This window comes from Pseudoclavibacter sp. AY1F1, from assembly GCF_002931075.1.
GTDB lineage: Bacteria > Actinomycetota > Actinomycetes > Actinomycetales > Microbacteriaceae > Pseudoclavibacter.
This window is the reverse complement of sequence record NZ_PSTQ01000016.1, coordinates 1-57,671: the sequence shown is the minus strand read 5'-3', so window position 1 is coordinate 57,671 and position 57,671 is coordinate 1. Positions and strand designations below refer to the sequence as shown.

Here is a 57,671-nt window from a genome sequence, read left to right as displayed (position 1 = left end):
CCGCGAAGAGCGGCAGCGCGAAATCCAAATAGTCCGGTGCGAGGACCGTGTCAGCGTCGAGCAGCAGAAGGAAATCGAAGCGGTCTGCGAGCCTGAACCAGTCGATGGCGAACTCCAGCGCGCCCGCCTTCCCGCGATTGGGCGAGATGTCGACGACATTTGCACCCTCTGCTCTCGCGATGGCGGACGTAGCGTCCTTCGAGCCGTCGGAGGCAACGAATACGTTCGTCAGCGGCACGTGGCTTCCCGCGGAGCTCACCGTGCGTTGAATGCCGCGCTCCTCGTTGTGCGCAGCGATGAGGATTGCCACGTCGCGCGGCTGCAGGAACGAGCCCGTGCCACTGCCGAGGTGGTCGAGTTCGCTCAGGCGTGACCGTCGTTCTCGAGCAGCGCGGATGGCGGAGGTCACTGTCCAGAAGGACGCGTTCGCTCCGACGAATACGAAGAGGATCAGCGCCGAGAGCAGCAGGACTTCGTTCGGCACGACTGAAGCCTAGCAGTTGTGCCGAACTCGGCGTGATTAACCGCTCACTTCTGGAGTGTCGGAGCGTTCTCCACGCGAACCTGTGTTGTCACGAGAGTCTCCCCACTTTGGCCTATTTCCTTCGCCTATCGGGCCGAAAACTCGTGAAAATACGGGTGTTGGACTGCAAGGATCAACGTCGGAGTTTTCGGTGCTGGCACTTGCGGGGTAGCCTCGGTCGCAGGTCGAGAGGTGCATCGGTGGGGGACGCACTTGCGGTTATCTTTGTTTACTTCGTCGCTGGGGGGGCGTCAATTGTCGCGGGTACGGTCACTACTGAGGAATCCAGAGTCTGCAACATCCGTTCGAGACTTCGATATCGCGATTCTCGGGCTCGGTTACGTTGGTCTGCCGACCGCGCTGGCATTCTGCGCCGCTGGTTCGCGGGTGCTCGGCGTCGACATCAGCGAGGGAAGGCTTGCGGCTATCCGTTCTGGCCAGGTCGACCTGGTTGAGAGCGACCGTCGGCGTCTCGGGGTCGCCAATGCCACGGAGAGCGCTTGGACGCTCTCCAACGACATCTCGCTCCTCGCACGGGCGCGGGCCGTGATCGTCTGCGTGCCGACGCCGATCGACGCGCACGCCGTTCCGGACCTCCGTGCGCTTGAGGGGGCTTGTGCGGCGATGATCGAAGCAGCGACGCCGGGCCAGCTGCTCATGCTCACATCGACGTCCTACGTTGGATGCACCAGGGACTTGCTCGTCGAGCCGCTGCTTGCTCGTGGTCTCCAGCCTGGTATCGACGTGCACGTTGCCTTCAGCTCGGAGCGCATCAACCCGGCCGACGAAGCGTTCGGTCACGAGGAAGTGCCGCGCGTGGTCGGAGGCTTCACGCCCGAGTGCGCGGCAGAAGCCGCTGCGATGCTCGGCCGCTACGTCGACGCGACGCACACCGTCGACACCCTGGAGATCGCAGAAGCGTCGAAACTCCTCGAGAACACCTTCCGGGCAGTGAACATCGCCTTCATCAACGAGTTCGCCAATGTGTGCCGCGAGCTGGGCGTTCCGGTCACCGATGTGATCGACGCGGCCGCAACGAAGCCGTACGGTTTCATGCCGTTCCGTCCTGGGCCCGGGGTCGGCGGCCACTGCATCCCCTGCGACCCGCACTATCTGCTCTGGCAGCTGCGGGCTAATCGGGTGGCGTCACCAATTCTCGAACAGGCGATGACCGGCATCGCGCATAGGCCGCGTCGCGTCGCGTCGCGAATCAACTCGATGCTTGCGGACGCAGGTGTTCCGCCCAAGAGCGCCCGCGTTGTCGTCCTCGGTGTGGCTTACAAGCCCAACGTGGCCGATGTTCGCGAGTCGACGGCCATCGAGGTCATAGAGATCCTCCGAAAGCAAGGCACGCGGGTCTCCTTCGTGGACTCCAGGGTGCCCGCCATTCGCCTTGCCGACGGTGAGGTCCTCGTTGCGAGCGACGAAGTCCACCACGCAGACGCCGACCTCGTGCTGCTGCACACCAAACACGATGACACCGAACTGACGTGGCTGGAACGGCACCCCCGCGTCCTGGACGCCACGTACACACTCGAACCTCGCGCCGGTCTGAGCCTGATCTAGGTCCTCAACCGGCCGCATCCATCCTCAATCAGGTAGTAGAAAAGAAGGACACAGCACGAACATGCGAACTTTGATCACCGGTGGCGCCGGATTCATCGGCAGCCATCTCACCGACGAGCTGGTGGCGAGAGGCGATGAGGTTGTTGTCCTCGACGACCTCTCAACGGGCCGGCTCGAAAACCTGGACGGGGCCATCTCCTCGGTCCGTTTCGTGGAAGGCAGCGTGCTAGACGCGACGCTCGTCGGCGAGCTCGTCTCGAACGTGGACCGTGTCTTCCACCTGGCTGCCGCGGTCGGTGTTCACACGATCCTCAACGAGCCGCTCAAGAGTCTCCGCACGAACCTCCACGGCACCGAGAACGTACTCGAAGCGGCCCTGCGCCACAACGCGGCCGTGATGCTTGCCTCGACGAGCGAGATCTACGGCAAGAACACGGCTGATGCGCTCGACGAGGGTGCAGACCGTATTCTCGGCTCTCCGCTGACAGCGCGATGGACCTACGCGGCCGCGAAGGGCCTCGATGAGTCGTTTGCGCACGCCTACGCCAGGGAGCACGGCCTCCGTGTCGCGATCGCCCGCCCTTTCAACACCGTCGGCCCGCGACAGACGGGGAGATACGGGATGGTCGTGCCCAGTCTGGTCCGCCAGGCGCTGAGCGGTGAGCCGCTCACGGTGTACGGCGATGGCTCGCAGAGCCGTTGCTTCGGGTACGTCGGTGAGGTGGCTCCAGCCATGATCGCGCTCGTCGAGGAGGAGCGTGCGCATGCGCGAGCCGTGAACCTCGGAGGTGCACGGGAGGTTTCCATCCTGGAACTCGCAACGATCGTGCGGGACCGTACCGGCAGCTCCAGCGACATCGTTCTGGTGCCGTACTCGGAAGCCTACGGCGAGGGCTACGAGGACATGCAGCGCCGCGTCCCGAACAACACACTGGCGGCCGAGCTCATCGGGTACAAGCCGCAGCTCCCGCTCGAGGGGATCATCGACGCCGTCATCGAGGGGGTGCGCGGCCGGCTCGAGACTGCCCAGAGCATTTGAACGGCCAGCAGCAGTCAAGCGCGCGTCTCTCCGCGGTCGGCAACCTCAAACGATTCGCCGCACCACTAGCGATGGTCCTCTCGCTGGCTCTGGCCACTGGCGCCGGAGCAGCGGCTGTGCGACCGTCGGCACCGCTCGAACCTCACGAACCGCTGGTTCCTGTCGTCACGCTCGCCTTCGACGATGGCACTATCGACCAGCTCCTCGGTGCCGAGATCCTCGACCGGCACGGCCTCGACGGCACGTTCTACGTGCAGAGCGGTGCCGTCGACACGGAGGGGTACCTCTCCGCAAGTGACCTCCTGCGTCTGAAGAACGCGGGCCACGAGATCGGCTCCCACACGACAAGCCACGTCGACCTGTCGAGCGTCAGCAAGGGTGAGGCGATCAGGCAGGCGTGCACCGACCGTGCGAACCTCGCCGACCTGGGTTTCATCACCACAAGCTTCGCCTACCCGTACGCCGGCTTCAGCGATTCCGCGAGAGCAGCGGTTGAGGAGTGCGGCTTCAACAGCGCCAGGCTCCTCGGCGACCTGCGGTCGCCTGCGGGCTGCACCGACTGCCCGCCGGCCGAGAGCATCCCACCACTTGACCCATTTGTGCTCCGAGCGCCAGCCCAGGTCGAGCAGACCTGGACGCTGGACGATTTGAAGGGACTTGTCGGGCAGGTGCAGAACGCGGGCATCGGATGGATGCCGATCACGTTCCACCAGGTCTGCGAGACCGCGGGGTGCTCGACCATCGGCGTCACGACCGAGATCCTCGAGACCTTCGCGAGCTACCTCCAAACTGAGGTCGCGGCAGGACGCATTGAGGTGCGAACCACCGATTCCGTCATCGGCGGCGTGGCAAAGCCTGTGCGCTACGGCGACTGGGACCCCGGCCAAACCGCAACGAACGGCAACCGTGTCGTGAACCCGGGACTTGACAGCTGGCCGGCCGGCGCCTCCACGCCGACTTGCTGGGAAACCAACTCGTGGGGAACTCACACCGCCGAATTCACTCGCGTCGACAGCGGCATGAAGATGGTTGTCGACGTCAGCAACTACGAGAGCGGCTCTTCGTCGCTCATGCAGAAATTCGACCTGGGCGAGTGCGCGCCGGCCGCCGAACCGGGCGCGAGCTATGAGCTCAGTGCAACACACACCTCGACTGTCGACACACAGTTCGCGGTGTACGTGCGAGATGCTCGCGGGTCCTGGCGCTACTGGGTGTCGAGTCCTTGGTTCGATCCGAGCCCTGCATCGAGCGAGGCGAAGTGGACAACTCCAGCGCTGCCGGCCGACGCGACTGCGATGTCGTTCGGGCTGACTGTCTTCTCGAACGGTTCCCTGACACTCAACGCTTCTTCGATGGTGGTGGTGGGTGCGGGAGAGCCGACGGTGACGCCGACTGCCACGCCGACGCCGACGCCGACTGCCACGCCGACGCCGACGCCGACTGCCACGCCGACGCCGACGCCGACTGCGACGCCCACGCCCACGCCGACGCCGACGCCGACTGCGACGCCCACGCCCACGCCGACGCCGACTGCGACGCCGACGCCCACACCAACGCCCACACCGACGGTGCCACCTCGGGCGCCGAAGGATCTGAAGTGCTCGGCGTCGTGGACCTACACCGGCTTCGGCTTCGGGGGATACTACGTCGACCCGACGGGCAACTACTTGTTCGATCCCTGGCTGAAGCTCTACTCATACAAAAAGGGCGGGATCATCAAGATCGGGCTCTTCTCCGAATGCAGGCCAAGGTGGTTCTAAGGGTGCCTCGGCCGTCACGGTCCACCGTCGTGCTGGCGTCGGCGCTGCTCCTCGTGAGTAGCGCCGCGTGCGCCGAGTCGGAGGTGGCTCGCGGCGCCGGGATGGAGAAGGCGTATCCGTGGCACACGGAGATCGTCGCAACCACGTTCTGGGTCGGGGAGGTCTTCGATCCGAACGCCGCTGACGGCAGCCAGATGTTCTCGACGTACGACGACAACTGGTACGCCAACTACGGGGGATGCGACGGCGTCATCGTGGAAGGGGTCTGCCAGACCGAAGCCAGGTCTGCTGAGAACAACTTCTTTCCCACGCAGACAACCGCCAAGGAAAATCCTTTCTACCTCGACCTCCCGTTTGACGACGTCAACAACCAGCGGGCGGCCGGAATGCGCCAATCGATGATCCCCTGGTCGGGGGAGCCCGCCTACTCGCAAGGAAAGACGGATCCTGAGTTCAGCCTCATGAAGAACAGGTGGGTGCAGCTCGAGCACGACGGGCGCACCTGCTACGGACAGATTCAGGACGCGGGTCCCGGCGAGTACGACGACGACACGTACGTGTTCGGTACTGGAGATGCGAGGCCCAAGAACGAGAGATACGGGGGTGCCGGAATGGACGTCTCGCCCGCGCTCAACTCGTGCCTGGGGTTCGCTGACATCAATGGTGTGGAGGACGGCGTCACATGGCGTTTCGTCGACGAGACCGACGTGCCTGACGGGCCTTGGACGATCCTCGTCACGACGTCGCAGTAGCGACGCCCATGAGACTGGGAGGGCGCGCATCCCCAACTCCGGGAGACCGGGATGCGCGCCCTCGGTCTCCTGAGGGGATCAGGGCAGGCGCATCCGCCCTGGTCATGGCAGCCAACGTGAGCTAGCCTGGCAAGTTGGGCATGCGCCGAATCTTGTGTGAGCAGCGTGCCGGACTGAGAGAAGGCACACATGCCGAAACGCAAAGCAAAGGGCGGGTTCAAGCCCGCAAGCAACTACATCCCCAAGGATTCCTCGGGCCGAGGCGAGCGACCCGCTCGGGCGGGCGGTGGCGCAGGTGCCAACGGCAACCCGCGCTGGGCGACTGAGAACCGCCGCGACGGAGCAGCAGGCGACGAGCGTCGCGGCAGCTACGGCGGGCGCGACGACCGTCGCGGCTCCGGCTCGGCCGGCGGCGGCGGCGAGCGCGGCACGAACCGAGGCGACGACCGCCGCGGCGGTTATTCCAGCGGCGCGCGCGCCGGTGGCGACGAGCGGCGCGGTGGCTACGCCGGACGCAGCGACGAGCGCCGCGCCTACCAGGGCGGCGACGACCGCCGCAGCGGCGCACGTTCCGGAGGTGACGAGCGGCGCGGTGGCTACGGCGGACGCAGCGACGACCGCCGCGGTGGCTACGGCTCAGGCTCGCGCCCCGCTGCCGGCGATGACAGGCGCAGTGGTGGCCGCAACACGGGTGGCGACGACAGCCGCGGGGGCTACCGCGACCGGGGTGAGGACCGCCGAGGCGACGACCGCCGCGGTGGCTACGATGCCGGCGGGCGTGCCGACTCCTTCGACAGGGGCCGCGACAGCTCGCGCAGCTCCGACCAGAGCCGCCCACGCGGCGACGACCGGTACAGCACTCGCCGAGGCGCCCCAACGCGCGGCGGTGCAGCCCCAACTCGTGGCGGCGCACGCGGACGCGACGGCCAGTTCTCCGACCGCAACGAGCGCATCGACCGTCATCACCACGACGCACTGCGTCAGTCGCACGGCCGCCAGCCGGCCGCGGGATCCCGCGGCGACCGCAGTGCCAAACATTTCGACCCGACGGCGCGCGGCGCGAACCAGCCGCAGCGCGGGGCCATCCAGGACTACCGCAGCCACAGCCAGTCGGCTGCAGGCCGCGCGCCATCCCACGACGAGGACCGTGTGCTCGAGCGCCTCGCCCCGACAGCGGTCGGAGCCAAGAACGCTGACGGCCTGAGCTTCGGCGACCTCGGCCTCAGCGCCAACATCGTCGACGCACTGGCCGAGCTCGGAGCACCGAGCCCCTTCCCCATCCAGGCATCGACGATTCCGGATGCGATCCAGGGTCGCGACGTCCTCGGCCGCGGCCGCACGGGCAGCGGCAAGACCATCGCGTTCGGTGCAGCCCTCGTGCAGCGACTCAGCGTCGCCCGCGGCCGGGACGCCGACGCCAGCAAGCGCAAGATCGGGCGCGCACCCCGCGCCCTCATCGTCGCGCCGACCCGCGAGCTCGCCCTGCAGATCGACCGCACCATCCAGCCGATCGCCCGCAGCGTCGGTCTCTTCACGACGCAGGTGTACGGCGGCGTGCCCCAGCAGCGGCAGGTCACTGCCCTCGGCCGCGGCGTCGACATCGTCATCGGCACGCCAGGTCGCATCGAAGACCTCGAGCGTCAGGGTTTCCTGCGCCTCGACCAGGTTGAGATCACGGTGCTCGACGAGGCCGACCAGATGTGCGACCTCGGCTTCCTGGAGCCCGTGCAGCGCATCCTTCGCATGACGATGCCCGGCGGACAGCGACTGCTGTTCTCGGCAACGCTCGACGCGGCCGTGCAGCGACTCGTGACGGAGTTCCTCAAGAAGCCTTCCGTGCACGAGGTCGCAGGCGAGGAAGAGCAGCACACCGACATCGACCACAGCGTCCTCGTCGTCGAGCGCGACGACAAGCGCGCCGTCATCGAGCAGCTCGCAGGGTCGGGTGGGCGTGTGCTCATCTTCACGAAGACCCGCGTCGCCGCGGAAGGCCTCGCAACGGAGCTGTCGATGGCTGGCGTCCCTGCCGCTGCCCTCCACGGTGATCTCACCCAGGGGCGTCGCACGCACAACCTGCGACTGCTCACGAGCGGCAAGGTCAACGTGCTTGTCGCAACCGACGTCGCGGCACGCGGCATCCACGTCGACGACATCCGGCTCGTCATCCAGTCGGACATGCCCGAGGAGTACAAGTCGTACCTGCACCGCTCGGGCCGTACGGGCCGTGCAGGTCAGCGCGGCACCGTCGTCACCGTCATCCCGAAGCAGCGGCGTCGCCGGATGTCGGAGCTGCTGGAGCGCGCTGAGATCGAAGCGCCCATGATCCCGGCGCGGCCTGGCGGCGCCGAACTCGACGCGTTCATGGCGTACGTGGACTAAGCACCCAGCGCGAGTTGGGCTGCTGATGCCCCTCGGAACGGAGAAGACTCCGTCCCGAGGGGCATCTCTCATCTCGCGCGCACCCGGAACGTTGATGATGGCGGCGTAGCGTTGCGCGCATGAGCGAACAGCAGGCGAACGACCCGCAGGCGCGGGCAGACCAGGCAAGCGCGGGCGAAGACGTCGTGGCGAGCGGTGAAGGTTCCGGTGGGGAAAGCGCCGGCCAGGCAAGCGCGGCGCGCATCAGCACCGAGCAGCTCGCCAATGAGCGTGCGAACGGCGACGGCAACCTCTTCCCGGCCGCGGGCTCCCTCTTCGAGCCGGAACACGTCGACACCCCGGAGGAGCTCGAGGCCGAAGTCGAGCAGGCTGAGAAGCACGACAAGCGCTTCGCGACTGGCCCCGACGAGTGGGGCGTCGCCGAGAGCAACTTCGGGCAGAACACCAGCGAGTAGTCGCACAGCGGCTCGGTCGCTCCGCGTGCTGCGACCGAGCCGCCCGCGCCTTGACCTCGGGATGGGGTTCTCGTCTCGGGATGCCGTGCAACCCATCCGGAGATGCGGAGCCCATCCCGAGACTTGGGTGGGAAAGTCTTCGCCGGGCGAGCGAGGTGGTTCAGGCGGACAACCGCGTTCGCCCGGACGGGCCGCGATGGCTCGGGCAGAGGTGAGATGCCGGCGGCGTCAGCGCAAGATGCTCGGCGCGAGCAGCGCGGCGGCGGTTGCGGCCCAGGAGGTGGCGACGAGCACCCAATCGGCGGTGTCCGTCTGGAGGATGTGGCGCTCGGTGCGCGTCGGGGCGAAGCCGAAAGCGCGTGCATCCATCGACAGTGCGACGCGGTCGGCATGCCGGAGTGCCCCCGCGAGCAGTGGGATCGCGACGTCGAGCTGCGCGCGCAGCCACGCGAGGGGACCTCGCCCGCGGTCAATGCCTCGCACCCGGCGGGCGGCGCGGATCACCTCGAGTTCCGACCGGAACCTGGGCACGAACCTGAACGCCGCCATCGCCGCGTAGCCGAAGCGATACGGCACGCGCAGGTGCTGCACCAGGGAGCGGACGAAGTCGTCTCCTGCCGTCGCGATGCCCCCGACCAGGGAGAGCAGCACGATGGCGACGAGCCTGAGCGCTGTGCCCAGGCCAGTCGCCCACGCGGCCACGGTGAACGGTCGCCCGGCGAGGTCGAAGATCGTCGCTGTTCCGTCGAGTGCAAGGGCGGCGAGCAAGGGAGCGGCGCTCGACGTCTCATCGGCCACCTTCGGATCGACCCAGATGCCGAGGGTCACCGAGAGGACCGCCAGCACGGCCGGTACTCCCAAGATCAGCACGAGGATGCTTCGCGCAGACACGCGCACGCCGCTGAGGATCGCGAGGCAGCAGAGCACGATGAGCAGCGCCGGGCTGAAAGCGTCGCGCACCACGAACATCGCGACGATTGCTGGCAGCGTCGCGGCGATCTTGACGAGTGGCGTTCGACGGTGCAGCCACGGCAGGCGATCGGCGCGCGAGCGCGCGACGCTGGGGCGCGAGACGAGCGCGTTGCCTGCGCTCACGATGCGCCGCTCACAGTGCTCGGGGACTGGCGCGCAAGCTCAGCCTGGAGGCTCGACATCGAGGTGATGCCTCGCAGCCAGGGGTGACTGCGCACTTCGGCGAGCGCCCGGGCGAGCGGAGGCAGGCCGAGACCCGCGGCCTCAAGCACACCCGAGGACACGACGTCGCCGACCTCGCCGTGTGCGGCGACAGTGCCACCCTCGAGAACCAGGAGATGCGTGGCGAGCTCCGTCACCAGTTGGAGGTCGTGCGTTGCGAGCACAAGCGTGGCGCCTTCTCCGTGGAGCTCCCTGAGCAGGGCGATCAGCTCGTCAGCACGCGCCTTGTCCTGACCGAAAGTGGGCTCGTCGAGCACCAGCACGTCGGCCCCGTCGAGGAGGGCCGCCGCGACCGTGAGCCTCCTCTTCTGCCCGCCGGAGAGGAGGAACGGGTGGCGGTCGGCATGCTCTGCCAGCCCGAAGCGTTCGAGCATCTCGTCGACGCGGCCCCGTGCATCCGCCCTCCCTCGCCCGATCTCGAACGCGAGCTCGTCGCGCACGGTGTGCGTGAGGAACTGGTGTTCAGGGTTCTGGAAGACGTAGCCGACACGGGCGCGGAGAGCGCCGGCCCGCATTTGTGAGATGTCCTGCCCGTCGAGGAGAACGCGGCCGCGCGGAACCCGGCGCACGCCCGCCAGAGCCTGCAGCAGCGTCGACTTTCCCGCCCCGTTGTGCCCGACGGCTGCCGTGATGGTGCCGGGGTGGATGCTCAGCGAGGCCGGGCCGAGCACCCGCGTGCCGCCACGAATGACGGTGAGCTCGCGTACCTCGAGGCGGGACGCGGGCCGTTGCGCCCCGGTGCCCTCGGGAGGTGTGACGAATTTCGGTGACGTTTCGGGAGGTGCAGGGGAGTGCGCGGCCGGTTCGGCGCGAGTTGTCACCGAAGTTTGCTGGAGGCTGCTGCCCAGATCGGCCGGGGACGGCCTGCGCGTGTGCTCCAGTCGCTGCACGAGCTCGCGTCCGAGCAAGGGCAGCGGGCCCTCCCCGAGGTTCCAGCCGCTGTCGGCGATGAGCGCCGCGGCCTCGTGCGCGACTGGGAACCAGACGCCGAGCTCGCGGAGTGTGCCTGCGTGCTGCCCGAAGACCTCGCGGGGCGTGCCATCGAGCACGAGTCGGCCGGCGGAATCGAGGACGATGACGCGCGTTGCGATCGTGAGTGCCTCATCGAGGTCGTGCTCAATGAGGAGGAGCCCGTGTGTTCCCTCGCGTACGAGCTCGCCGAGTGCCAGGTAGATGGCGTGCTTCGCCGCCTGGTCGAGGTTCGCCGTCGGCTCGTCGAGGACAAGCAATCGGGAGCCCATCGCAAGAGCGCTCGCGATGGCGAGCCGCTGCCTGCCCCCGCCGGAGAGCACCTCGGGGGAGTCGTCGCGTCGCGCCCAGAGGCCAAGCTGGGCCAGCGATGCTTCGACGCGGGCCTCGATCTCTTCGACGGGCAGGCGCAGGTTCTCGGGGCCGAAGGCGACCTCGTCGAAGACCTGCCCCGTGACGATCTGGGCGTCGGCATCCTGGAACACCATCGCGACGTGCTGGCTCGCGGCCGCGACACCGAGCTCGGCGACATCGCTCCATTCGACGGTATCTTCGTCCCCGGCCCGTTCGTCGGCGAGCAGCACTTGCCCGGTCATGTCTGCCCCGAGCGACTGCGGGATGAGCCCGTTCAGTGCCCTGGCGAGGGTCGACTTCCCACACCCGGAAGGGCCGAGAAGGAGCACCGCCTCGCCGCGCGAGATCGTGAACGAGACATCATCCGGGCGCGGGGCTGCGGCGTCGAAGTGGGTGACGGAGAGGTGCTCGACCCGCAGGAGCGGGCACGTCACCTAGGCGCTCTGCGGTCTTCCGCGAGGCGCAGGTCGCGCCCGATGCCCGCCCGCTCGAGCCGCTTCGCGAGCCACACGGCGAGCATCGTGCACAAGGGAGGCGAGATGAAGAAGCTGCCGATCAGGAGGGCGGTCCCGATCAGGTCGTACTCGCCGCCACCGAGGATGCGGAACGCGGCCGCCGTCATGATGAGGCCGGCGAAGAGCGACCCCACGAGGAACAGCCACACGGGCCAGCGCCGGTAGCGGGTGATGAGGAATGGAAGCTCCTGCAGGACGCCTATTCCGACGCCGATGAGGAATGCGCCGAACGCGATCGGCTGGAACGGACTCGCCACGAGCCCGGCGAGCGCCGAGGTGATGAGGCCGACCCATGGGCGGTGGAACAGCGCCTGCGCGAGCGCGCCCGGAATGAAGTACAGGCCGATCGTGAGGCCGTACACGAGCGGCAGCAGGTTGGAGACCGCTCCGCCGATGTAGGCGTTGACAGTGAACACCACGCCGCCGGCGACGCCGATGGCGGCACAGCTCATGAGCAGACGAGTGCTGACGTTTCTCATTGGGCTCCACGCCTTCCCTCAGCGGGACACGGTCCCGCTGGGGTCACGGGCTGACATAAGTCTACAAACTGTAGAGCGAGCCGCGCGACACGGCCCAGGGCTTGATAGCCTGGGTGTACGCGGTTGTCTGGGTGACGTTCCCCACGGCATTTCCGCGACAAGAATTGGAGCAACACAATGCCAGGAACTCGCACTCGAGCACGGGGTGAGCTCGAACTCGTCGTGCTGCGGCTCCTGTGGGCCACAGACGAGCCCCTCACCGCGCGCGAGATCCAGGACCGCTTCCCCGGGCGGGTCCCCGCATCCACGACCATCCTCACGGCGCTCGATCGGCTCCGTGCGAAGGGCGACGTGACCCGCGTCGGTCACGAGCAACGTGGCATCCGCTTCGCCGCGACGCAGACCGAGGCCGAGCACGCCTCGAGGGCGATGCTCAATGCCCTCAAGACGATCGACGGCCGCGAGGCGGCCCTGCTCAAGTTCGCCGGCAACCTCGACGCACGCGACGCTGACCTCCTGCGCGCGGCCCTTCAGCGCACGCCGACCGCGGCGCCCGAGGCCGCAACGGCCAGCTAGCCGGAGCCGGACTGGCCTTCATCATGGCTCCAAGAGGGCGTTCGGGGTTCCTGCCCGGACGCGAGTGATCCGACATGTGGATCATCCCCGCGCTCGCCTGCCTCGCGTTCGCCGTGTTCACGATGCTCGCGGCGCCCTCCCTGCTGACGCGCGGCACGTGGCAGGTTCGACACCCGCAGCTCGCGCTCGGGCTCTGGCACGGCGCGGTCCTCGGGGGCTCGCTCGCGCTGCTGGCGGCTGTCGCACTGTCGGTCGTGGCGGTGCTCAACTGGGAACATGACGAGGGCAGCTGGCTGAGCGGATTCGAGATCGCCCTCGCCTCCGTCTTCGCGAGCGCTGGCCTCATCGCAATGTTCGGCTGGGGGTTCATCGTCACGCGTCGATCCGGCCGCGCGTTTGCAGACGGCAGGCGCGCGAATGACGAGCTTCGGGATGCCGCGCGCGTGCTCTCGTACCGAGACGAGCGCATCGGGGGAGCCCTCGTGCGTTTCGTCGAGTCCCCGTCGCCTCACGCGCTCGCGGCGGCGGGCCCCTCGCCTGTGGTCATTGTGTCGAGCGGGCTGGAGGAGCTGCTGACGCGCGAGCAGCTGGAAGCGGTCGTCGCGCACGAGCGCTGCCACCTGGTGCGCTTCCACGCGCTTGCGCAGCGTCTGGCCGAGGTCAACGAGGCCTGCCTCCCCAGGTACACGGGCGCGCGGAACCTGTCGCGGGCGACGGCGCTGCTCATCGAGCTCATCGCCGACGATGCCGCTGCGGGTCAGGTGGGAGCGGAGGCTCTGTCCGGCGCGCTGCGTGCGCTTGCCGGGGCAGGTGCGAGTTCCGACGACGAAGTGCTGGTGCAGCGCGCGCGCCGCCTTCGCGCGCGGGTCATCGGCGAGGCCGAACAACTGCGCGCCGAGGGTCCGGAGACGGACGCGCCAACGCGCGCTGACTGAGCGGACACCGACGGGATGACGGTCTGCAGGCCGAGCGCATGCCCGAAGCTGGACGCGCATCCAGGTGTTCGAATCCGTTCTGTGACGGGATACCCACGGCGGTGCACGCTCGACGTGGGAGGCTTGAGTCATGCCTGACTCAACTTCCTACGAAGAACCGCGCCCGGGCTATGACGTGCCGCGCGAGGCCGAGCCGGAGCGCTCGCTCACCCCGACCCGGGTTTCTCGGCTCCGGAGGCTCACGATCCTCCTCGCCGTGATGATCGCGGCGGGGGCGCTCGCCAACTGGCAGCAGGATGCCGAGTTCCGCTCTGCGAGCGTGCCGAGCTTCGTGATCTCGCTGGTGGTCATCGTCGTCGGGTACGGCGCCATCTGGAAGCTGCTCGGATCGCCCAAGCGCAGGAGGGCGGAGGGAGCGCGCACCGGCGGCAGCGTCCTTTCGGTGCTGGCCGTCACCGGTCTGCTGCTCACAGGAGTCCTCGCGATCACCGGTGCGAGCGCGACTGGCGCGGTGCAGCTGGTGGTCGGGCTGGGAACCGCGGTCGTCGGGGCAATCTGGCTCCATGCGGCCTGGCGTCGTCTCCCAGCTGAGCCCGTGGGCCTTCTCGACTGATTCGATCGCGCGCCTCGCGGCGGACGCGCATCGAATGTCGGAGGCTGGACCTAGCCTTGATGGCATGATCTCGTCAGCGCGCGGCACTGAACTCTGGCAGCGGCTCCAGGGCACCGATGCCGAGCGCCCGGCCGACTGGGAGCGGCCAGGTCCCTCCCGGCGTGCGCTGCGCACCGACGTCATCGTGGCGCTGGTAGCGGTCGGCCTCATGGCCTTCTCCAACTGGGCGGTCCTCGAGCTGCGCAAGGGCACAGACCCGACAGAGGTCGGCGCCATCCTGCACGACAACGATCCGGCTGCAGCTCTTGTCGGCATGATCCTCGTGCCTGTCATGTACGGCGTCGCCATCGCGCTGCGACGTCGCTTCCCGTTGTGGATGCTCGTGCTCAGCACGGTCGCGTTCGTCTCCGCCTTCGCGTTCACGTACCTCGACACCGTCGTCACGCAGATCGGCTATTTCCTCCTCATCTTCACGGCGGGGGCTTGGAGCAACCAGCGGGCCATGGTGACGCTGCTTCGTGTGGCCATCACGGTGGGCATGACCGTGTGGGCGGTCGTCGACGCGTTCACGCGGGCGACGCTCATCTTCAGCTTCTCGGGTGGCAGCGACGGCGAGAACTGGATCTCGAGCGTCTTCACGGCCTACACGCTGCTCATCAATGTGCTGTATTTCATTGGCGCGTTCTGGTTCGGCAACTCCGACTACCGGCGAGCGGGGCAGCGTGCCGCGCTCGAGGAGCGCACGCGGGAGCTCGAGGAGTACGCGACTGCACTGGCCGACGAGCGCAGGCTGGTCGAAGAGCAGGCGATCCGCCTCGACCGCGTTCGCATCGCGCGAGAGCTTCACGACGTCGTCGCGCACCACGTCTCGCTTATGGGTCTGCAGGCAGCGGCCGCTCGACGCACGGCGGAGGCCTCGCCGGAAAAGTCGCAGCAGGCCCTCCTCGGCGTGGAGCAGAGCGCGCGTGTTGCCATCGACGAACTCCACTCGCTCCTGACGACGCTGCGAAGCGCGGACGCTGACGCGGCGGACGGCGAGGTGCGCGCCGATGACGGCGCCCCCGGGGCTTCCTCAGGCGCATCCGCCCCATCGACGCACACGGTCGAGCAGGTGCCCGCGCTCATCGAAGAGCTGCGCGGTGCAGGCATGCGGGTCGCGTTCAGCACGTTCGGTGAGCCGCGGCGGGTGTCGCCGCTCACGGGCGTCGCCGTCTACCGCGTGCTCCAGGAAGCCCTCACCAACACGCGCAAGCACGCTGGGGCAGAGGCGCCGGCTGACGTGCGACTCCGCTACCTCGACACCGGGCTGGAACTCGACGTGACGGATGACGGCCCTAAATCGCTGATGCACGCCGCCGCCGCCAAGCGTGCAAACGGCTCGGGGGGTCTCGGCCTCGTAGGCATGCGCGAGCGAGCACGGGCGGCTGGCGGTGACGTCACGACAAGCAGGCGAAGCGGTGGCGGCTTCCGGGTCCTGCTCCGCGTGCCGTACGAACGGCAGGCGTGAGGCATGAGCGAAAGTTCCAGCCCCGAACGGCCAACTCCCGGTAACCTCGCCCCGATACGGTCACGAGAACGACACCGCTGCGGCGGGTGCCAAAGGAGGCCAAGTGTCTGAAAAGATCCGCGTCGTGCTGGTTGACGACCACCAGCTCGTGCGCATGGGCTTCAAGCTGATCCTGGAGTCCGAGCCTGACATCGTTGTCGTCGGCGAAGCCACCGACGGGCGAGAAGCCGTCTCGGTCGTCGGCGAGCTCCGCCCCGACCTCGTCTGCATGGACGTGCAGATGCCGGTACTCGACGGCATCGCTGCGACCCGCGAGATCATGCAGCTCGAAGGGGCGGCCCCGCGCGTGCTCATGCTGACGACGTTCCGCGACGAAGCGGCTGTGCGCGACTCTCTTCGCGCCGGGGCGAGCGGATTCGTGCTCAAGAACTCGCCCCCGGAGACGCTTGTCGAGGCGGTGCGGGTCGTCCATTCCGGAGACGCCCTGCTCGACCCGCAGGTCACGCGCGGTGTCATCGCCGGCATGCTCAACGACATCCCGGAGGCGGCCCCGCCTCAGGTGAACGATGCGTTGCAGACCGAGGTCACAGCGCCGACTGCGGCCGTGCATCCGGCCCTCGCGAACCTCACCGATCGCGAAGGCGAGGTGCTCGCGCTCATCGCCGAAGGCCTCAGCAACGCCGATATCGCGGCTCGCCTCTTCGTGTCAGAGGCGACCGTCAAGACGCACGTCTCGAACCTGCTCGCGAAAATCGGCGTACGCGACCGCATCCACGCCGTAATCTTCGCCTACAACGTCGGGGTCGTCGCCCCCGTCGAGTAGCGCTCCTCAGCTCGGAACCGCAGCCTCCTCACCCGAGCGGATGAAGCGGGCACCCGCCGAGTTCCGTCGCGCGGCCGATCCGTCCGCCAGACGATGTCCGTAACGTCTTCTGCATACCCAGAGAAGGTGCGGCGTCGGACGTCGCGCGAGACAGGAGGGGTGATGCTCGAGATCCAGAACATCTCCAAGACCTACGGCGACCGCAAGGTGCTCGACAACGTGAGCTTCTCTGTCGAGCCGGGCAAGCTCACGGGCTTCGTCGGCGGCAACGGAGCAGGCAAGACCACCACGATGCGCACGATCCTGGGCGTCGTGAAGCCGGATGCCGGCGTCGTCACGATCGACGGCAGGCCCGTGGTCGTCACCGACCGTGCCCGGTTCGGGTACATGCCTGAGGAGCGCGGCTTGTACCCGAAGATGAAGGTCAAGGAGCAGGTCACCTACTTCGCGGAGCTGCACGGGCTCAGCGCCAAGGAGGCTGCCAAGAACGCCGACCGCTTCCTCGAGGACCTGGGCCTGACGGAGCGCATCAACGACAACGTGGAGGACCTCTCGCTCGGTAACCAGCAGCGCGCGCAGATCGCGGCGTCGCTGGCCCACGAACCCGAGATGCTCATCCTCGACGAGCCGTTCTCGGGCCTCGACCCGCTCGCCGTCGAGGTGGTGCTCGAGACGCTGCAGGGGTTCGCCGCGCGCGGGGTGCCCGTGCTGTTCTCAAGTCACCAGCTCGATGTCGTCGAGCGACTCAGCGACAACCTCGTCATCATCTCCGGCGGAGCGATCAAGGCAAGCGGCGACCGCCACGAACTGCAAGAGCGGCACTCCGAGGGCATGCACCGCATCTCCCTCGCGGGTGACGCCGGCTGGCTGCGCGACGAGCCTGGCATCAAGGTGCTCGAGTTCGACCGTGGGGATGCGATCTTCGTCGCCGACTCGGGGGAGACCGCCCAGCGCATCCTGCGAACAGCCCTCGACCGGGGCCCCGTCTTCGGCTTCGGCCGCCACATCGTGAAGCTCTCCGACATCTACCGGGAGGTCGTCGCATGACGAACACACAGGAAGCCAGGGCCTCGCAGCGCCCGTCAGCGGCAGCGCCGGCCCGTTCGAGGCAGTTCGGCCTCAGCTCGGCGAAGGGCATCCAGCTCATCGCGAAGCGCGAGATTCTCGTGCAGGCGCGTTCTCGCGCCCAGCAGATCTCGTTCCTCATCACCCTGCTGCTCGTGGCGGGTGGAATCGTGGCGGTCGCGCTGTTCGGCGACGCCATCGGGGGAGGTGCGACGAATGTGGCGACGGTCTCCGACACGACCTCGGTCGCGTCGACTGCCGGCCTCGAGACGACCGAAGCCGCGTCCGCCGAAGAGGCCGCGCAGCTCGTGCGCGACGGTGCCGTCGAGTACGCGGTGCTGACGCCGGCGGATGCTCGCGGCCTTGAGCTCTTCACGGGCGACGGGCAGCCTGCCAGCGACCTGGGCGACGGCGCGTTTGTGCTTGTTGGCCTCGAGGGCGTGCCGACGGAGGACTCGATGGCCCTCGCGCAGGTGCCGCCCTCGTTCTCGCTGGAGGCCCCCGAGGTCAACCCGGCCCTCGGCTACATCATGGCCGTCGCCTTCGGCGTGCTCTACTTCATGGCGGCGATGGGCTACGCCTACACGATCGCGCAGAGCGTCGTCGAGGAGAAGCAGTCGCGCATCGTCGAGATCCTGCTCTCCACGGTCACCCCGCGCGTCATCATGGCGGGCAAGGTCATCGGCAACAGCGTCCTCGCGCTCATCCAGGTGGCGGCGATCCTCGCGGCGGCGGCCATAGCGCTCGCGGCGACCGGCCAGGGCACGCTGTTCTCGCTCATCGGCCCCGGATTCATCTGGTTCCTCGTGCTGTTCGTGTTCGGGTTCGTGCTCATCGCGACCCTGTATGCGGGCGCATCCGCGATGGTGTCGAGGCAGGAGGAGGTCGGTAGCGTCACGACTCCGCTCATGATGCTCATGCTCATCCCGTACATGCTCGTGATCCTCTTCAACAGCAACGCGCTGCTCATGACGATCCTCAGCTACATCCCGTTCTCGGCGACGATCGCGATGCCGCTTCGGGTGGTGCTCGGTCAGGCCGAGTGGTGGGAGCCGATCCTCGCGCTCGTCATCCTCATCGCGACCAGCGCGGTCTCGATCATGATCGGTGCGCGCATCTACGAGAACTCGATCCTCCGCATCGGCGGGCGAGTGAAGCTCACCGACGCCCTCAAGGGCTGACCGGGCGTCGCTCGGGCGGATTCACCGAACATCTCTAGCGGGTCAAGCCAACGCTTGGCCCGCTGAGTTGTATGAAGTGTGCAATTCGCGCGCATCTGTGGCGAGGGAATCTCGTGCCCTCCCACCGGGAAATGGCGAGTGTCGGTGGCCCGACCTAGCGTGGATGCATCACCAAACGTTGCAAAGGAGCATCCGTGTCTGACATCAGCATCAACGATCCGGAACTCGACGAGCCCGTTGCTCTCGAGCAGAGCCGAATCGATGTCGGCTGGCTGTCGCAGCAGCTGCTCGGCACCTGGCCGGAGGAGCGCCTGCGCGCCCGAGCCAACTCCGCAAGGCCCGAATTGTGGCGCGATCCCGCCCTCGCCATGCCGGAGCACCGCGATCGCGTCATGGGCCAGCTGCGCATCCTCGTCGAGGAGGGCGCTGTCAACCTGGCCTTCCCGAAACGCCTTGGCGGCGGCGAGAACCACGGTGGCAACATCGCCGCGTTCGAAGAGCTGGTGGTCGCCGACCCGAGCCTGCAGATCAAGGCTGGTGTGCAGTGGGGCCTCTTTGGCTCCGCCGTCATGCACCTCGGCACTGCGTACCACCACGACACGTTCCTGCCAGGCATCATGAGCCTCGAGGTGCCCGGTGTCTACGCCATGACCGAGACGGGCCACGGCTCCGACGTCGCGTCGATCGGCACAACCGCGAGCTACGACGAAACCACGCAGGAGTGGGTCATCAACACCCCGTTCCGTGGCGCCTGGAAGGACTACCTCGGCAACGCCGCCCTGCACGGCAAAGCGGCCGTTGTGTTCGCGCAGCTCATCACCAAGAACGTCAAGCACGGCGTGCACGCCTTCTACGTGCCGATTCGCGACGATGATGGCCAGTTCTTGCCCGGCATCGGCGGCGAGGACGACGGCGTCAAGGGCGGCCTCAACGGAATCGACAACGGGCGCCTCCACTTCACCGATGTGCGCGTGCCTCGTCGCAACCTGCTCAACCGCTACGGTGACGTCGCAGAAGACGGCACCTACACGTCGCCCATCAAGAGCCCCGGCCGCCGCTTCTTCACCATGCTCGGCACGCTTGTGCAGGGGCGTGTCTCGCTCGACGGAGCCTCGGTGGCGGCGTCGAAGGTCGCGCTCAAGATCGCGGTCACGTACGCCAACGAGCGCCGGCAGTTCGCCGGTGGCGACGGCGAGGAGACCGTGCTGCTCGACTACGGGATGCACCAGAAGCGACTCATCCCGCGCCTCGCGACCACGTACGCGCTGAGCTTCGCGCACGAAAACCTGCTCAAGCAGTTCCACGGCGTCTTCTCCGGTGAGCTCGACACCCCTGAGAACCGGGAGGACCTGGAGACGCTCGCGGCCGCGCTCAAGCCGCTCTCGACCTGGCACGGCATCAACACGCTCCAGGAAGCGCGCGAAGCGTGCGGCGGTGCCGGCTTCCTCGCGGAGAACCGCATCACGCAGCTTCGCCACGACCTCGACATCTACACGACCTTCGAGGGAGACAACCACGTGCTGCTGCAGCTCGTCGGCAAGCGCCTGCTGAGCGACTACGCCGAGCAGTTCAAGGGCGCCGACCGTGGCGAGGTCACGCGCATCATCGCTGAGCAGACTGCCGAGCGCATCTTCTCCGGGTCCGGCCTCCGCGGCATCGGACAGATCGTCATCGACCGGGGCAGTCGAGCCCGCTCGGTCGGCTGGCTGCGCCAGCCCGCGACCCAGCACGAGCTGCTCACGTCGCGAGTCGAGACCCTGGTCTCCGAGATCGCGGCGAAGCTGCGCAACGCCAAGAAGCTGTCGAAACAAGAGGCGGCCGCGCTCTTCAATCGCAACCAGCCGACCCTCATCGAGGCGGCCAGGGCTCATGGTCAGCTGCTGCAGTGGGAAGCGTTCACGGACGCGATCGCCGTCATGCCGGAAGGTAAGACCCGGCAGGTGCTCACCTGGTTGCGCGACCTCTTCGGCCTCGGCCTCATCGAGGAGAACCTCGCCTGGTACCTGATGTCCGGCCGCCTGTCCGTGCCACGCGCGCAGGCTGTCTCCGCCTATCGTGAGCGGCTCATCGCCCGTCTCCGCCCGCACGCCGCCGACCTCGTGGATGCGTTCGGCTACGGGCCGGAGCACATTCGCGCATCCATCGCCTCCGGCGCTGAGCGCGAACGCCAAGACGAAGCCCGCGCGTACATGCGCGAGCAGCGGGAGTCGGGCAACGCCCCCATCGAGGAGAAGGCGATGCAGGCTGAGGAGAAGCTCAAGCAGCAGAAGGCAGGCGCAAACGCCTGACGATCGCGGCGCGGCCGGCTCAGGTAGGGAACCTGGGGCGGCCGCTTGGCTCAAGGTGGCATACTCGGCGGAGCGTTTCCCGCGCCCCCGCGCCCCCGCGAATCGAGGAGAGCCCCACCGTATGACCGCTGAAGCCCGACGTGCCGTCGCGATCATCGGCAGCGGCCCCTCGGCCTGTTACACGGCGCAGGCGCTCCTCAAACTTCGTCGCGATGCCGACGTGTTCATGTTCGAGCGCCTCCCGGTGCCGTACGGGCTCATCCGCTACGGCGTCGCCCCCGACCATGTGGGCACGAAGGCGGTGACCCGCCAGTTCGACCGACTCTTCACGCGATCCGGGGTGCGGTTCCTCGGCAACGTCGAGGTTGGGCGCGACGTCGACTTCGAAGCTGTGCGCGGCGCGTTCGACGCGACCATCGTCGCCACGGGCCTGCACGAGGACGCGCAGCTCCAGCTGCCGGGCTTCGACCACGGCCGGGTCATCGGCGCCGGGCAGTTCATGCGCATCCTCAACCAGCACCCGGGCGACCACGTCGAGCTGCCGCGGCTCGGCGGGCGCGTCGCGGTGGTCGGGAACGGCAACGTGGCGATCGACGTGGTCCGCCTGCTGGCCAAGCACGAGAACGACTTCGACGGCTCGGACGTGCACTCACCGCTGCTCGTGGCCGCCTCAGGGGAGCTGCAGGTCATCGAGGTACTCGGACGGGCTGGTGTCGACGACGCCAAGTTCACCCCGTCCCTGCTCTCCGAGCTCGGGCGAATCGACGACGCCAGCTTCGAGGTGTTCGGCGTCGACGCGGATGCGCTCTCCGAGCATGAGGGGCAGTCCGCTCAGGCAGCCGCGCTCGCGGGGCTCCTGAGCCGCGCGCAGCCCGAGCATCCGCGCGTCACCATCCGGCTCAGGTTCGGGGTCGCGCCGGTCGCTCTTGCCGAGGACGCTGACGGCCTCCGGGTCTCGCTCGCCGGGCCAGGCGTGTCGGAGACCCATGCGGCTTCCACGAGCACCGACCCGGCGTCGATCGACGTCGACTCTGTCATCACCGCAGTCGGCTTCCATCGCGGCGACGCCCACCTGCTGCACGCGCTGCTCGGCGACGAGCACGACGTCTTCGCGGCGGGCTGGGCGCGGCGCGGACCTCAGGGCACCATCGCGTCGAGCCGAGCAGAGGGGCAGACCGTTGCTCGCGAGGTCGACGGCTGGCTGGCCTCCGCGGCCCCGAAGTCGGACGCCGATCGGAAGTCGCTGCTCGCCCACCTCGACGAGTCGTCCGTGAGCTTCGCCGAGTGGAGCATCATCGACGAGCACGAGCAGCAGCAGGCCGCGCCCGGGCGCGTACGGGCCAAGGAGCAGGACACGGAGACGCTGCTGCGGATCGCGCGCCGCCGCGCCACAATGGCTCAGGAACCAAACCCCGAAAGCAACACCCCCAGAATCAATACCCCCGGAAGCAACACCTAGGAGCAGTACATGAGCATTGTGATCCTCTTCGGCACAGAGTCGGGCAACGCCGAACTCGTCGCAGGCGACCTTGCCGACGCGATGCCGGACCGCGAGGTCGCTGTCGAGGACATGTCGGTGTTCGAGCCGGAAGAGCTCGAGCCTGACACCTTCTACCTCTTCGTCTGCTCGACGCACGGCGACGGCGAGCTGCCGAGTGGCGCCCTCCCGTTCTGGGAGGAACTCGACGCCATCCGTCCCTCGCTCGACGGGTACCGGTACGGCATGTTCGGGATGGGTGACACCAACTACTCGGACACCTACAGCCAGGGCAGCGAGCACATCGACCGGCTCATGACGGAGCTCGGCGCGCAGCGCGTCGGCGAGTATGGCCGGCACGACGCGAGCTCGCGTCAGACCGCCAGCGATGCGGCCCTCGCTTGGTTGCCAACGCTCCTCGCAGCGCTCGAGGCTGCTGGCATCGACGCGTAGCGCAGCGTGCTTGGCACCTGACCGCGCTTGCGCGGGTCAGTCGCCAGCGGGCGGTGAGTGCCGGATGGTTGTGGACAGGGAGAGCGAGGTGACCGTGTTCTTGACGCCCGGGATAGCTGCGATGCTCTCCCAGACCTCCTTGATGCGCTCGACGGAACGAGCCTCGAGGAGCACGAACAGGTCGTAGTCGCCGGTGAGGATGTCGCACCTGATGACCTCGGGGACTTCCGCAAGCGTTGCGAGGACGTCGGCCCCGCGCATCCGGTCGGTTCGGTAGACGAAGAGCACCGCGGAGATCGGGCGGTCGTGGGTGTCCGCGTCGCTGCCCCGCACGAGGGTGTAGCCCTCGATGACCCCGTCTCGTTCGAGCCGCTCGATGCGCTGTTTTACCGCGTTGCGTGAGAGTCGGACCCGGTTCCCGAGCGTGACGAGTGGGATGCGCGCGTTCTTGGTCAGCTCTCGCAGGATCTGCGCGTCGATGTCGTCTCGTGGTCGCATCGTCATTGCTGCACCCTCTTCATGCGTGTGACATTAGCACTATAACATGGTTATATTGCATAGGGTGCGGAACGATGACGACGCGATGATGCGTCACAGGAGAGGAACACGATGGTTCTCAAGACAACGGTCCGAAGCAGGATCCGGGTCTACTGGCCAGTGCAACCGGCCACGTTCGCCGAGGTCGTCGCCGGCAACGTTGCAGTCTTCAGGGAAAGCCCCGACGTGCGCCCACTGCGCGACGTGCTCGCGTCGTTCTCGGAAATCGGCGACTTCGGCGATTACAAGACGGTGACCGAAGTGTCGATCGGCTTCGAGGGCTTCACCGTGGGCTCGGGAGCGCAGCCGACGCTCGGGTCTGCTGGCGAACGGACGATCTCGCCGACGCTCGCCGTGACGACGCACGTCGACGATGAACTCGGCTCTGCTCGGCTCACCGAGATTCTTGAGCGCATCGTCGACGTGCATCCATGGGAAGTGCCCGTGATCGAGGTGACCGAGGGGGTGACGCTCGTCTCGCGGGGAAAGGACACGAGTGCGGTTCGCTCGAGTGATGCTGGCTCGAGTGATGCCTGGTCGCAGCTGAGCGCTGCCCTCGAGGGGCGCGTCTCCACGGATCTCACGCACGCATTTCACTCTGGACAACCCCATTTTCCCGCCTTTCCCGACGAGGAGCGTGAGGAGCTCTTCTCGCTCGAGCGTGGAGACGGCTTCACGGCGCACCGGTACTCGATAATCGGACAGTGGGGCACGCATGTGGACCCGCCGTCACACTTCGCCGCCGGAGGGCGGACGCTCGACGAGCTGCCTGTCTCCGAGATGATCCTCCCGCTGGTCGTTCTCGATATCAGCGAACGAGCGGCGGCCGACTCTGACGCGACGCCGGTGCTTCGGGATGTCGAGCGCTGGGAGACGGAACACGGACGGATCCCTGCTCGGGCCTTTGTGGCGCTCCGCACCGATTGGAGTCGCCGCTGGCCGGACGCCGTAGCCATGGCCAACATGGGCGCCGACGGTGTGAGTCACACGCCTGGATGGTCGCGCGAGGTCCTCGCCTTCCTCATCGAGGAGCGTGACATCGCGGGCGTCGGTCACGAGCAGACGGATACGGATCCGGGCGTCGCGACGTCGGCGGGTGACTTCAGTCTCGAGCGATTCCTGCTCGAGCGGGATCGGTGGCAGATCGAGCTGCTCGCGAGTCTCGACCGAGTGCCGGTGGCCGGTGCAGCGGTCGTCGCGACCTGGCCGAAACCGCAGGGTGGAAGCGGATTCCCAGCTCGAGTCTTCGCGATCCACTGACCCTCGCTAGGCTGGCGAGCGTGGAGTCGAATTCGAGCATGGGGCGTGCCCTCGACGTGCTCACCACGCTCGCCCAGCTGACGCGAACACCTCCGCACCGGGCGACAGTGGCTCAGGTCGCCGGTGAGCTCGACCGCGATCGCTCGCAGGTCTCGCGAACGCTGAAGCACCTTGCCGAGGACGGGTCGGTCCTGAGGCGCGACGACCGGAGCTACGAGCTCGGATGGCGCGGCTACGCGACCGCCCAGGAGCTCACAGAGCGACGGCTGAGGATCGATGGCCTCACGCTGCTCGAGGAGCTCGCGCGGGACACGCAGGAGGCCTGCTTCATCGGTGTTCTGAGCGGCGACAGTACCGTGACGATCGTGGAGGCGCTGCCGAGTGACGCTCGTATGATCGGCTCCTGGCTCGGCCGCCCCTATCCGGCGTTCTGCTCGGACGCGGGGCAGGGGACGCTCTGGGATGCCGACGACGACGAAGTGGCCGCCGTTCTCGCGGCAACGGATTTCCACGCGTCCGGGCCGAATGCTCCGAGAGATGTCGGCGATTTCCTGGAACGCCTGGAGCGAGCGCGTCAGCGCGGATACTCGATCGTCGACGAAGAAGCGGAACCGGGGCTCTACTCGGTCGGCGCTCCGGTCTGGGATTTCCGCGGTGAGGTGATCGCGGCCGTGCAGATCGTCGGCGCCCGCGCGCAGATGGTGCCGAAGAGCGATGAGCTCGGGGCCGCTGTGGCCCGGGCTGCCGCGCGCCTCTCCGAAGTGCTAGCCGCACCCGCCCGCTGACGCTCAGACGGGGGAGGTCACGAGCGCTGTGATGCGCGCGGCGGCTGCCTTCATCTCCGTGACCAGGGCGGGGGTCTCTGCTTCCAGGAGAGACTGGGAGACGCAGCTCAGCGAGGCCACGATTGCGTCGGCCTCGCCTCGGAGGGGGACCGCGAGGTCGCTCGACTCGTGCTCGAACTCCTCAAAGGCGTCAACGTGCCCCCCGGTGCGATCACGCTCGATTCTGGCGGCCAGCTCGGCAATCGAGTACGCGGCTCGGGGGCCGCCGACGCCGACGAACTGCGCGTTGCCCAGAAGCTGCTCCAGCGCGTCTGGGGACGAGTCCCAGAGGAGCGCCCGCCCGGCACCCGTGCACCAAATCGGGGTGACCATGCCGGGGCGCAGGGAAGCAGCGGTCCCCGACGCTGGCGACTCGAACCGGAGGAGCAGTGCGCGGTCGCCGAGCGACGCCGAAATGCGCGCATCGACCGGGAACCGGGCGACCAGGGAACGCAGTTCGCTGCGCGCTGCCCGCAGCCACGGCGTGTGGCGCGCGGCGGCCACCTCAAAGTGACGAGGTCCTGGCCGGAAGACCAGCTCCTCGTTCTTCTCCAGCATCCGCAGTTGGACGAGCTCCTGCGTGAGGCGTGACACGCGACTGCGTTCGATCCCGGTGTGCTCGGCGAGCCTCGACACCGTGAAGGCGGAGCGGCCGGTCGCCTCTCTCCGCGTCGCTGCGGTCAGGAGCGACAAGCCCTGCGCCAGCGAGGACTGCTGCTGCATGGTGCGATCTCCTCGGAGTCGAGCTCTGTGCGCGTCACCGCTCTGACGCCGGTTCTGGTGGGGGCTTCAGCGTACTGCGAGCTCGGGCAGACGGGCGGCGTTGCCGACCGCGAACCGGGGGAGGAGCCGTCCCCAGGCCGTGTAGAGGTCCGCGGCGATCTGCGTGTTGGCGAGTTCGAGGTCTCGGCTCGTCACCTCGCCGCCCCCCTGCCTCCCGTAGAGCACGACGTCGTCGCCCGGGAAGACCCCGTGGACCTCCGTGACATCGATGATCAGGCAGTTCATGCCTGGCAGGTCGATGACGGGCGCGCGCTTGCCACGGATGAGCACCTGTGCGCGACCGCCCAGGCTCCGATGGAAGCCGTCCCCGTATCCGACAGGCACGGATGCGAGCACGGAGTCGCGGTCGAGCACGTGGGTGCGTTCGTAGCCGACGGTCTCTCCGGCGGAGTATCCATTGACAGCGGCAATCCGGGACTTCACCGTCATCGCCCGGCGGAATCGCTTGGGGTCGGCGGCGGTGTCGCCGTAGAGGGCGGCGCCGATGCGGACGAGGTCGAGCCGCGACTCGGGTACGGTCAGGCCCGCGTACGAGGTGGCGCAATGGCGGTCGATTCGCGAGCTGGCACCCTGCTGGCGCAGGACACTCGTGGCGATCTCGGCCTCGTCGACGAACCGGGCCGTGCCGGCTCGGATGTCCTGCTCATCCTCGAGAGGGAAATGCGTCGCGATGCCGCGGACATCCAGGCCGGGGAGAGTGGCGAGCGCCCGAAGCTCTGCGAGGCCTGCCGGGCGCGACACGTCGATGCCCTCCCGCGTGATGCCGGTCGAGTTCACGGAGAGGTGAACGGGAATCGATCGGCCGGAGGAGGTCGCGATGGCCGAGGCGGTTGTGGCGTGCGGGAAGCCGCCGATCCACTCCTCGATGTTCCAGTCGACCCCCGCCTGCATCTCCTGCGGCTGCGCAGAACGCAGCCGCAGGAGACGCCCCGTGAAGCCAAGGGCGCGGAGTTGGGCGGCTTCACGGTTACTCGAGATGCCGAGCATCTCGATGTTCTTGGCGATGACGACTGGGCCGAGCAGGTCGATGCCGTGCCCGTAGGCGTCCGCCTTGAGGACGATGCAGACCGTGCTGCGCCCGGCGAATTGCCGCTGGATCTCTTGGAGGTTGTGCTCGATCGCGTCGAGATCCACCTCGACCCAGACGGGTTCCGTCGTCATCCGCGCGCTCAACGCTCAGCGCTTCTCTCCGGAGAAGCTCCACGCTCCGCCGAGGTCGCGTCTGCATCCGCATCTGCATCAGCATCCGCGGTCGTGACTGGCGCCTCCTCGTCGATGAGCAGCCGGGGCTTCGCACCGCGTCGGGTGTAGCGCCACCAGAAGATCACGTAGCAGGCGATGACGAACGGCACCCCGAAGTAGAGGGCTGCGACCTGATTCGGGTCGAAGGCGATCGCCACGATCGAGACGCTCAGCAGCACGAACGCAACGATGGGCACAAACGGGTACAGCGGGGTGCGGTAGGCCAGCGTGCGGATATCACCACCGCTGCGCACGAACTTCCGGCGGTGGAAGAACTGTGAGGCGACGATGGACATCCACACCGCGACCACGGCGAAGCCCGCGACGGAGACCAGCACGAGGTAGACCGTCTCGGGTGCCATGACGCTCGAGATGAGTGACGCCAGGCCGCCGAGCATGCTGACGCTGAGGGCCACGAGGGGGATGCCGCGGCGGGTGAGCTTCGTGAACACCTGGGGTGCGTGGCCTTCCTCGGCCAGAGAGAACAGCATCCGCGCGCAGGAGAACAGGCCGCTGTTGCCCGCGGACAGCAGTGCCGTGATGATCACGAAGTTCATGATGTCGCCTGCGAACGGGATGCCGATGTACTCGAACACCGTCACGAACGGGCTGTCGGTGACTCCCGTTTCCTCGTATGGAACGATCGCTGCGATCACCGTGATCGCGCCGATGAAGAAGATCACGAGGCGCAGGACCGTGGACTTGAGCGCCTTGGGGATGTTCTTCGCAGGGTCCTTGGTCTCACCGGCCGCGACGCCGATGAGCTCGGAGCCGCTGAACGCGTAGAACACGGCGAGGGCGGTGACGAGGACGCCGGAGATGCCAGTGGGGAAGAGCCCGTCAGGCGTGTCGAAGTTGCTGAACAGGATGGGGCCGCTCGCTGCTGCCTGTCCGCCGAACGGAGTGAAACCGAAGATCGCCGCACCTCCGAGGATGATCAGCACGATGATCGCCGTTACCTTGATCAGGGAGAACCAGAACTCCGACTCCCCGAACACTCGCGCAGAGATGGCGTTCATGCCGAAGAGCGCGGCGGCGAAGACGAGGCACCAGATCCAGACGTCGACGCCAGGGAACCATCGCTGCATGAGGATGCCGGCCGCGGTGAACTCGGAGCCGAGGGCGACAGCCCAGCACAGCCAGTAGAGCCAGGCCGTCGTGAAGCCGGTCGCGGGGTTGATGCTTCGTGCCGCGTAGATGTGGAAGGCCCCGGAGACCGGGTAGGCGATGGCGAGCTCGCCAAGGCAGGTCATCACGAGGTAGACGACGACCGCGCCGATGCCGTATGCGAGGACGGCGCCGAGCGGTCCGGCCTGCGAGATCGTGTATCCGGAGCTCAGGAAGAGTCCGGAGCCGATGACCCCGCCAAGCGCGATCATGACGAGATGGCGCGCCCCCATCGATCGCTGCAGCTTGCGCAATGGCACCTGCGTCGAGGTTGTGTGGGGGAGCGAGTTGTGCAGCTCGGTATGCGTTGAAGGGGACATGGCTCACCTTTGAGTTCTGTGTCGTGACCAGGATGCTGCGAGTGCGACATAGTCACGTGCTGGTGTCTATATTGCATCTCTCTGGGATATTTCCCAAGTATGCATCCGACATCGGGTTCCACAAGCCCCTAGGAGAAGGGCAGACGAAACGGCAGTCACGCCGCCGAAACGTCAGACCACAGCGCCGAAAAGACAGCATCCGCCTGACGCAGGTGCCGCCCAAGCTGAGGTCACCTCGACCAGAAGGAGACACCGTGAGAACGTACGACCTGGCCCTCATCGGATTCGGCGGCGTCAGCCGAGCACTCGCAGAGCTCATCAGCAGCGACGCTGAACGACTCACCAGACAACTCGGCTTCAGCCTCCGGGTCGTCGCCATCACCGACCTCGGCTTCGGATCGCTGGTGCAACCGGACGGCATCGACCTCGCCGCCGTGCTGGCCATGCCACGCGGGGCGGACTTCAGTGCGCTCCCAGGCGGATCCGCAGACCCACGCAACCACGACGTCATCCAGGATTGCACCGCCGACATCGTCGTCGAGGCGACCTTCACCAACCCCATCGACGGCCAGCCCGCGGCCTCACACGTCCGATGGGCACTGGAATCCGGCAAGCACGTCACCACGACCAACAAGGGTCCGGTGGCCCTGCACGCCGAAGCGCTCACTGCGCTCGCCCAGGAACGCGGTGTCTCCTTCGAATTCGAGGGGTCCGTCCTCAGCGGCACGCCGATCCTTCGATTCGCGCAGCAGATGCTGCCGGGGCTCACGACGACCTCCGTCGAAGGCATCCTCAACGGAACCAGCAACTATGTGCTCGGGCGACGCGAAGCGGGCGCGACACTTGAGGCAGCCATCAGCGAGGCGCAGGACCTCGGGTACGCAGAAGCAGACCCGACCGCGGATATCGAAGGCTCCGACGTGCGGCTCAAGGTCGCGATCCTCGCCCAGCAGGTGCTCGGCGTCGACGTACCGCTCGCCAGCATCGAAACGCGGGGCATCTCCGGCCTCACCGACGCCGACATTCGCGAAGCCAGCGAGCAGGGGCTGCGATGGAAGCTCATCGGCTCCGCCACGAGAACGGACGACGGAGGTGTGACAGCCGCAGTAGGGCCGGTCGCGCTGGGCGAGGAGCATCCACTCGCCGGCATCACCGGGCCCACGAATGCCGTGACGTTCACGACCGACCTCCTCGGGCAGGTCACCGTCTCGGGGCCAGGGGCAGGTCGCGTCGAGACCGCGTACGCGCTGCTCTCCGACATCATCGCCATCGACTCCGCCACGCGTGCAAGCGAACGAGCCGCAGTCGTAAACCGCGTCGACCTCGTCGGGATCGCGCTGTGACCGCCCGGCTGTCCGTCGTCGGGCACGCGTCCGGTCTGTCCGCGAACGGGGAGGAGCTGATCGTCACGAGTCCGGCAGACGGAAGCGTCGTGGGGCACGTGCGCCAGCACCTCGCGGGCGACCTCCCCGAGATCATCGAACGAGCCAGATCAGGGAGCCTCGTCGCCCGCGCCCTCTCACGCCACGCTCGCGCAAGCGTCCTCGAGAACGCCGCCGTCCTCCTCGGCCAACGGTCGGACCAGGTCGCTCGACTGATCGTCGCCGAAGCAGGCAAGACCATCGTGCAGGCGCGCAAGGAGGTCTCACGCTGCCAGAACACGCTCAAGCTGTCCGCGGCCCAAGCCCGGACCAACGCAGGCGAAGTCGTTCCATTCGACGCGTTCGAAGGGTCGGAGACACGAACCGGGTGGTTCACGCGCGAACCGCTCGGCATCATCCTCGCGATCACGCCGTACAACGACGCCTTGAACTTGGTCGCACACAAGATCGGGCCAGCGATCGCCGGTGGCAACTCCGTGATCCTCAAGCCCTCGCAGCTCACCCCGCTCACCGCGAGACTCCTTGTCGACCTGCTGGTCGAGAGCGGGCTGCCCGCCGAAGTCATCACCACTGTGCACGGCAACCGCCAGCTCTCGCAGGCACTCGTCTCCGCGCGCGAAATCCGTATGGTGTCCTTCACCGGCGGCTTCCGCACCGGGGAGGCGATCGCGGCGGCCGCTGGCATCAAGAAGATCTCGATGGAGCTCGGCGGCAACGCCCCCGTGCTCGTCTTCGGCGACGCGGATCTGAGCACGGCGGTCGCACGCTGCGTCTCCGGATCCTTCTGGGCCGCGGGCCAGAACTGCATCGGCACGCAGCGAATCATCGTCCACGAGTCGGTCGCGGATCAGTTCCGGAACGAGTTCGTCGCGGCCACGTCGAGGCTGACGACCGGAGATCCCTCAATCGAGTCGACAGATGTCGGCCCGATGATCAGCGAGGCCGCCGCGCACTCGGCGCAGGAGTCGGTAGAAGCCGCGGTGGCCGCCGGGGCTCGGCTTCTCGAGGGCGGGCGCGCAGACGGCGCTTACTTCCCGCCGACGGTGCTCGCCAACGTGCCGCGCAGCCAATGCGTGTGGGCTGAGGAGGCGTTCGCGCCCATCGTCGTCATCGAGACGTTCTCCTCGTTCGAGGAAGCCGTCGACCTGGCCAACGAGCCCGAGTACGCCCTTCACGCCGCAGTCTTCACGAGCAGCCTGAGCACCGCGATGCGCGCGACGCGCGAGCTCGAGGCAGGCGCGGTCATGGTCAACGACTCCTCCGACTACCGCTTCGACGCCATGCCGTTCGGCGGGGCCAAGTACGGCAGCATGGGTCGCGAGGGGGTTCGGTTCGCGTACGAGGACATGACGCAGACGAAGGTCGTCGGCATCCTCGAGTGACGAGGGCGAGCGAGACGACTCGGTGCGGAAAGGGGCGGAGAGCGGATGTGGCGGACCCCGCGTCCGCGCTCCGCCCGGCCTCAGTTTGGGCACGCTCTCGCGTTGAGGCCCACGCCCGCCGTGCAGCAGAGTAGATTTCGCGCATGACTTTCAACGAGAACGCGAAGCTCGACACGAGCGGCGTGCAGAAGCGCGGCCGGGGAGCCAAGACGGCCGCGATCGGGGGCGGCTCGATCGGCCTGCTCATCGTGGCGTTCCTCGCGTCGCAGTTCCTCGGAGTCGACCTGACGGGGCTCGTCAGCGGCGTCGACACCGGCCAGCAGTCGCAGCAAGAAGAAGTTGAGGGCGGCGGGCTCGCCGAGCAGTGCCAGACCGGTGCCGACGCGAACGAGCAGATCGACTGTCGCATGGTCGGCGTGCAGAACTCGCTCGAAGACTTCTGGGAGACGGAGAGCGCAGCCGTCGGCGTCACGTATGAGCAGCCCGGGTTCATCCTCTACGAGGGCCAGACGAGCTCAGCCTGCGGAACCGCATCCAACGCGGTCGGCCCGTTCTACTGCCCAGGCGACTCCTCGATGTATGTCGACACGTCGTTCTTCCAGCTGCTCACCTCGCAGCTCGGCGCCGAGGACGGCCCACTCGCGGAGATGTACGTCGTCGCGCACGAGTGGGGTCACCACATCCAGCACCAGATGGGCGTCTTCGACACCACGAACCGCACCGACACCGGGCCGACGTCAGACGGCGTGCGCATCGAGCTCCAGGCAGACTGCTTTGCGGGGGCCTGGCTCGGCGAAGCAGCGAACACGCAGACGGACGACGGCACCACCCTCCTCGAGCCGCCGACGCGTGAGCAGGTCAACGTTGCCCTCTCGGCCGCATCCGCGGTCGGCGACGACCACATCCAGGGGCAGCAGGGCCAGGTGAACCCGGAGTCGTTCACGCACGGCACCAGCGAGCAGCGCGTGAACTGGTTTGTCACCGGCTACGAACAGGGCACGGGCGCCTGCGACACCTTCGCCGTCGCGGGCAACAAGCTCTAGGCGACGGCGACGGCGACGGCGACGGCGACCCGCGTCGCCGCGGGCGCGCAAAAGTTGTGGCCCGGTGCTCTTCATCGCAAGATGAAGAGCACCGGGCCACAACTCTGTCCTGAGCCAGCGCCAGCGGGCGCCGACGCGAGAGGCCTAGAACTCCTCGTGGGTGTTCGGGTCCTGGTCCCAGATACGGCCGCGCTCGAGGCCGGAGAGCGCATCCACCTCAGCCTGTTCGAGCTGGAAGCCGAAGATGTCGAGGTTCTTCGCCTGGCGCTCGGTGGAGCGAGACTTCGGGATGGGCACCGAGCCGAGCTCGACGTGCCAGCGGAGGATCGCCTGCGCGGGCGAGACGCCATGCGCCGTTGCGATCTCGGCGACAACGGGGTGCTCAAGCAGCTCGCCACGGCCGAGCGGGCTCCAAGCCTCAGTCACGATGCCGTGCTCGGCGTGGAACGCGCGGAGCTCGGCCTGCGGGAAGAACGGGTGCAGCTCGACCTGGTTGACGGCTGGCGTGACGCCGGTCGCGTCGGAGATCTTCGCGAGGTGATCCGGCGTGAAGTTGGAGACGCCGATGGAGCGAACTCGGCCGTCCTTCTGCAGCTGCACAAGCGCGCGCCACGTGTCGACGTATTTCTCGAGGCGGGGCAGAGGCCAGTGGATGAGCAGCAGGTCGAGCTGCTCGAGGCCGAGGCGCGCGATCGATTCGTCGAAGCCCGTGAGCGTCTCGTCGTAGCCGTGGAATCGGCCAGGGATCTTGCTTGTCACGATGATCTCGGAGCGGGGCACGTCGGATGCCCGAATCCCGCGACCGACCGCTTCCTCATTGTCGTAGCTGATGGCGGTGTCGAGCAGGCGGTAGCCGAGTGCCAGTGCCTCGCGTGTGGGTTCGGCCGAGTCCTCGCCGGCGTGCGGGTAAGTGCCGAAGCCGATCGCGGGGATCGTGGTGCCGTCGTTGAGTCCGAGTACGGGAACGTTGCTGGTCACTGTTCGCCTTCCGTCATTTGTTAGAACAACCTGAGCTTAGGACCGGCGTCGGGGAGGTTTCCGACCGTGACGCGAGATTGCAGACGTCCTGACGACCTGGATTTCGTCAATTTAAGGGCGAAGTGCCGCCTCTGAGTCTCGGCTGGCCCGGCGTCGAGCGGCGGATCGCGAGCGGCGGCGCGGGTTCGCCCTCGAATTGGCTGAGCTCCGACAGCGCCCCCGCGATCGCGTCTCGCAGCGCGGCCGGGGGCTCCTTCCGCGTGGCGAGGACGACCTCGCGGGTGAGCGTCGCAGCGTCGATAGGCAGGAACGCGACTGCGTCGTCGTGCCAGGTCGCGACCGAAGCTGGCACGACGGCGACGAGCTGCCCGGCCGCGATCATCCCGAGGATCGCCGGATAGTCGTCGGAGTGCATCCCGGTACTCGCCTCGAACCCCGCCCTCCGGCAGAGTTCGCGCGTGGCTTCGTCGAGGGTGTCGCCGCCGGATGCCCCGAACGCCCAACGGTCTTGCCGCAGTTCGATGAACTCCTGAATCGGCTCGCCAGACTTCGCAGTGGCGAGTGGATGCGCGCGAGGCACGGCCAGGAAGAGCGGCTCGGCGAACAACAGCTCCGTGGTGATCTCGGGTGAAAGCGGCGTCGGCAGGCCGGATGCCTGGAAGAGGACGGCGGCGTCGAGCTGCCCCTGTTCGAGCTGTCGGCCGAGGCGCTCGCACTCGTCGAGGGTCAGCTCGAGGCTGAGCCGCTCCGACTCGACGTGTCGCAGGATGCCGGGGACTACGAGGGCGCCGAGCGTGGGGAAGATCCCGAAGCGCACGAGACGTCGCTCGTCGTCGAGCCACGCGTCGAGCTCCGCGAACGCGCGCTGGCCGTCCTCGAGCAGCTGTCTGGCCCGGACGGCGAACACGAGCCCGGCCGAGGTCGCGCTGCTGCCGCGCGGGCCGCGCTCGAGCAGCTTCGTGCCGGCCTGCTGTTCGAGCCGCTTGAGATGGTGATCCACGGTCGGGTGACTCCAGCCGAGGGTCACCGCGGCGGCTGCGACGGAGCCGTTCACTAGGACCGCGTCAAACGCGGAGAGTCCGCGGAAGTCCGGAAGATCTGCAGTTCGTCGCTCAGCCATGGCTTCAGTCTAGGGCTGAGTCCCCCACGGCAAGATGTCATTCTCTCTTGCAAGCAGGGGTGCCACGATGGGGGCATGACGCACGCACCCGAGTTCCCGACGTTCGCCTTCGACGACGCCCAAAGCGACTTCGGTGCGGCATCAGCGAATCGCGGCCCGGAGGGCAACATGCGCGCGAAGTCGGCGCCTGCTGACACGAGCCGCGACACCGCGGGGGCTCCATATGCGGCAGCGCTTGCCGTGCACGCCGCCCGTGACTCCACTCCATTCCTTGTTCCCGGGCACGGCGCCGACGCCAGTGGCCTCGGACTGGGGCAGGCCGAGTACTTCGGCGAGCGAGTCCTCGAGCTCGACGTGACGCCCCTTCTCGACGGCATCGACCTTGGCGACGGGTCGCCCCGTGAGCAGGCGGAGCGTCTCGCCGCCGAAGCCTGGGGCGCATCCCGTACCTGGTTCCTCACCGGCGGCTCCTCGATGGGCAACCGCATGGCGGCGCTCGCCGCCCGCGGACTGGGGGAGGGGGTGCTCATGCAGCGCAGCGCACACTCGAGCTTTGTCGATGGCATCATCCTCGGCGGTTCCTCGCCGAGCTTCGTCCTGCCGGAGGTCGACCTCGAGCACGGCATCGCCCACGGGGTCACGCCCGCCGCGGTGGCGGATGCCCTTGCCGAGCGCCGCGAGTCCGGTGCCGGTGGCGTCGCTGCCGTGTACATCGTCTCCCCGAGCTACTTCGGCGCGGTCGCCGACGTGGCAGGCATCGCAGAGGTCGTGCACGAAGCTGGCGCCGCGCTCATCGTCGACGCCGCCTGGGGTGCCCACTTCGGGTTCCTGCCCGAGCTGCCCGATTCTCCGGTGCGACTCGGGGCCGACCTCGTCGTGACCAGCACCCACAAGCTCACGTCGTCGCTGTCGCAGAGCGCGCTTGTCCACCTCGGGCATGGCCCGTTCGCGCGCGCCCTCGAGCCGCACGTCGAGCGAGCCCACCGGATGACGGCGTCCACGAGCGAAAGTTCCCTGCTGCTCGCCTCCCTCGACCTCGACCGTCGCGACCTCGTCGAGCGTCGCGACCTCCTCGAGGCGTCGCATGAGGCAGTGCTCGCGGCGCGCGAGCTCTTCCGTGCGGATGGACGTTTCCCCGTCGTCTCCGACGAGTTCGACGCCTTCCCGTCGACCGTCGCGATCGACCCTTTCCGTATCCCGCTCGATATTCGTGAGACTGGCCTCGACGGGCACACTGTCCGGCTGCGCCTCGCCCGCGAGTTCGGCGTGATGGTCGAGATGGCGACCGTGAGCTGCATCGTCGCGGTCGTCGGCATCGGCAAGACTCCGGATGCGCGAGTCCTGCTCGACGCGCTTGTCGAGATCGCTGGTGCTGGTGCTGGTGCTGGTGCAGGCGCGGGGTCAGGCAGCGGTTCGCCGGAGGTCGCCGAGGCGGGGCGCTCGGCCCCCGTGATTCCGCCGATGCCAGGGCCGGGCGCCATGCGCATCCGCCCGCGCGCCGCCTACCTAGCGGACGCTGAGACCGTGACGCGGTCGGCCGCGATCGGCCGCATCTCTGCTGACTCGCTTGCCGCCTACCCGCCGGGCATCCCGAACGTGCTGCCCGGTGAGGAGATCACTGTCGAGGTCGTCGAGTTCCTTCGTGCGTCGGCCGCCGCCGGCAGCCACGTGCGCGGCGCGGTGGACAGTGCTGTCTCGGCGTTCCGGGTGGTCGTCGAGTAACGGTGGGCGCGGCTCTCGCGCCCACCGCGCCGGCGTCGCTCGGGCTCTAGCGCCGCCCAGCGTCGCTCGGACCGCCGCCCTCGAGAATGAGCTGCAGGAGGACGACGTCGAGCCAGCGCCCGAACTTGGTGCCAACCTGGTCGAGGCGGCCGGCGTGCGCGAAGCCGAGGCGCTCGTGCAGGCTGATCGACGCCGCGTTGTCGGCATCGATGGCGGCCACCATGACGTGCTTGCCCGCCTCGCGGGCGCGGTCGATGAGCGAAATCGTCAGGTCCTTGCCGAGCCCGCGCCCGCGGGCCTCGCCGCGCACGTACACCGAGTGCTCCACCGTGTGCCGGTAGCCAGAGAATGTGCGGAAGTCGCCATAGCTCGCGTAGCCGAGCACGGCATCCGCTTCGTCAACTGCGACGAGGACAGGAAGGCCGGCGGATGATCGGCCGGCGAACCAGGCACGGCGGTCGTCTTCGTCGACGGTGGTGGCGTTCCAGTTGACGGTTGTTGTCAGCACGTCTTCGTTGTAGATCTCGGTGATCGCGGGGATGTCGTCGACGGTTGCGTCGCGGATGTTCGGGGTCACCCGGTCAGTATCTCGCAGCGTTGAAACATCGGCCGTCTCGTGCGTGGCGCGCGCCGCCACACTTTGTCTGGCCGTCCTCAGGCAGGCGCGCTCCCCGTGGAACCGCGCACGGCGAGGCTCGTCGCGACCTTCTGCACGCGCTGCAGCTGCACGGGATGCTGCATCCGCTCGAGCAGGAGTGTGCCGGCTTGCACGCCGATCGCGAAGTTGCCGGTGTCGACGGAGGTGAGCGAAACGACCTGGAATTTGGCGAGTGGGGAGTTGTCGTAGCCCGCGACGGATAGGTCGGCGGGCACGCGCAGGCCGAGGGTGTTGGCGACGGAGAGGACGCCGATCGCGGAGGCGTCGTTGAAGGCGAAGATGGCGGTGACTCGCTCTGGTGCGGGGGCGCCGAGGAGTCTGCCGGCGGCGGCGTGCGCGCTCTCTTCGCTCATCCCGCCGGCCTCGACGACGGCGCTGGCGGCGAACCCCGCCTCCGCCATGGCGCGCCGGAACCCCTGCTCGCGCAGCTGGCTGATGCGCCCAGGCCCGCGCAGGTAGGCGATGCGTGTGTGGCCGAGGTCGAGGAGGTGGCGGGTGACGAGGTGGGCCCCCGCCTCGTCGTCGTTGGTCACGATGTCGACCGATGGCAGGTCCGGGTCGAGGGTGCCGGCGAGCACGACGGGCACGTGGGCGGCGATGCGCGCGACGGTCTCGGCCTCAGATGTTGTGCCGATCACGACGAGGCCGTCGACCCCGTGCTGGATGAGCCCATCCAGCGAGCTGCGGCCGATGCGCTGGTCGGTGCGGCTGTCGGCCAGGAGCGTCGAGTATCCGGCGGCGGAGAGCGTCGCCGTGACGCCTTCGAGGAGTTCGACGAACCAGGGGTTTCGCAGGTCGTTGACGACGAGGCCAACGGTTTGCGTCTTCGTGCGGGACAGGCCGCGGGCGTGTGCGTTCGGCCGGTAGCCGAGCTCGGCGACGGCCGCGAGCACGGCCTCGCGGCGGGCGTCGCTCACATGAGGGGCGTCGCGCAGCACGAGCGAGACGAGCGACTTGGAGACGCCGGCGCGCTCGGCGACGTCGCGGATCGTGACGGGTGTCGCAGGTGACTTCGGGGTCTCGCTCACGCTCGCCTCCTGACTGCGCTCTGGCCGAGCCACCAGCGTATGGCCTTTTCCGTCGTCGTGTGGAACTATTTGCATCGATCTATATTTGTCCAAAAGGGCAGGATCACTCACTGATGAGCAGAGACGAACACCGAGGGTGGCATGAGCACACGGAACGCGCGCCAATTGAGCGCAGGCATGGTTGGCGGTGGCATCGGCGCCGACATCGGCAAGACGCATCGCTTCGGAATGCGCATGGACGACCGCTACTCACTCGACGCGGGGGTGTTCGGTCGTGATCGCGAGCAGTCCGCAGGCGTCGCCGCATCCCTCGGCGTCGCGAGCGAGCGCACCTACTCGAGCTACCACGAGATGGCCAAGGCTGAGGCGACACGAGAGGACGGCATCGATGTCGCCATCGTCGCGACGCCCAACGACAGTCACTTCGAGGTGGCGAAGGCGTTCCTCGAGCGCGGCATCAACGTCGTGTGCGAAAAGCCGCTCACACAGGGCTCCGCGACGGCGCGCGAGCTTGTCGAACTCGCGGCGGCGAACGACGCGATCCTCGCGGTGCCGCACTGCTACTCGGCCTATCCGATGGTGCGCGAAGCTGCACGAATGGTGTCCGACGGTCGGCTCGGCGCCCTGACCTTCGTCGACGTGGAGCACGCTTCTGGCTGGGCCGCGACCCCGCTCGAGCTGACGGGGCACAAGCAGGCGAGCTGGCGCACTGACCCCGACATCGCCGGCTTCCCGAGCGTCGTCGGCGACCTCGGCACGCACGGCTACCACCTGGCCCGCTACATTACGGGCCTCGAGGTCGAAGAAGTCTCCGCCCAGCTCCACACGTTCGTACCGGGCCGCAAGGTGTTCGACAATGCGACGGTCGCCCTCAAGCTCACTGACGAGGTCCCGGGGCGTCTGTGGGCGAGCATGGCCGCGACAGGCCACAATCACGGGCTGCGCATCCGGATCTTCGGCGATCAGGGCAGCCTCGAGTGGCAGCACGAGGACCCGCACCACCTCGCCTTCCAGGATCTTGAGGGCACGACGACGATCTCCACGCACGGCCTCGCGTCGCTGTCGGAGGACTCCGCGCGGCTGACGAGGGTTGGTCTCGGGCATCCGGAGGGCTTCCTTGAGGCGTTCGGTAACTTCTATCGCGACCTCGCAGACGAGCTCGAGGCAAGAAGGGATGCCCGCCCGTCGACCATTCGCGAGCTGTCGTTCCCGACGGGCATCGACGGGCTCATCGGGGTGCAGTTCATCGAAGCCGTGGCTGCCTCGCATGCGGCGGATGCTGCCTGGGTCGTGCCGGCGAGTGTGGCTGATCGCGCTGCCGAGGTGGCGGCGGCTGACGCTGGACTCCGCGAAGCAGGGAGCAACTGAGATGCAACGATTCGCCCTCATCGGTGCTGGCTTCATCGGCGCCGTCCACGCGCAGAGCCTCGCGGCCAATCCCGACGTCGACTTCCGCTTCGTCTATGACCTCGACCAGGCCAGGGCCAAGAGTCTCGCTGACTCGCACGGTGCCGCCGCCGCTGCCTCGCTCGATCAGGTCTTCGACGCGGACGAGGTGGATGCGGTCCTGATCGCTTCCTCGACGAACAAGCATTCGGAGCACCTGCGTCTCGCGGCCGACGCTGGAATCGCCGCGTTCTGCGAGAAGCCCATCGATCTCGACCTTGAGCGGGCCCGCGAGACCGTCGCCTATGTCGAGGCGTCGGGCATCACCGCCATGGTCGACTTCAATCGCCGTTTCGACCGTGACTACTCCGAGGTGAAGAGAGTCGTGGATGCGGGGGAGATCGGCAACGTCGAGCTGGTGCAGCTCTCGAGTCGCGGGCCTTCGATGCCGCCCCTCGAGTACATCGCGGTGTCGGGCGGGCAGATGCGCGACCAGACGGTGCACTTCTTCGATCTCGCGACCTGGATCACCGGCCTCGATGCGGTGGCTGTCTCGGCGAGCGGCAGTGCGCTTGCTGAGCCAAGGGTCGCCGACTACGGCGACGTTGATACTTCGATTGCCACCGTTCGTCTTGCAAGCGGCGCCCTGGTGCAGATCGACAGCATCCGCCGATCAGGGTACGGCTACGACGAGCGCATCGAGGTGTTCGGGTCTGAGGGGCTTGTCGAGGCGAAGCGGCACCGCGCGGGCCAGGTCGCGAGGTACGGAAACGGTACGGTCACGGAGTCCGGGATGCATGCCGGCTGGTTCGAGCGCGTGCAGCCGACGTATGCGGCGGCTCTCGCCGAGTTCGTCGGGGCGCTCGAACATGGACGCGCGCCTTCTCCGTCGCTGCGCGAGGCGCTTCGAGCGCAGGCCATCGCCGAGGCTGCGACCCGATCCCTGGCGAGCGGTCGAGAGGAGCATGTGACGTACTGAGCGGCACACGCAACTGCGGCGAGACGGCGGGTGGTCGGGGTCTGATCGCCCGCTGTTTCGCGCCGTGACCGACTCGAGATGTTCGCTCGACAGAAAAAAGTTTGCTTAATACACCTGTTGAGCTATTGTCAGGACAAGTCAGTGACGTGTTCGTTGCTCTCGGACAAGGATGACCGAGCGAGCACACGTGAGTTTCTCAAGACGCCGTCCCCCAGCGGCTGTCCTGTCGAGCGCACAACTGGCGTCATCACGACATTCAAAGGAGTCTTCGTGAAGAAGAAACGTCTCATGTTCGGCCTGGCAGCGCTCGCAATGGTGCCGGTCTTTGCACTCACCGCCTGCTCCTCCACGGGCGGACGCGACACCGGAACGGCTGAAGACCCAGCTGTCGCAGGCGTCGCGGACACGCCCTCCATCAAGATCGCGATGATCACGCACGCGGCCCCAGGCGACACCTTCTGGGACATCGTCCGAAAGGGTGCCGAGACCGCAGCGGCGAAGGACAACGTCGAGCTTCTCTACTCATCCGACCCACAGGCCCCGAACCAGGCACAGCTCATCCAGCAAGCCATCGACCAGGGCGTCGACGGCATCGCCGTCACCATCGCCAAGGGCGACGCGCTCGAAGACTCCATCAAGGCCGCAGTCGATGCCGGCATCCCCGTGGTGGCCTTCAACGGCGGAAGTAAGGAGGCCTTCGAATTCGGCGCCTTCACCTACATCGGCCAGGACGAGGTCGTCGCGGGCCAGGCTGCCGGCGACAAGATCACCGAGCTCGGTTACACGAAGCCCCTCTGCATCATCCAGGAACAGGGCCACGTCGGCCTCGAAGCGCGCTGCGCGGGCATCAAGGAGAAGGTTCCGGCCACCGAGATCCTCTACGTGACCGGCACCGACATGACCCAGGTCAAGTCGACGATTTCCGCCAAGCTGCAGTCGACGCCGGACACCGACGTCGTCATCGGACTCGGCGCGCCCTTCACGCTCACGGCCATCGACTCGGTCGCAGAGACCGGATCGAGCGCCAAGGTCGCCTCGTTCGACCTCAACGCGGACCTCGCGCAGGCCATCGTCGACGGTGACGTCGTCTTCACAGTCGACCAGCAGCCCTACCTCCAGGGGTACATGGCCGTCGACTCGCTCTGGCTGCAGAACAACGGCGAGTTCGCCCTCGGAGGCGGCAAGCCCGTGCTCACCGGCCCGACAATCATCGACGAGAGCAACGCGGCAGTTGTCCTCGAAGAGGCCAAGAAGGGCATCCGCTAACCAGCGAACCACGGTCGGGACGGCTGCAACTGCGGCCGTCCCGACCCCTCACAAGGAAGTGCAGTCATGGTTCAAACCTCAACACCAACCTCAGCATCCCCCCGATCGCCAAACACCGGCGCGGCTCCCGTCAGCACCGACGAGCGCGTCGGCAAGCGGTCGCCGCTGTCCATCATCCTCGGACGCCCCGAGATGGGCGCCGTCGTCGGCGCCATCGTCGTCTTCGTGTTCTTCGCGATCGCCGCCCCTGTCTTCACGCAGGTCACCTCACTTGCGACTGTGCTCTACGGCGCCTCAACGATCGGCATCATGGCCGTCGGCGTCTCGCTGCTCATGATCGGCGGCGAATTCGACCTCTCCGCCGGCGTCGCAGTCATCTCATCGGCACTCACCGCGTCGCTCTTCAGCTGGTACTTCGCGACCAACGTGTGGGTGGGTGTGCTCATGGGGCTCGTCTTCGCCCTCATCGTCGGCTTCATCAACGGCTGGCTGCTCATCAAGACGAAGCTGCCGTCGTTCATCGTGACGCTGGCATCCTTCCTCATGCTGACAGGGCTCAACCTCGGCATCACCCGCCTCGTCGGCGGCGGCGTCTCCAGCCCAGCGATCGCCGAGATGGACGGCTTCGCGTCGGCCAAGGCCATCTTCGCGAGCGAGATCCCTGTCTTCGGGGTCAATGTCAACGTGACCGTGTTCATCTGGATCGCGCTGGTGCTCGTCGCCACGTTCATCCTCATGCGCACCAAGATCGGTAACTGGATCTTCGCGGTCGGCGGCGACGAGAACGCGGCCCGCGCCGTCGGTGTCCCGGTCACGGCCACGAAGATCGGACTCTTCATGGGCGTCGGCTTCTGCGCCTGGATCCTCGGAATGCACAACCTCTTCGCCTTCAACGTCGTGCAGTCGGGTGAGGGTATCGGCAACGAGTTCCTGTACATCATCGCGGCCGTCATCGGCGGCTGCCTCCTCACCGGCGGCTACGGCTCGGCGATCGGCGGCGCCATCGGTGCCCTCATCTTCGGCATGGCCAACAAGGGCATCGTCTACGCCCAGTGGAACCCGGACTGGTTCAAGTTCTTCCTCGGCCTCATGCTGCTGATGGCGACGATCGTGAACCTCGTCGTGAAGAAGAGGGCGGAGCAGAAGTAATGGCAACGAACCAGACAACAGCGACGGACGTGAAGCAGTCCGAGCCGCTCGAGCAGGGCGCGCACCTCATCTCGCTTCGAGATGCGGGCAAGCGCTACGGCAACATCCTCGCCCTGCAGAACGTTGACATGGACGTCGACCCGGGACGCGTCACGTGCGTGCTCGGCGACAACGGTGCCGGCAAGTCAACACTTATCAAGATCATCGCGGGACGCCACGAGCACACCGACGGCGAGTTCCTCATCGAGGGCGAGTCGGTGCACCTCAAGTCGCCCAGAGAAGCGCTCGAGCGCGGCATCGCGGCGGTCTACCAGGACCTCGCGGTCGTGCCGCTCATGCCGATCTGGCGCAACTTCTTCTTGGGGTCTGAGCTCACGAAGGGCTTCGGTCCGTTCAAGAGCCTCGACGTCGAGCAGATGAAGGAGATCACGAAGAAGGAGCTGCTCGACATGGGCATCGACCTTCGCGACGTCGACCAGCCGATCGGCCAGCTCTCCGGTGGCGAGCGGCAGTGCGTCGCGATCGCCCGCGCCGTGTACTTCGGGGCGAAGGCGCTCATTCTCGACGAGCCGACCGCGGCTCTCGGCGTGAAGCAGTCGGGCGTGGTGCTGCGCTACATCCTCGCGGCCCGCGACCGCGGGCTCGGCGTGATCTTCATCACCCACAACCCGCACCACGCGTTCCCCGTCGGCGACAGCTTCCTGCTCCTCAAGCGCGGCAAGTCGATCGGCTACTACGACAAGGCCGACATCACCCTCGACGAGCTCACGGCCCAGATGGCCGGCGGTGCCGAGCTGGAGGAGCTCGCCCACGAGCTCGAGCAGCTGGGTGGCTACACGCAGGACATCGCCGTGATCCGCGAGGTCGAGGAGGACATCCCGGAGGTTCCCGCAAAGTAAGAGGCGGGGGAGCATCCGCTGCGAGGCTCATGCGAGAACGGCCGGCGCCCACTGCGGGGTGCCGGCCGTTTCGCGCGCTCAGGATGGTCGTCAGCGCCGCGCCGTGCCGAAGGGTCCGTTGTCGCGGTCGACGACCTCCTTGCCGAGAGGCGTGAGGGAGATCGGGATCATCTTGAAGTCGGCGATGCCCATGGGGATGCCGACGATCGTGATGCACAGGGCGATGCCGGAGACGATGTGGCCGATGGCGAGCCACCATCCCGCGAGGATGAACCAGATGACGTTGCCGAGGAACGAGAAGGCGCCTGCGGTGGGCTTCGAGACGACGTCGCGGCCGAACGGCCACAGCGCGTAGAGGCCGATGCGGAACGACGCGATGGCCCACGGGATCGTGATGATCGGGATGCAGAGCAGCACGCCGGCGAGCATGTAGCCGCAGAAGAGCCAGAAGCCCGAGAGCAGGAGCCAGATGATGTTGAGGAGTGTGCGCATGCGAACAGCCTGCCGCAACTCGCGATGTATCGCGTCATACTCCAGGCTGAAGTTCGAAATGTTCGCATGTCCTGACAAAAGGGTGCTTGGGGGTCTAGGCTCGCATGAGGCGCGTTGCTGTGTCGCAGCATTCAGAGCGTCCTGCAGTCGATATCCGTCCCGCACAACGAGGTGAACAATGAGCTCCGCCACCACAACGCCATACGTCGGCTTGCCCGTCGATCAGATCCTGCAGGTCCTGCGCGCCGAAGAGCAAGAGCTCGATTTTCCGAGCTTCACGCTTGAGGACGCCTGGCAGGTCGGCACCTGGCTGCGCCACGAGTCAATCGTGCGCGGGCACAGCGTCGCTGTCTCGGTTGTGCTCGGCGGGCAGCGTGCGTTCCATGCCGCGACCCCCGGCTCCTCCGCGCGGAACGACGCTTGGCTCGCCCGGAAGTTCCGGGTTGTCGAGCACTTCGGCCATTCGACGCTCGCCGTCCGGTACACCTACGAGGCGAACGGCGAGAACTTCGCAACCGACTCCCTCCTCGACCCGCGCGAGTACGCTGCGGCGGGCGGCGGCTTCCCGATCCGCGTCGGCGGCACCCTCGTCGGGGCTGTCGGCGTCAGCGGGCTGGAGATGCACGACGACCACGCGCTCATTGTTGAGGCTCTGCGCGTCCACCGCGTCCTCTCGTAGACGCCAGACGCCAGGCGCCAGGCGCCAGACGGCAGCGGCAGCGGCAGCGGCAACGGCAACAACAACCGCGAGCGTGCAGTACTTCGACCCAGTACCTCGACCCCGGACCTAACGGCGTTGGATGAGCCGAACGGTGCCATGATCACGCTCGAGTCGCGAGCCGGCGCGCTCATCACGATCGTCAACTCGCGCCACAACACGGGCGGCCACGACCAGCGGCTGGAGGCGTTCGGTCCGAAGGGAACCGTCGCCATGCGCAACGACCACTTCGCCGGTGTCGGCGCGTGGTCGGAGGTGGGCCCGCCCGTCGAGGCTGGCTCATCGGATGGCGGCGGCGGAGTGCCCTTCTACGTGCACCGCTGCGGCAATGCCGACGTGGCCGAAGCTCCGCGCGCGGAGAAGCGGAAGGACCGCGGCGCTACTGGTCGGCGACGGCGTCGAGCACGTCGTCGGCGTAGCGCTCGAGCTTCGCCGCGCCGACGCCCGAGATCGCCGCGAGCTGCGCGTGCTGGCGCGGCTTCACCTCCGCGATCGCGGCAAGCGTTGCGTCGGTGAAGACGATGTAGGCGGGCACACCCTGCTCCTTCGCTGTCTCGGCTCGCCAGGCCCGCAGCCGCTCGAACACTTCGCGCTGCGACTCGGTGAGGGCTGCCGCTGCCGCGCTGCCACCGCCGGAGCGACCCGAATACTCGCCTCGCGTACGACGGCTGCTCGACCCCGGCGCTTTCGGCGGCTCCTTGCGGAACATGAGCTGCCGCTCGCCGCGCAGCACCGGCGCTGCCTCGCTCGTGAGTGCGAGCACACCGTACTCGCCGCGCACGGCGAGCACGCCAGCGGCCAGCAGCTGGCGGATGACGCCGCGCCACTCGGTATCGCCGAGATCCTTGCCGATGCCGAACGTCGAGAGCTCGTCGTGCTTCCACTGCGTGATCTTGTCGGTCGTCTTGCCAGTGAGGATGTCGATGAGCTGGCCGGCGCCGAATGCCTGGCCGTTGCGCTCGCGGTCGAGCCGCAGCACGGTGGAGAGCAGCTTCTGCGCAGGGATCGTGCCGTCCCACGATGCGGGAGGGGACAAGCACGTGTCGCAGTTGCCGCATGGCTCGCTCAACTGCCCGAAGTAGGCGAGCAGCTGCACGCGGCGGCACGTGACGGTCTCGCAGAGCGCGAGCATCGCATCCAGGTGCTGACTCTGCGCGCGCTTGCGCTGCGCGTCGCCCTCGCCCTCCGCGATCATGCGTCGCTGCTGAACCACGTCCTGCAGACCGTACGCGAGCCAGGCGGTCGACGGCAGGCCGTCGCGGCCCGCGCGGCCGGTCTCCTGGTAGTAGCCCTCGATACTCTTGGGCAGGTCGAGGTGCGCGACGAAGCGCACGTCGGGCTTGTCGATGCCCATGCCGAACGCGATCGTCGCCACCATGACAACCCCGTCTTCGCGGAGGAACTTCGACTGGTGCCGCGCCCGCGTCTCGGCGGGCATTCCCGCGTGGTAGCCGAGCGCGTTGACACCCTGCCCTCGCAGCCACTCGGAGATGTTCTCGACCGACTTCCGGCTGAGGCAGTAGACGACGCCGGCGTCGCCCGCGTGCTCCTCCTGGATGAGGCGCAGGAGCTGCGCCTTCGGGGTGGCCTTGGGGGAGACGCGGTACTGGATGTTGGGCCGGTCGAAGCTCGCGACGAACACCTTCGCGTCGCCGAGCACCAGCCGGTCGACGATCTCCTGGCGGGTCTCGCTTGTCGCGGTTGCTGTGAGGGCGATGCGGGGAACCCCGGGCCACCGTTCCGCGATCATGGAGAGGTTCAGGTAGTCGGGGCGGAAGTCGTGACCCCACTGCGCAACACAGTGGGCCTCGTCGATCGCGAACAGCGAGATGTTGGTGCGGCTCAGCAGATCGGTCGCGACGGGAAGGCGCTCGGGGGCCAGGTAGATGAGGTCGAGCTCGCCGGCCAGCAGCTGCCGCTCGACGTCACGGCGCTCGTCGATCGACTGTGTCGAGTTCAGGAACGCGGCCCGCACGCCGAGCTGCTCGAGCGCGCCGACCTGGTCGTGCATGAGTGCGATGAGCGGCGAGATGACAACGCCGGTTCCCTCGCGCACAAGTGCGGGCACCTGGTAGCAGAGACTCTTGCCCCCGCCTGTCGGCATGAGCACGACCGCGTCCTCGCCCGCGCAGAGCCGCTCGATGATCTGGGCCTGGTCGCCGCGGAAGTCGTCGTAGCCGAAAACCTCACGAAGCACTCGCTGCGCACGCTCGAGCAGGGTCCCTGACTCGGAGGGGGCTTCTGTCTCGTGCGTTGCGACCATGCAAGCAACCCTAGGCGCGACCGGGGACATCCGCTCCGTCATCCACAGGCCCTGGCGCGTGCATCCGCTCGCGAATGCAGAACCGGCATCACCGGCGACCCGCGAGAGCTAACGTGCTGCGCGGATGCGCGCCCCGGGCGGGTAGTACCTGAACCCGGGGATGAACAGTGGCGGCGCCGCGATGGGAACCTTGCGGCGGGGGAGCGTGTGCCCGAACGGATCCGGCTGGGCGGCCCGGTGCTGTTGCTCGAGCTGCCGCTGCGGGTCGATGCTCGGCTGCGAGGCCAGGCGGGTCGACGCATCGCGGGTGCGCGCCAGACGCCGTGGGCTGTTCACACTCCGCTCCCATCGCCGGTGATCCCGACGCGGGGCAGTGCTCGCAGTCGGGGTGGCCCCACGGTAGCGAGAATCCCCGGGCGGCACACCCGAAATCATGGGGAGAACTGCCCGTCCGGCGGGACGGTAGGCAGGTGATGCCTCGGCTCGATACGTGAACGGAGGGGAGGCGCATGCAGATGCCTTCCGGACGTGCGGTCGGGTCAGCCGCGTTCGACCGTGAGGCCAGACCCCGCCCACTCGGACATGCCGCCGAGCACGTTGACAACCGGCTTGCCCTGCTGCTCGAGGTACGTCGCCGCACGTTCGCTTCGCACGCCTGCGGCGCAGATCAGGTACACGGGGCCGTCCTCCGGCACTTCCTCGACGCGATCCACGAGCTCGCTCAGCGGCACGTTGCTCGCCCACGGGATGCGCACGGCCGAGAACTCGTCGCGCTCGCGGACGTCGATGATCGTGGCCTGCTCGCCGAGCTCCGCGAGCTGCTTGGTGTCGATGGTCTGCACGGGTGCTCCTCTTGCCTCAGGTGTGCCCGGGCGGAGGCACGGGCCGCGGACCACGGTACTTGAGTCGGCCTTGGTGCGGCGGTGGTGAAGTGACAGGTCGGTGCTCCTCGACCAGATCCGCTGGAAACTTGGCAATTCCCTGAGCGCGGGTGTATCTTCGCGAAAGGTAAGGCTTACCTGGCCTACTACGTTTGGACGCCTGGGCTATGGCTGGCCCTCACGCCCGCCGGCCCAGTCCTCTTCACGCCCAGGAATCCAGCATGCTCGGCTCTCTCCTCATCGGTCTCCGCGAAGGCCTCGAAGCCGCCCTTGTCGTCGGCATCCTCATCGCCTACGCGAGGCGCATCCAGCGCCCCGACATCGTCCGCCGCATCTGGCTCGGCGTCGCCTTCGCGGTTATCGCGTCCCTCATCCTCGGCGCTGTCCTCACGTTCGGCGCCTACGGCCTCTCGTTCCAGGCACAGGAGATCATCGGCGGCAGCCTCTCCCTCGTCGCGGTCGCCATGGTCACCTGGATGGTGTTCTGGATGCTCCGCGTCTCGAAGACCCTCAAGCACGAGCTCGAAGGACAGGTCGACCGGCACCTCGGTGGCAGTGGCTGGGGCATCGTCGCCGTCGCGTTCGTCTCCGTCGCGAGGGAAGGTCTCGAGACGGCGCTCTTCGTCTGGTCGACGACCCGCTCGGGGGACAACTGGGTGCTCGGCTTCCTCGGCGCCATCATCGGCCTACTCATCGCCGTCGGGCTCGCCTGGGCGCTCTTCCGCGGTGTTGTCCGCATCAACCTCTCCACGTTCTTCACGTGGACCGGCGCGCTCCTCATCGTCTTCGCGGCAGGCATCGTGGCCTACGCGATCCACGATCTGCAAGAGGCCGCCGTGTTGCCAGGGCCCTTCGTGGCGGCTCCGGAAGGCGCATCCGCCGCCGTTCAGGCCTGGTTCGGGGAGAACGCGTGGGCGTTCCGCATCCCGGAGATCATCCCGCCAGACGGGCTCCTCGGCGCGCTCCTCAAGGGAACCATCGGCTTCACGCCAGAGATGACCAAGCTCGAGATCTTCGCCTACTTCGCCTACCTCATCCCGACGGCAACGCTCTTCGTGCTCCGCACTCGCGCAGGACGCCGGAAAGCCACTTCGACCTCACCTCAGCCCGCGGCCACCCTCGCCCGCTAAAACCTCTCACCCTCTCAGGCCTCTCACCCTCTCAGACCTCTCACCCTCAGCAGCTCTCAGTAGAAGGACAACCATGCAACTCAAGCCACTCGCCGCCGGACTGCTCTCCGCGGCGGCCCTCGTCGCCCTCACCGGCTGCGTGCCGAACGCACCCGCTGACTCGGCCTCCTCCCTCGCCGTCTCGAGCACCGACACCGATTGCACCATCTCGGGTGCATCCGCTGCCAGCGGCCCGATCACGTTCGACGTCACGAACGACGGCGAGCGGGTCACCGAGTTCTACCTGCTCGCCGACGACGGCCTCCGCATCGTGGGCGAAGTCGAGAACATCGCGCCGGGCACGAGCCGCCAGCTCTCCGTCGTCGCGCAGCCTGGCAGCTACTTCACCGTCTGCAAGCCAGGGATGATCGGCGCCGGCATCGGCCAGACCTCCTTCGAGGTCTCCGGAGAAGCCGTCGAAGTCGCCGCCGACGACCAGGCCGCCTACGACGAAGCCGTTACGAGCTACACCGCGTACCTCCGCAACCAGGTCTCCGAGCTGGTCCCGCTCGTCGGGGAGTTCACTGCGGCCTACAAGTCCGGCGACGACGAGAAGGCCCGCGAGCTGTTCGCGGCAGCCCGCGTGCCGTACGAGCGCATCGAGCCCACCGCCGAAGCATTCGGCGACCTCGACCCGAAGGTCGACTACCGCGAGGTCGACGCTGTTGCCGAGGGCCTCGACTGGACCGGCTTCCACCGCATCGAGAAGGACCTCTGGCAGCCGCAGCCGGGCGACAAGAACTCCGACGACACCGACGCGTTCCTCGACTGGGCGCCGTCGACAACCGAAGAGCGCGCCGCCTACGCCGACCAGCTCGTCGCCGACATCCAGGAACTCGCCGACCTCGTGAACAGCGACGAGTTCGAGATCTCCATCGAAGACATCACGAACGGCGCCATCGGCCTGCTCGACGAGGTTGCGACCGGCAAGATCTCCGGTGAAGAGGACTGGTGGTCTGGCACCGACCTCAGCGACTTCAAGGCGAACGTCGAAGGCGCCGAAGTGGCGTTCGGCATCGTCGAGGACGTCGCCCGCTCCAAGGGCGAGGACGGCACCGCGACCGCCGACTCGATCAGCGCCGAGTTCACGGCGCTGAACGACCTGCTTGGCAGCTACGGCAGCTACGAGGAAGGCTTCACCAACTACCGCGACCTCACGCCAGACCAGGTTAAGGAGCTGTCCACTCAGGTGGATGCGCTGGCCGAGCCGCTCTCGCAACTCACGACCACAGTGCTCGGCCTGCAGGCGTAACCTCGGTGCCTGTCTTCGAGGCGTAGCCTCGGCCAAGCACGCTTGGTTGACTTGCGTGATGATCGGCCCGAGACGGCCCCAAAGTCGTCCTTCCGTGCCGTTTGTCACGCAAGTTGGCCATTCACAACGAAACGATCAGAAGGAGCGCCGGTGAGCGCAGGTGTGACCGGGCACGAACCCGATGGGGCGGATGCGCCTGCCGGGGCCTCGAGGTCCGGTTCGACGGCGGCCCGTCGGCCCGCTGCGGCTGACTCGGCACCAGCCGCGGGCGGTGGCCTCTCGCGCCGCGGCCTGCTCGGTTTGCTCGGCGCTGGAGCTGCTGGCATCGCCGCTGGTGGCGCCGGTGGCTACGGCATCGCCGCCTCGACCGGCGCGGGTTCCACGTCGCATGTGGGCAGCGGCACCCAGTACCCCTTCAACGGTGAGCACCAAGCCGGAATCGTCACGCCCGCGCAGGACCGCCTCCACTTCGCGACGTTCGACGTTCGCGAGGGCACTACGCGCGAGGAACTCGTCGAGCTGCTGCAGGACTGGAGCTACGCGTCGTCCCGCCTCGTGCAGGGCCTCGACGTCTCCGCGTCTGGCGCCGTCGGCGGCTCGCCGCTTGCCCCGCCGGACGACACCGGCGAAGCCATGGGGCTGCCGCCGTCTGCGCTCACCGTCACGTTCGGGTTCGGGCCGACGCTCTTCGTCGACGGCGAGGGCGTCGACCGCTTCGGGCTCGCGAGCAAGCAGCCGGCGAAGCTCACGCAGCTCCCGCGGTTCTCGGGGGACGCGCTCGAGAGCGAGCTCTCCGGCGGGGACCTGTGCATCCAGGCTTGTGCAGACGACCCGCAGGTCGCGGTGCACGCCATCCGCAACCTGACCCGCATCGGCTTCGGGCGGGTCATCCTCCGCTGGTCGCAGCTCGGCTTTGGGCGCACCTCGTCGACGTCCACGAGCCAGGCCACGCCGCGCAACCTGTTCGGCTTCAAGGACGGCACGGCCAACGTCAAGGCCGAGGAGACAAGCGCCACCGCCGAGCACGTGTGGGTCGCCCCCGGCGACGGGGCCGACTGGCTTGCCGGGGGCTCGTACCTGGTGGCTCGGCGCATCCGCATGATGATCGAGTCGTGGGACCGCGTGCGGCTCGAGGAGCAGGAGCAGATCATCGGCCGCGACAAGCGTGTCGGCGCCCCGCTCAGCGGCGGCGAGGAGTTCACGGAGCCGGACTTCGCGGTCGAGAGCAGCACCACGTTCGGGCAGCCCGCGATCGATGCGAGTTCGCACGTCGCCCTCGCCCACCCAGCGAGGAACGCGGGGGCGCGTCTCCTGCGTCGTGGCTACAACTTCGTCGACGGCAACGACGAGCTCGGCCGACTCAACGCTGGCCTCTTCTTCCTCTCCTACCAGCGCGACCCCGAGCAGTTCATCCGCGTGCAGCAGTCGCTTGGCACCGACCTCCTCAACGAGTACATCAAGCACACCGGCAGTGGCATCTGGGCGATCCCGCCAGGAGCCCGAGAGGGCGGCTACGTGGGGGAGACGCTCTTCCGCTAGCAAGGACCCGTCGAGCCTGCGGCGCTCCAGGCTATCCGCGAACGGATACGCCGTATTGCGACCCTTTTGCGCGATCGGCAGTGCCATCTGGCGATGCGAAAGCAAGTTTCTTTAGCGTCATCGAGTGTTACTGCCAATCGCGGCATGGGCGAGCGTCGTCCACTGCGCACGCGCTTGGCCCTCCTCGATCGGGGCCCCATGCCTGAATCCCTGCCCTCAGCTTCCGGTTCCACGTCACGTCGCCAAGTGCTCACGGCGACAGCTTGGGCCGTGCCAGTGATTGCGGCCGCGGTCGCGGTGCCCAGCGCGTCCGCGTCTCCTTGTACCTTGACGTACCCGGGGCAGGTCCGCTTCCAAAGTACCGGTGCCGGGGCCGCCAATGCCGTCAACTACACGCCTGGAACAACAACGACGACTGGTTCTGCGAGCGTGGCGCTCGCCGGTGCTGCCGCCTCCGTGGGCAACGTCGGCGTGAGCTTCGCGACCACGCTCGTTGGGGGAGCCTATGCACTGAACGCAGCGAATCTTAGGCTCGCTACCCCGACTGTCGCGGGTGGCGCCACGGGCACGAACGCTCGCCTTGCCCTCCAGCAGACTTCGTCTGCCTCGACGACGACACCGCGCGGACAAGCGACGACGATTTCGTTTGATCGGCCCGTACAGAACCTGTCCTTCACGATCTACGGGTTCACGCGATCCACGGCCACCTACAACGACGCGGCCTACATCACGAGTGCTGCCACATTCACGAGGAGTGGGCAGGGATCGCAGATCGCGGGCGTCGGAACGTCCGTGTCGCCGTGGACGACGAACACGGTGAATTCCGAATCTGGCCAGACGACAACGGCAAATTCGGTGACCGTCACCTTTGTGGGGCCAGTGAGCTCCTTGGTCATCAATTACTACTCCGCGGGAGGTTCGGGAGGAGCGCAGGCGATCTTCCTAGGAAATATGGCATTCACCGCAGGCTGCTAGCCGAGTCCTCTACCGCTGGGCCGCAGAGATCGGGGGCTCCCCCGTACTCCGACACAAACAGGTCACAGGCGCCTCATAGGCTCTCCATAGATCAAAGGGGAGACTAGAGGCATGCCTGCAACCGACCAGTCGAGCTCGCGGCTCGGCCCGATGCTCAAGGCGGCCGACGGGTCCGCCATCCGAGTGCTTGTCGTCGACGACGAACCCTCGCTCACCGACCTCCTCAGAATGGCGCTCCGCTACGAGGGTTGGGAGGTCCGCACCGCCGCGGACGGGGCATCCGCGATCAAGGTCGCACGCGAGTTCAAGCCGCACGCCGCCGTGCTCGACATCATGTTGCCCGACACCGACGGGCTCACCCTGCTGCACCGCATCCGCGCCGACGACGAGACGCTGCCGGTACTGTTCCTCACCGCGAAGGATGCGCTCGCCGACCGACTCGCGGGCCTCACCGCCGGCGGGGACGACTACGTCACCAAGCCTTTCAGCCTCGAAGAGGTCATCGCGCGAGTGCGCGGCCTCGTGCGGCGCTCCATGCTCACGCAGGGCGGCGCGAACGACCCCGTGCTGCGCGTCGGCGACCTCAGCCTCGACGAGGAGAGCTACGAAGTGCGCCGCGGCGACGACCTTATCGAGCTCACCGCCACGGAGTTCGAGCTGCTGCGCTTCCTCATGCGCAACCCCCGACGCGTGCTGTCGAAGGCGCAGATCCTCGACCACGTGTGGAGCTACGACTTCGGCGGGCGCGAGACCGTCGTCGAGCTGTACATCTCCTACCTGCGCAAGAAGGTGGATGCTGGCCGCGAGCCGATGATCAGCACCGTGCGCGGTGTGGGGTACATGCTCAAGGCCGCGGAATGAGCCCGGCCGGGGGCGCGTCCGGTTCGGCCCCTGGCGCATCCGCCCAGGCTGGGCCTGTCTCCCAGACCGCGCCTATCTCCCAGGCCGCGCCTGTCTCCCAGGGCGTACCTGTCTCGCCGGCTGGCGCGCGCGATCGCGCCCCGCTCACCCTTCGGCGTCGACTCGTGCTCGGGCTCGTCGCGACCCTGGTCATCGTGACCGCCATCATCGGTGCCGTCAGCGTGACGCTGCTGCACAACGTGCTCGTGGACAGGCTCGATCAGCAGCTCTCGTCGGCGAGCGACCGTGGGCGGGAGGGGGCAGGCGGGCCGGGAGGCTCCGGGGGGCCGCTCTCGATCACCCCGAACGCCACGTTCGTGCTGAAGCTGCCAGGGCAGGCGGAAGGGACCGTCGGCGCGGTCATCGACGACGGCACGGTCATCTCGGCCGGCGCGCTCAACAGTCTCGGCGAGGTCGTTCTGATCTCGGAGAGCATCGCGGAGTCGCTCGCGACCGTCCCGCAAGATGGCAAGGCGCATACGGTGAGCGTCGACGGCATCGGCGAGGTTCGTGCCCAGGCGAGCGAAGGCCCGGCCGGGTACGGCGTCGTCATCGCGCTGCCGCTCGGAGACGTGAACGCGACCACGACCACGCTGAGCCTCATGATCGCGCTCATCGGTCTGCTCGGCATCGCCCTCGCGGCGCTCTTCACGTCTCGCTGGATTCGCGCATCCATGGCCCCGCTCGAGCGGGTGGAGCACCTCGCGACGAGCATCTCGAAGCTGCCGCTCACCTCGGGTGACGCGGCCCTCGACGTGCGCGTCGAGCCGCGCGACGCCGACCCGCGCACTGAGGTCGGCCGCATGGGGCAAGCGTTCAACACGATGCTTGGGCACATCTCAAGAGCCTTCACGGCGCGGGAGGCAAGCGAGGCGAAGATGCGGCAGTTCGTCGCGGATGCGAGCCACGAACTCCGCACACCCCTCGCGTCGATTCGCGGCTACTCGGAGCTGACGCGTCGCAGTCGCGCCGAGTTGCCCGAGGACACGGCGCGGGCGCTCGAGCGCATCGACTCGGAGTCCGTGCGCATGACGGCCCTGGTCGAGGAGCTCCTGCTGCTCGCCCGGCTCGACGAAGGTGTGGAAACCGAGCACCGCACCGTCGACCTGTCGCTCATCGCGCTCGAGTCGATCGGCGACGCCCACGCCGCCTGGCCTGATCACAAATGGAACCTCGATATCCCTGGCGTCGCCATCGAGGTCACCGGCGACGAGGCGCAGCTGCGTCGGGTTGTCTCGAACCTGCTCGCCAACGCCAACGCGCACACTCCGGCAGGTACGAACGTCTCGCTGACGCTCGGTGTCGACCGCGGGGAAGCGGTGCTGAGCGTGGCCGACGACGGGCCGGGCATCGACCCCGGCGTGCTCGAGCACCTCTTCGAGCGCTTCGTGCGCGGCGACGTGTCGCGCACTCGCGGCGAGACGGAGGCGAGCTCCGTCCCGGTCACGCGAGGCACGGGCCTCGGCCTCTCGATCGTCAAGAGCGTCGTGGATGCGCACGGCGGCACGATCTCCGTCGACAGCCGGCCAGGCTCCACGCGCTTCACGGTGCGCCTCCCGTCGGCTGCGCCCGCCCGAGGGTGAGGCGTGCCCGCGCCTACACGACGACGGGCGCCTGGCCTGCCCGCTCGGGTGCATCCTGGAACGCTGTCTTCGGCACGAAGCAGAGGGCGATCGCAGCCGCGACTGCGGTGAGGCCGCACACGGTCCACACGGTGAAGTAGCCGGCGAGGGACCCGGCCGTGCCCTCGGCCGCGGCGGGTGCATTCGCCAGCGTGCCGAGCAGGGCGATGCCGAACACGCACGACGCGATGGCGCCGCCGAGCGTCTTCACCGAGTTGGTCAGTCCGGTCGCGACGCCCGTCTGCGCTGCCGGGGCGGCGGCAGCGGCGGCGGAGGGCAGGGCTGCGACCAGCGCCCCGGAACCGATTCCCGCGATGACCATGTTGGTGACCGCCTGCAGGAAGCCGTCATGGAACGGGAGGAACAGCAAGTATCCGGTCGCGACGAGTCCGCTCGCGCCGATCAGTGCGATGCGGGGCGCCAGGAGCTTCGTGACCTGCCCGTAGAGCAGGGCCCCGACGACCATCGACAGCACGTACGAGCCGATCAGGATCGACGTCTGGCCAGCGGATGCACCCAGCCCGTACCCGTACACGCTCGGGTCAGTGCGCGCGAACGTCGACAGGGGTGCCTGCGCGCCGAGGACGCTCACGCCGAAGAGCCCGGCCGTTAGGAACACTGGCCACAGCGCCGACGAGCGGAAAAGGCGCACGTCGATGAGGGGATCCGGCTGGCCAAGCTCGACGCGCGCGAAGACAGCGAGCAGCGCGAGGCCGAGCACCACGATCAGCCAGGAGAACAGGTCGGCAGGTCCGTTGACGCGAAGCAGGCTGAGGCCCCCCGTGAACGAGACGAGGGCGAAACTGAGGAGCAGGAGACCGGGGTAGTCGAGCTTGCCACCCACCGGGTTGGGGGCCTCCCTCACGCCGAACAGGATCACGAAGAAGCAGATCGCGACGGCAACTGCCGGGATCAGGAGGAGCACCTGCACAGGCAGGGCTTCGGCGAGCGCTCCTGCGCTCAGAGCTCCCGCGATGGCGCCCAGCTGCAGTGCGGCGACGAGCACTCCGGCCGCGGTGCGCGTGAGCCTCGCCGAGCCCGGTCGCTCGCGCGTGCGCGACCAGATGAGCGCGATCTCGATCGGGAGCCAGATGACGTAGAAGCCCTGCAAGGCCCACGCGACGAGAAACATCCAGAACTCCTGCGCGAACACGAGCCCGAACGACGCGAGGGCCGTGACTGCCGTCGAGACGAGCAGCACCTTGCGCTGGCCGAGCATGTCGCCGAGTTTGGCGAGCACGGGAACTACGAGCGCGGACAGCATGAGCTGCGCTCCCTCGAGCCAGTTGACGTCGGCGTCGTGGATGCCGAGGTGCCGCGCGATGTCGGTGAGCAGCGGCGTGTAGTACCCCTGCAGGATCCCGCTCGTGAACTCGACGAACGCGAGGAACCCGACGATGCCCGCAATGGAAGCGAAGCCGGTGGAGCGGAGACGGTGCACTGTGGTGCCTTTCCTCGGGCGGGACTTCGCATGCGGGGTGCGGTACGTGCGCTGGTGGGCAGCGCCGGGGTGGTGCGGCGTGGGGCGGTGTTTTTGCGGTGTGGAGCATCTTGCCGGGCGGCTGCGCCGCCACCCGTCGTTCTCGGTGACATCACTGTACTGCCGCGCCGCGCCTGGGCCTACCAATTGGTTTGCTCCGACTCGTTGTGATTTTTGCTCGGCCTGGTTGTCAATTTAAGGGCGAGTTGGAATGCGCGGAGCCGCGAGGGCGCTCGAGGCTCCTGCTACCAGGCGGGTCCGGAGTGGTGGGTGTTCCCGTGCCGGGGCACTTCGCCCTTAAATTGGCGGGGGAGGCGCGGGAACACCCACCACTCCGGACCCGCCTGGTAGC

The 57,671-nt window shown here is 67.7% G+C and carries 51 protein-coding genes (1 of these 51 running past the window's edge); 34 read left to right on the top strand and 17 right to left on the bottom strand.

The features are described 5' to 3' along the window. On the bottom strand, positions 1-484 hold the 5' portion of the coding sequence (locus C5B85_RS17495; protein WP_104287286.1) for a glycosyltransferase. The gene continues 785 nt to the left of window position 1, outside the view; 484 of the gene's 1,269 nt are visible here — the first part of the coding sequence; it begins with the start codon at positions 482-484; its stop codon lies off the left edge, out of view. A 231-nt stretch (positions 485-715) separates the two neighbouring features. Between C5B85_RS17495 and C5B85_RS17490 the strand changes: the two genes are divergently transcribed. From C5B85_RS17490 to C5B85_RS17465, 6 genes are all read left to right on the top strand, one after another. Further along, positions 716-2,089, top strand: coding sequence for a nucleotide sugar dehydrogenase (locus C5B85_RS17490; protein ID WP_258070889.1), 1,374 nt, complete (start codon positions 716-718; stop codon positions 2,087-2,089). 61 nt (positions 2,090-2,150) lie between these two features. Beyond that, on the top strand, positions 2,151-3,128 hold the full coding sequence (locus C5B85_RS17485) for an NAD-dependent epimerase/dehydratase family protein (RefSeq protein ID WP_104287285.1): 978 nt from the start codon (positions 2,151-2,153) through the stop codon (positions 3,126-3,128). 116 nt (positions 3,129-3,244) lie between these two features. Then, the gene (locus tag C5B85_RS17480; protein WP_181064491.1) at positions 3,245-4,888 is read left to right on the top strand and encodes a polysaccharide deacetylase family protein; all 1,644 of its coding nucleotides are present in this window, start codon (positions 3,245-3,247) and stop codon (positions 4,886-4,888) included. A 2-nt stretch (positions 4,889-4,890) separates the two neighbouring features. Beyond that, positions 4,891-5,640 carry a hypothetical protein gene (locus tag C5B85_RS17475; protein ID WP_258070888.1) on the top strand — a complete coding sequence of 250 codons (750 nt, stop codon included), beginning with the start codon at positions 4,891-4,893 and terminating at the stop codon, positions 5,638-5,640. 189 nt (positions 5,641-5,829) lie between these two features. After that, positions 5,830-8,019, top strand: coding sequence for a DEAD/DEAH box helicase (locus C5B85_RS17470; protein ID WP_104287282.1), 2,190 nt, complete (start codon positions 5,830-5,832; stop codon positions 8,017-8,019). Positions 8,020-8,138: 119 nt separating this feature from the next. Further along, positions 8,139-8,474, top strand: a complete 336-nt coding sequence (locus C5B85_RS17465; RefSeq protein ID WP_104287281.1) for a hypothetical protein — start codon at positions 8,139-8,141, stop codon at positions 8,472-8,474. 228 nt (positions 8,475-8,702) lie between these two features. Here C5B85_RS17465 and C5B85_RS17460 read toward each other — a convergent pair whose 3' ends face one another. The 3 genes from C5B85_RS17460 to C5B85_RS17450 are packed head-to-tail and all read right to left on the bottom strand — an operon-like array spanning position 8,703 to position 11,985. Then, positions 8,703-9,569: an energy-coupling factor transporter transmembrane component T gene (locus C5B85_RS17460; protein ID WP_181064490.1), complete on the bottom strand. Its 867-nt coding sequence runs from the start codon at positions 9,567-9,569 to the stop codon at positions 8,703-8,705. Then, complete coding sequence (locus C5B85_RS17455) at positions 9,566-11,425, bottom strand: ABC transporter ATP-binding protein (RefSeq protein WP_104287279.1); 1,860 nt, start codon at positions 11,423-11,425, stop codon at positions 9,566-9,568. Before C5B85_RS17455 ends, C5B85_RS17460 begins: the two co-directional genes overlap by 4 nt. Beyond that, positions 11,422-11,985 (bottom strand): ECF transporter S component, encoded by a 564-nt coding sequence (locus C5B85_RS17450; protein WP_104287278.1) that lies wholly within the window; start codon positions 11,983-11,985, stop codon positions 11,422-11,424. The genes C5B85_RS17455 and C5B85_RS17450 overlap by 4 nt, the downstream gene beginning before the upstream one ends. Before the next feature lie 177 nt (positions 11,986-12,162). On the opposite strand from C5B85_RS17450, the gene C5B85_RS17445 reads away from it, so the two are divergent. From C5B85_RS17445 to C5B85_RS17400, 10 genes are all read left to right on the top strand, one after another. Beyond that, positions 12,163-12,561 carry a BlaI/MecI/CopY family transcriptional regulator gene (locus C5B85_RS17445; RefSeq protein ID WP_104287277.1) on the top strand — a complete coding sequence of 133 codons (399 nt, stop codon included), beginning with the start codon at positions 12,163-12,165 and terminating at the stop codon, positions 12,559-12,561. A gap of 74 nt (positions 12,562-12,635) precedes the next feature. After that, complete coding sequence (locus tag C5B85_RS17440; RefSeq protein ID WP_104287276.1) at positions 12,636-13,496, top strand: M56 family metallopeptidase; 861 nt, start codon at positions 12,636-12,638, stop codon at positions 13,494-13,496. A 130-nt stretch (positions 13,497-13,626) separates the two neighbouring features. Next, positions 13,627-14,109, top strand: a complete 483-nt coding sequence (locus C5B85_RS17435) for a hypothetical protein (protein ID WP_104287275.1) — start codon at positions 13,627-13,629, stop codon at positions 14,107-14,109. 64 nt (positions 14,110-14,173) lie between these two features. Further along, complete coding sequence (locus C5B85_RS17430) at positions 14,174-15,616, top strand: sensor histidine kinase (protein ID WP_181064489.1); 1,443 nt, start codon at positions 14,174-14,176, stop codon at positions 15,614-15,616. 103 nt (positions 15,617-15,719) lie between these two features. Continuing rightward, complete coding sequence (locus C5B85_RS17425) at positions 15,720-16,439, top strand: response regulator transcription factor (RefSeq protein ID WP_104287273.1); 720 nt, start codon at positions 15,720-15,722, stop codon at positions 16,437-16,439. 162 nt (positions 16,440-16,601) lie between these two features. Then, a complete protein-coding gene (locus C5B85_RS17420) occupies positions 16,602-17,486 on the top strand; it encodes an ABC transporter ATP-binding protein (RefSeq protein WP_104287272.1) in 885 nt (294 codons plus the stop codon). After that, entirely contained in the window at positions 17,483-18,685 is a 1,203-nt protein-coding gene (locus tag C5B85_RS17415; RefSeq protein ID WP_104287271.1) for an ABC transporter permease, read from the top strand. The genes C5B85_RS17420 and C5B85_RS17415 overlap by 4 nt, the downstream gene beginning before the upstream one ends. Positions 18,686-18,879: 194 nt before the next feature. Further along, complete coding sequence (locus C5B85_RS17410) at positions 18,880-20,973, top strand: acyl-CoA dehydrogenase (protein WP_374953108.1); 2,094 nt, start codon at positions 18,880-18,882, stop codon at positions 20,971-20,973. A gap of 121 nt (positions 20,974-21,094) precedes the next feature. Next, positions 21,095-22,432: an FAD-dependent oxidoreductase gene (locus tag C5B85_RS17405; RefSeq protein WP_104287269.1), complete on the top strand. Its 1,338-nt coding sequence runs from the start codon at positions 21,095-21,097 to the stop codon at positions 22,430-22,432. Between the two features lie 9 nt (positions 22,433-22,441). After that, positions 22,442-22,903, top strand: coding sequence for a flavodoxin domain-containing protein (locus tag C5B85_RS17400; RefSeq protein WP_104287268.1), 462 nt, complete (start codon positions 22,442-22,444; stop codon positions 22,901-22,903). Positions 22,904-22,939: 36 nt separating this feature from the next. Here C5B85_RS17400 and C5B85_RS17395 read toward each other — a convergent pair whose 3' ends face one another. Beyond that, positions 22,940-23,407 carry an Lrp/AsnC family transcriptional regulator gene (locus C5B85_RS17395; protein ID WP_104287267.1) on the bottom strand — a complete coding sequence of 156 codons (468 nt, stop codon included), beginning with the start codon at positions 23,405-23,407 and terminating at the stop codon, positions 22,940-22,942. A gap of 576 nt (positions 23,408-23,983) precedes the next feature. Between C5B85_RS17395 and C5B85_RS19655 the strand changes: the two genes are divergently transcribed. Together C5B85_RS19655 and C5B85_RS17385 are read left to right on the top strand one after the other, a co-directional pair. Beyond that, positions 23,984-24,700 (top strand): cyclase family protein, encoded by a 717-nt coding sequence (locus C5B85_RS19655; protein ID WP_258070892.1) that lies wholly within the window; start codon positions 23,984-23,986, stop codon positions 24,698-24,700. A 20-nt stretch (positions 24,701-24,720) separates the two neighbouring features. Further along, positions 24,721-25,485 carry an IclR family transcriptional regulator gene (locus tag C5B85_RS17385; RefSeq protein WP_258070887.1) on the top strand — a complete coding sequence of 255 codons (765 nt, stop codon included), beginning with the start codon at positions 24,721-24,723 and terminating at the stop codon, positions 25,483-25,485. Between the two features lie 3 nt (positions 25,486-25,488). Here C5B85_RS17385 and C5B85_RS17380 read toward each other — a convergent pair whose 3' ends face one another. The 3 genes from C5B85_RS17380 to C5B85_RS17370 all read right to left on the bottom strand — a co-directional run bounded on the left by C5B85_RS17380 (position 25,489) and on the right by C5B85_RS17370 (position 29,036). Further along, positions 25,489-26,247 (bottom strand): IclR family transcriptional regulator, encoded by a 759-nt coding sequence (locus tag C5B85_RS17380; RefSeq protein ID WP_104287264.1) that lies wholly within the window; start codon positions 26,245-26,247, stop codon positions 25,489-25,491. 66 nt (positions 26,248-26,313) lie between these two features. After that, positions 26,314-27,468: an alanine racemase gene (alr, locus tag C5B85_RS17375; protein ID WP_104287263.1), complete on the bottom strand. Its 1,155-nt coding sequence runs from the start codon at positions 27,466-27,468 to the stop codon at positions 26,314-26,316. A gap of 8 nt (positions 27,469-27,476) precedes the next feature. Then, a complete protein-coding gene (locus C5B85_RS17370) occupies positions 27,477-29,036 on the bottom strand; it encodes an amino acid permease (protein ID WP_104287262.1) in 1,560 nt (519 codons plus the stop codon). 254 nt (positions 29,037-29,290) lie between these two features. Between C5B85_RS17370 and C5B85_RS17365 the strand changes: the two genes are divergently transcribed. From C5B85_RS17365 to C5B85_RS17355, 3 genes are all read left to right on the top strand, one after another. Beyond that, complete coding sequence (locus tag C5B85_RS17365) at positions 29,291-30,379, top strand: homoserine dehydrogenase (protein WP_104287261.1); 1,089 nt, start codon at positions 29,291-29,293, stop codon at positions 30,377-30,379. Continuing rightward, positions 30,376-31,800 carry an aldehyde dehydrogenase family protein gene (locus C5B85_RS17360; RefSeq protein WP_258070886.1) on the top strand — a complete coding sequence of 475 codons (1,425 nt, stop codon included), beginning with the start codon at positions 30,376-30,378 and terminating at the stop codon, positions 31,798-31,800. Before C5B85_RS17365 ends, C5B85_RS17360 begins: the two co-directional genes overlap by 4 nt. 143 nt (positions 31,801-31,943) lie before the next feature. Further along, positions 31,944-32,843: a neutral zinc metallopeptidase gene (locus tag C5B85_RS17355; RefSeq protein ID WP_104287260.1), complete on the top strand. Its 900-nt coding sequence runs from the start codon at positions 31,944-31,946 to the stop codon at positions 32,841-32,843. 144 nt (positions 32,844-32,987) lie between these two features. Here C5B85_RS17355 and C5B85_RS17350 read toward each other — a convergent pair whose 3' ends face one another. Both C5B85_RS17350 and C5B85_RS17345 read right to left on the bottom strand, forming a co-directional pair. Next, the gene (locus C5B85_RS17350) at positions 32,988-33,821 is read right to left on the bottom strand and encodes an aldo/keto reductase (RefSeq protein ID WP_104287259.1); all 834 of its coding nucleotides are present in this window, start codon (positions 33,819-33,821) and stop codon (positions 32,988-32,990) included. Positions 33,822-33,927: 106 nt separating this feature from the next. After that, positions 33,928-34,941 (bottom strand): LysR family transcriptional regulator, encoded by a 1,014-nt coding sequence (locus C5B85_RS17345; protein ID WP_104287258.1) that lies wholly within the window; start codon positions 34,939-34,941, stop codon positions 33,928-33,930. 75 nt (positions 34,942-35,016) lie between these two features. Here C5B85_RS17345 and C5B85_RS17340 point away from each other — a divergent pair, with 75 nt between their 5' ends. Further along, positions 35,017-36,663, top strand: a complete 1,647-nt coding sequence (locus C5B85_RS17340; RefSeq protein WP_258070885.1) for an aminotransferase class I/II-fold pyridoxal phosphate-dependent enzyme — start codon at positions 35,017-35,019, stop codon at positions 36,661-36,663. Between the two features lie 46 nt (positions 36,664-36,709). Here C5B85_RS17340 and C5B85_RS17335 read toward each other — a convergent pair whose 3' ends face one another. Next, a complete protein-coding gene (locus C5B85_RS17335; RefSeq protein WP_104287308.1) occupies positions 36,710-37,240 on the bottom strand; it encodes a GNAT family N-acetyltransferase in 531 nt (176 codons plus the stop codon). 77 nt (positions 37,241-37,317) lie between these two features. Further along, complete coding sequence (locus C5B85_RS17330) at positions 37,318-38,349, bottom strand: LacI family DNA-binding transcriptional regulator (RefSeq protein WP_258070884.1); 1,032 nt, start codon at positions 38,347-38,349, stop codon at positions 37,318-37,320. A gap of 141 nt (positions 38,350-38,490) precedes the next feature. Between C5B85_RS17330 and C5B85_RS17325 the strand changes: the two genes are divergently transcribed. The 5 genes from C5B85_RS17325 to C5B85_RS17305 all read left to right on the top strand — a co-directional run bounded on the left by C5B85_RS17325 (position 38,491) and on the right by C5B85_RS17305 (position 44,028). Continuing rightward, the gene (locus tag C5B85_RS17325; RefSeq protein ID WP_104287256.1) at positions 38,491-39,717 is read left to right on the top strand and encodes a Gfo/Idh/MocA family protein; all 1,227 of its coding nucleotides are present in this window, start codon (positions 38,491-38,493) and stop codon (positions 39,715-39,717) included. A gap of 1 nt (position 39,718) precedes the next feature. Continuing rightward, positions 39,719-40,714 carry a Gfo/Idh/MocA family oxidoreductase gene (locus C5B85_RS17320; protein WP_104287307.1) on the top strand — a complete coding sequence of 332 codons (996 nt, stop codon included), beginning with the start codon at positions 39,719-39,721 and terminating at the stop codon, positions 40,712-40,714. Between the two features lie 288 nt (positions 40,715-41,002). Then, the gene (locus tag C5B85_RS17315) at positions 41,003-41,980 is read left to right on the top strand and encodes a substrate-binding domain-containing protein (protein ID WP_104287306.1); all 978 of its coding nucleotides are present in this window, start codon (positions 41,003-41,005) and stop codon (positions 41,978-41,980) included. A gap of 66 nt (positions 41,981-42,046) precedes the next feature. Next, positions 42,047-43,129 carry an ABC transporter permease gene (locus C5B85_RS17310; RefSeq protein WP_104287255.1) on the top strand — a complete coding sequence of 361 codons (1,083 nt, stop codon included), beginning with the start codon at positions 42,047-42,049 and terminating at the stop codon, positions 43,127-43,129. After that, positions 43,129-44,028: an ATP-binding cassette domain-containing protein gene (locus C5B85_RS17305; protein WP_104287254.1), complete on the top strand. Its 900-nt coding sequence runs from the start codon at positions 43,129-43,131 to the stop codon at positions 44,026-44,028. The genes C5B85_RS17310 and C5B85_RS17305 overlap by 1 nt, the downstream gene beginning before the upstream one ends. Positions 44,029-44,118: 90 nt before the next feature. Here the strand turns inward: C5B85_RS17305 and C5B85_RS17300 are convergent, their stop codons facing one another. Beyond that, complete coding sequence (locus C5B85_RS17300) at positions 44,119-44,520, bottom strand: YccF domain-containing protein (protein ID WP_104287253.1); 402 nt, start codon at positions 44,518-44,520, stop codon at positions 44,119-44,121. Between the two features lie 178 nt (positions 44,521-44,698). On the opposite strand from C5B85_RS17300, the gene C5B85_RS17295 reads away from it, so the two are divergent. After that, positions 44,699-45,199 (top strand): heme-degrading domain-containing protein, encoded by a 501-nt coding sequence (locus tag C5B85_RS17295; RefSeq protein WP_104287252.1) that lies wholly within the window; start codon positions 44,699-44,701, stop codon positions 45,197-45,199. A gap of 418 nt (positions 45,200-45,617) precedes the next feature. Here C5B85_RS17295 and recQ read toward each other — a convergent pair whose 3' ends face one another. The 3 genes from recQ to C5B85_RS17280 all read right to left on the bottom strand — a co-directional run bounded on the left by recQ (position 45,618) and on the right by C5B85_RS17280 (position 48,343). Beyond that, complete coding sequence (recQ, locus tag C5B85_RS17290; protein WP_104287251.1) at positions 45,618-47,531, bottom strand: DNA helicase RecQ; 1,914 nt, start codon at positions 47,529-47,531, stop codon at positions 45,618-45,620. Positions 47,532-47,609: 78 nt separating this feature from the next. Further along, on the bottom strand, positions 47,610-47,837 hold the full coding sequence (locus C5B85_RS17285; RefSeq protein ID WP_104287250.1) for a hypothetical protein: 228 nt from the start codon (positions 47,835-47,837) through the stop codon (positions 47,610-47,612). A gap of 203 nt (positions 47,838-48,040) precedes the next feature. Then, positions 48,041-48,343 (bottom strand): rhodanese-like domain-containing protein, encoded by a 303-nt coding sequence (locus tag C5B85_RS17280; protein ID WP_104287249.1) that lies wholly within the window; start codon positions 48,341-48,343, stop codon positions 48,041-48,043. 260 nt (positions 48,344-48,603) lie between these two features. Here C5B85_RS17280 and efeU point away from each other — a divergent pair, with 260 nt between their 5' ends. The 6 genes from efeU (at position 48,604) to C5B85_RS17250 (ending at position 55,800) form a co-directional block, all read left to right on the top strand. Next, entirely contained in the window at positions 48,604-49,512 is a 909-nt protein-coding gene (gene efeU / locus C5B85_RS17275; RefSeq protein ID WP_104287248.1) for an iron uptake transporter permease EfeU, read from the top strand. Positions 49,513-49,585: 73 nt separating this feature from the next. After that, positions 49,586-50,803 (top strand): iron uptake system protein EfeO, encoded by a 1,218-nt coding sequence (gene efeO, locus C5B85_RS17270; protein WP_104287247.1) that lies wholly within the window; start codon positions 49,586-49,588, stop codon positions 50,801-50,803. A gap of 150 nt (positions 50,804-50,953) precedes the next feature. Further along, positions 50,954-52,342, top strand: a complete 1,389-nt coding sequence (efeB, locus tag C5B85_RS17265) for an iron uptake transporter deferrochelatase/peroxidase subunit (protein ID WP_258070882.1) — start codon at positions 50,954-50,956, stop codon at positions 52,340-52,342. A 327-nt stretch (positions 52,343-52,669) separates the two neighbouring features. Further along, positions 52,670-53,317 carry a hypothetical protein gene (locus C5B85_RS17260; RefSeq protein ID WP_146078008.1) on the top strand — a complete coding sequence of 216 codons (648 nt, stop codon included), beginning with the start codon at positions 52,670-52,672 and terminating at the stop codon, positions 53,315-53,317. Positions 53,318-53,428: 111 nt separating this feature from the next. Beyond that, complete coding sequence (locus tag C5B85_RS17255) at positions 53,429-54,178, top strand: response regulator transcription factor (RefSeq protein WP_104287245.1); 750 nt, start codon at positions 53,429-53,431, stop codon at positions 54,176-54,178. After that, complete coding sequence (locus C5B85_RS17250; protein ID WP_104287244.1) at positions 54,175-55,800, top strand: HAMP domain-containing sensor histidine kinase; 1,626 nt, start codon at positions 54,175-54,177, stop codon at positions 55,798-55,800. The genes C5B85_RS17255 and C5B85_RS17250 overlap by 4 nt, the downstream gene beginning before the upstream one ends. Before the next feature lie 13 nt (positions 55,801-55,813). On the opposite strand, the gene C5B85_RS17245 is transcribed toward C5B85_RS17250, so the two are convergent. Next, entirely contained in the window at positions 55,814-57,280 is a 1,467-nt protein-coding gene (locus C5B85_RS17245; RefSeq protein ID WP_104287243.1) for an MFS transporter, read from the bottom strand. Between the last annotated feature and the right edge of the window lie 391 nt (positions 57,281-57,671).

Excerpts from the sequence above, each read along its gene's own strand:
- C5B85_RS17340 (WP_258070885.1), top strand. The coding sequence starts at position 35,017 with ATGACGCACGCACCCGAGTTCCCGACGTTCGCCTTCGACGACGCCCAA.
- alr (WP_104287263.1), bottom strand. The coding sequence starts at position 27,468 with ATGACGACGGAACCCGTCTGGGTCGAGGTGGATCTCGACGCGATCGAG.
- C5B85_RS17400 (WP_104287268.1), top strand. The coding sequence starts at position 22,442 with ATGAGCATTGTGATCCTCTTCGGCACAGAGTCGGGCAACGCCGAACTC.
- C5B85_RS17315 (WP_104287306.1), top strand. The coding sequence starts at position 41,003 with ATGTTCGGCCTGGCAGCGCTCGCAATGGTGCCGGTCTTTGCACTCACC.
- C5B85_RS17435 (WP_104287275.1), top strand. The coding sequence starts at position 13,627 with ATGCCTGACTCAACTTCCTACGAAGAACCGCGCCCGGGCTATGACGTG.
- C5B85_RS17300 (WP_104287253.1), bottom strand. The coding sequence starts at position 44,520 with ATGCGCACACTCCTCAACATCATCTGGCTCCTGCTCTCGGGCTTCTGG.
- C5B85_RS17395 (WP_104287267.1), bottom strand. The coding sequence starts at position 23,407 with ATGACGATGCGACCACGAGACGACATCGACGCGCAGATCCTGCGAGAG.
- C5B85_RS17345 (WP_104287258.1), bottom strand. The coding sequence starts at position 34,941 with ATGGCTGAGCGACGAACTGCAGATCTTCCGGACTTCCGCGGACTCTCC.
- C5B85_RS17370 (WP_104287262.1), bottom strand. The coding sequence starts at position 29,036 with ATGTCCCCTTCAACGCATACCGAGCTGCACAACTCGCTCCCCCACACA.
- C5B85_RS17465 (WP_104287281.1), top strand. The coding sequence starts at position 8,139 with ATGAGCGAACAGCAGGCGAACGACCCGCAGGCGCGGGCAGACCAGGCA.
- C5B85_RS17255 (WP_104287245.1), top strand. The coding sequence starts at position 53,429 with ATGCCTGCAACCGACCAGTCGAGCTCGCGGCTCGGCCCGATGCTCAAG.
- C5B85_RS17415 (WP_104287271.1), top strand. The coding sequence starts at position 17,483 with ATGACGAACACACAGGAAGCCAGGGCCTCGCAGCGCCCGTCAGCGGCA.
- C5B85_RS17355 (WP_104287260.1), top strand. The coding sequence starts at position 31,944 with ATGACTTTCAACGAGAACGCGAAGCTCGACACGAGCGGCGTGCAGAAG.
- efeU (WP_104287248.1), top strand. The coding sequence starts at position 48,604 with ATGCTCGGCTCTCTCCTCATCGGTCTCCGCGAAGGCCTCGAAGCCGCC.
- C5B85_RS17320 (WP_104287307.1), top strand. The coding sequence starts at position 39,719 with ATGCAACGATTCGCCCTCATCGGTGCTGGCTTCATCGGCGCCGTCCAC.
- C5B85_RS17445 (WP_104287277.1), top strand. The coding sequence starts at position 12,163 with ATGCCAGGAACTCGCACTCGAGCACGGGGTGAGCTCGAACTCGTCGTG.
- C5B85_RS17470 (WP_104287282.1), top strand. The coding sequence starts at position 5,830 with ATGCCGAAACGCAAAGCAAAGGGCGGGTTCAAGCCCGCAAGCAACTAC.
- recQ (WP_104287251.1), bottom strand. The coding sequence starts at position 47,531 with ATGTCCCCGGTCGCGCCTAGGGTTGCTTGCATGGTCGCAACGCACGAG.
- C5B85_RS17430 (WP_181064489.1), top strand. The coding sequence starts at position 14,174 with ATGATCTCGTCAGCGCGCGGCACTGAACTCTGGCAGCGGCTCCAGGGC.
- C5B85_RS17305 (WP_104287254.1), top strand. The coding sequence starts at position 43,129 with ATGGCAACGAACCAGACAACAGCGACGGACGTGAAGCAGTCCGAGCCG.
- C5B85_RS17380 (WP_104287264.1), bottom strand. The coding sequence starts at position 26,247 with ATGCAGCAGCAGTCCTCGCTGGCGCAGGGCTTGTCGCTCCTGACCGCA.
- C5B85_RS17295 (WP_104287252.1), top strand. The coding sequence starts at position 44,699 with ATGAGCTCCGCCACCACAACGCCATACGTCGGCTTGCCCGTCGATCAG.
- C5B85_RS17325 (WP_104287256.1), top strand. The coding sequence starts at position 38,491 with ATGAGCACACGGAACGCGCGCCAATTGAGCGCAGGCATGGTTGGCGGT.
- C5B85_RS17485 (WP_104287285.1), top strand. The coding sequence starts at position 2,151 with ATGCGAACTTTGATCACCGGTGGCGCCGGATTCATCGGCAGCCATCTC.
- C5B85_RS17405 (WP_104287269.1), top strand. The coding sequence starts at position 21,095 with ATGACCGCTGAAGCCCGACGTGCCGTCGCGATCATCGGCAGCGGCCCC.
- C5B85_RS17420 (WP_104287272.1), top strand. The coding sequence starts at position 16,602 with ATGCTCGAGATCCAGAACATCTCCAAGACCTACGGCGACCGCAAGGTG.
- C5B85_RS17450 (WP_104287278.1), bottom strand. The coding sequence starts at position 11,985 with ATGAGAAACGTCAGCACTCGTCTGCTCATGAGCTGTGCCGCCATCGGC.
- C5B85_RS17310 (WP_104287255.1), top strand. The coding sequence starts at position 42,047 with ATGGTTCAAACCTCAACACCAACCTCAGCATCCCCCCGATCGCCAAAC.
- C5B85_RS17250 (WP_104287244.1), top strand. The coding sequence starts at position 54,175 with ATGAGCCCGGCCGGGGGCGCGTCCGGTTCGGCCCCTGGCGCATCCGCC.
- C5B85_RS17440 (WP_104287276.1), top strand. The coding sequence starts at position 12,636 with ATGTGGATCATCCCCGCGCTCGCCTGCCTCGCGTTCGCCGTGTTCACG.
- efeO (WP_104287247.1), top strand. The coding sequence starts at position 49,586 with ATGCAACTCAAGCCACTCGCCGCCGGACTGCTCTCCGCGGCGGCCCTC.